The following is a 57,671-nucleotide window of genomic DNA, read 5'->3' as shown; positions in this document are numbered from 1 at the left end:
CGGCGACCGTCGGCACCGGGCTCGCCGCCAGCGGGCGCAGCATCGAGTGGAAGTGTCGGCGCGAGGAGTGCACGTAGGCGTAGCGGTCCTCGGCGCCGGCGAAGGCACGCACGTCACCCCCGGTGCAGAAGTTCTCGCCGTCGCCGTGCACCAGGACCGCACCGGTCTCGGCCGGGTCGAGCGCCAGCAGCGCCTCGGCGACCTCGGCCACCGCGGGGCCGTCGAGGGTGCCGTGGCGGCCGGTGGAGATGCGGCAGCGCAGCACGCGCCCCTCGCGGGTCAGCGCCGGTGCGCTCTCGTCGCGGCGCTCACGTGAGCGCCCGCAGCTTCGGTGCCACGTCGGTCGTGAACTGTTCCAGGAACCGGCGCTGGTCGTGCCCGGGGCCGTGGACGACGAGGTGGTTCAGGCCCGCGTCGAGGTAGGGCTTGATCTGCGCGACGGCCTCGTCCGGGTCGGAGGCGACGATCCAGCGCTTCACGACCTGCTCGATCGGCAGCTCGTCGGCGAGCCGCTCCATCTCCCGGGAGGAGTCGACGGAGTTCTTCTGCTCCGGGGTGAGCGACAGCGGCGCCCAGAACCGGTGTTCTCCCGGGCGGCGTCGGGGGTCGCGGTCGTAGCTGATCTTGATCTCGATCATGCGGTCGATGCCCGAGGCGTCCCGGTCGGCCTTCTCCGCGCCCTCCTCGACGGCCGGGATCAGCTTGTCGGTGTAGAGCTCCATGCCCTTGCCCGAGGTGCAGATGAACCCGTCGCCGAAGCGGCCGGCGAAACCGCGCCACCATCGGACCGCCCGCGGCGACGTAGATCGGCACCGGCTGCTCGGGCCGGTCGTAGATCATCGCGTCGACGAAGGTGTAGTACTCGCCCTCGGTGCTGACCGACTCCTCGGTCCACAGCGCGCGCATCATCTTCACGGCCTCGCGCAGCCGGGCGAAGCGCTCCTTGAACTCCGGCCACTCCCGCCCGGAGACGGCGATCTCGTTGAGCGCCTCACCGGTGCCGACGCCGAGCGCGACCCGGTTGCCGGTGAGCAGCGCCATCGTCGCGAACTCCTGGGCGAGCACCGCGGGGTTGTAGCGGAACGTGGGGGTCAGCACCGAGGTGCCGATCTGCACCCGCTTCGTGCGCTCCCCACCGCCGCCATCCAGGGCAGCGCGGCCGGGGCGTGGCCGCCCTCGTGCCGCCAGGGCAGGAAGTGGTCCGACGCCCAGACGCTGTCGAGCCCCAGCTCCTCGGCGAGCACCGCGTACTCGACGAGGTCGCGGGGGCCGAACTGCTCGGCCGACGCCTTGTACCCGATCTTCAGATCCACGGGTCCGTCCTTCTCACGTGATCGCCCGGCGTCCGTGTCTGCGGGGCGCCGTTGGTCCTGCAGGTCTTGCTACACCCCGGGAGCGCCCGGCGCAGCACCGCGGCGCCCACGACACACGGGCGGTGACCGGGACCACGCGTCGGACGCGGTGCCCGGTGCCGCGACGTGAGTGCCGGGCGGGGCGCGGCGGGCGGGGCTCGTACGATCGACGACGTGTTCGACGCCTCCGCCCCGGACGAGATCCCGCTCCCGCCCGAGCCCGAGGAGGACTACGGGTACGAGCCCCCACCGGAGGACGCCTGGGCCGCCGCACCCGCACCGGCCCGTGAGCTGCCCGTCCCCGAGCGGGTGCACAGCAGCGACCCGCACGAGATCCTGCGCCGGGTCTTCGGCTACGACGCGTTCCGCGGCGAGCAGCAGGCGATCGTGGAGCAGGTCGTCGGCGGCGGCGACGCGCTGGTGCTCATGCCGACCGGTGGCGGCAAGTCGCTGTGCTACCAGGTCCCGGCGCTGGCCCGGCCCGGGACCGGTGTGGTCGTCTCCCCCCCATCGCGCTGATGCAGGACCAGGTCGACGCGCTGCGCGCGCTGGGGGTGCGGGCCGGGTTCCTGAACTCCACCCAGGACGCCGACGAGCGCCGCCTCACCGAGCAGGAGTTCCTCGCCGGGGAGCTGGACCTGCTCTACCTCGCCCCCGAGCGGCTGCGGGTCGAGTCCACCGTCCGGCTGCTGGAGCGCGGCCGCATCGCGCTGTTCGCGATCGACGAGGCACACTGCGTCGCGCAGTGGGGGCACGACTTCCGGCCGGACTACCTGCTGCTCTCCGAGCTGCCGAAGCGCTGGCCGGACGTGCCACGGATCGCGCTGACCGCGACCGCGACCGACGCGACCCGCACCGAGATCGCCCAGCGCCTGGAGCTGACCGATGCGCGCCACTTCGTGGCGAGCTTCGACCGGCCCAACATCCAGTACCGGATCGTCGCGAAGAACGAGCCGCGTCGCCAGCTGCTGGAGCTGCTGCGCGCCGAGCACGCCGGGGACGCGGGCATCGTCTACTGCCTCTCGCGGCGCAAGGTCGAGGAGACCGCGGAGTTCCTCACCGCGCAGGGCATCCGGGCGCTGCCCTACCACGCGGGGCTCGACGCGTCGGTGCGCCGGGAGAACCAGTCCCGGTTCCTGCGCGAGGACGGCCTGGTCATGTGCGCGACGATCGCGTTCGGGATGGGCATCGACAAGCCCGACGTGCGGTTCGTCGCGCACCTGGACCTGCCCAAGTCCGTGGAGGGCTACTACCAGGAGACCGGCCGCGCCGGGCGCGACGGCGAGCCGTCCACGGCGTGGCTGGCCTACGGGCTCGCCGACGTCGTCCAGCAGCGGAAGATGATCGACGACGGCGAGGGCGACGCCGCGCACAAGCGGCGCCTCGCCCAGCACCTCGACGCGATGCTCGCGCTGTGCGAGACCACCGAGTGCCGCCGGGCCCAGCTGCTGCGCTACTTCGGGCAGAAGCCGGAGTCGGAGCGGTGCGGGAACTGCGACACCTGCCTGACACCGGTGTCCTCGTGGGACGGCACGGTCGCGGCGCAGAAGGTGCTCTCGACGGTGTGGCGGCTGAAGAAGGAGCGCAACCAGGAGTTCGGTGCCGGGCAGGTCGTCGACATCCTGCTGGGCAAGCACACCCCGAAGGTCGACCAGCACCGCCACGACGAGCTGTCGGTGTTCGGGATCGGGACCGAGCTGAGCGACGTCGCCTGGCGCAACGTGCTGCGCCAGCTGGTCGCGCGGGGGCTGCTGACCGTCGGCGGGAACTACTCCACCCTGCGGTTCACCGACGAGTCCCCGGCCGCGATGCGCGGTGAGCAGAAGGTCATGCTGCGCACCGAGCCGGAGCGCACCGCGCGGCCGTCGCGGTCGCGGGGCGGCGGGTCGAAGCCGGCCGTGGAGATGCCGGCCGAGGTCGCGCCGGTGTTCGAGCGACTGCGGGCCTGGCGGGCGGCGACGGCGAAGGAGCAGGGCGTCCCCGCCTACGTGATCTTCCACGACGCGACGCTGCGCGAGATCGCGACACGGTCCCCCGCCGACCGGGCCTCGCTCGGCACGATCTCCGGGATCGGCGAGGGCAAGCTCGCCCGCTACGGCGACCAGGTGATCGACGTGCTGCACGGGGCCGGCTCGTGACGCGCCCGCTGATCGGCATCAGCTGCTACAGCGAGCGGGCCGACTACTGGATCATGCGGGACGACGACGTCGTGCTGGTCCCCCGCACCTACGTCGACATGGTGCTGGCCGCGGGCGGGGTCCCGGTGCTGCTCGCGCCGGTGAACGGCGCCGAGGAGGCCGTGGACGCCCTCGACGGGCTGCTCCTCACCGGCGGCCAGGACGTCGACCCGGCCCGCTACGGGCAGGTGGCCGGCGCGCACACCGACACGCCGCGCACCGGGCGCGACGCCGCCGACGTGGCGGCGCTGCACCGGGCGCTCGGCCGCGGGATCCCGGTGCTGGGGGTGTGCCGCGGGCTGCAGCTGCTCAACGTGGCGCTCGGCGGGACGCTGCACCAGCACCTGCCCGACGTGGTCGGTGCACAGGTCGCCGGGGCGCACTCGGCCGGTCCGGGGGTGTACGCGCCGGTGCCGGTGCTGACCGAACCGGGGACCCGGGCCGCGGAGATCCTGGGTCCGGGGCCGGTGACCGTGCGCTGTCACCACCACCAGGGGGTGGACCGGGTCGCCCTCGGGCTGCGGGTGTCCGCCCGCGCCGGGGACGTCGTCGAGGCGCTGGAGTGGAGCGACCCGGCCGGCCCCGGCGGCACGGACGCGCCCTGGGTGGTCGGTGTCCAGTCCCATCCCGAGCGCGACGCCGAGGACCTGCGTCTGGCCCGCGCCCTGGTCGCCGCCGCCACCCGGGCCCGCAGCCGCGCCTTCCGCCCGGTCCGCCTCGCCGGCTGAGCCGGATCCACACCCCCTGTCCGGTGTCCACACCCGCCACGACGGGTGTGCCTACCGGACAGGGGGTGTGGACGCGGGCAGCGGGTGTCCGCGATCGGGGCCAGGCTGTGGGGTCATGACGGAGATGGGGACGACGACGGGTGTCGACTGGAACTCCGAGCTGCTCGCTCAGCTGACGTTCCGCTGGGAGACCGCACTGCGCCCGCGGCTGGCCGGGCTCACCGACGACGAGTACCACTGGGAGCCGGTACCCGGCTGCTGGGGCGTGCGCCGCCGCGGGGAGTCGGTGACCCCGCCGGGGGCCGGACCGGGCGACTGGGTGATCGACTTCGCCTTCCCGGCGCCGGAGCCGCCCCCGGTCACGACGATCGCCTGGCGGATCGCGCACGTGGTCGTGGGGGTGTTCGCGTTGCGGTCGCACTCCCACTTCGGCGGCCCGGCGGTCGACTTCGACTCCTACGACTATCCCGGCACCGCGGCCGCGGCCCTGGACGCCCTGGACACCGAGTACGCCCGGTGGACCGCCGGGGTCGCCGCGCTCGGCTCCGACGGCCTGGCCCGGCCGTGCGGACCGGCCGAGGGGCCCTACGCCGACGCGCCGCTCGCGACGCTGGTGCTGCACATCCACCGCGAGGTCCTGCACCACGGGGCCGAGATCGCGCTGCTGCGGGACCTCTACCGCGCCCGCGCCTGAGCAGCCCGCCGAGCGGAGCGCCTACTCTGTTGCACAACGACATCCGGCGGTGCGACGGACGACGGGGGGCCCGCAGTGGGACAGGACACGGACACGGGGCGGACGACGGCAGGGCCGGCCACACGGTCGGGTCCTCGACGCGCGGGGGCAGTGCTGTTCGCCGTGCTGCTCGGCCTGCTGGCCGTCCTCGTGCTGGTCTGGACCGTCCTCGCCCAGGCGCTCGCGCTGGCCCCGGTCGGCTGGTGGGGGCCGCTGCTGCAGGACGTGACGTCGCAGGGGCTGGTGCTCGTGCTCGGGTCGCTGCGCGACGGCCTCGGCGTGTGGAACGTCGTCCTCGCCCTGGTCGGCGTGGCGGCCGCCGCCGGGGTGCGGGCGCTGTCGCGGCGTCGCCGGGCCGGCTCGGTGTTGATCGGCCTCTCCGTGGCCGCCACGCTGGTGGCCGCGGGCACCTACACGGCGCTCGTGGTGACCGTCGCCCGCGACGGCGGCGGGCTGCACCCGTTCCTGCCGGTCTCGCCCGTCCCGGTCGCCGCGCCCGGGCCGGACCGCACCGTCGAGTTCGGTGCTCCGGGCGGGACCCCGCTGCTCGCGGACCTCTACCTGCCCCGGCCGGGCGGCGGTCCCGCGCCGGTGCTGGTGCGGGTGCACGGCGGCGGCTTCGTGCAGGGTTCGCGCGGCCCGTCGCCGTACAACCGGTTCCTCGCCGACAACGGGTACGCCGTCGTCGACGTCGACTACCGGCTCGCGACCGAGCAGGTGCACAACTGGGACACCCAGGTCGGCGACGTCGGCTGCGCGCTCACCTGGGTCGGCACCGCCGGCCCGGCGCTCGGGCTGGACACCTCGCGGGTCGGGATCTTCGGCGAGTCGGCGGGCGGCAACCTCGCGGTCAACGCCGCCTACCTCGACCGCGCCGGGACCCTGGCCCCGACCTGCGGTGACCGCGCCACGCTGCCCCGGGTGCGGGCGGTGGCCGGGATGTACCCGGCGGTCGACCTGACCGCCACCGAGCCGTTCTCCGCGATCGGGCGCCAGGTCGGGGCGGCCTACATCGGCGGGTCGCCGGAGCAGTTCCCGCAGCGCTACGCGTTCACCGACTCGATCACCCATGCCCGGCCCGACTCGCCGCCGACGCTGGTCGTGCAGGGTTCGGCGGACCACCTCGTCCCGGCGGCTCCGGTGGCGCGCTTCACCGCCGCGATCGCCGATCTCGGCGTCCCGACCCGCTACCTGCAGCTGCCCGGCCTCGAGCACGGCGCCGGTGACGCGCTCGGCACCGTCACCCCGGGCACCGAGCTGCAGCGCGCGGCGCTGCTGTCCTGGTTCGACCGCTGGGTGCGCTAGGGCCGGCCGATCCGCTTGAGCACCGGCGGCAGCTCCCCGCTGTGCAGCACCCCGAGCCGCTGGGTGGCTCGGGTGATCGCGACGTAGAGGTCGTTGAGCCCGCGCGGGGACTCGTCGAGCATCTCCTGCGGCTCCACCACGACGACGGCGTCGAACTCCAGCCCCTTCGACGCCGCGACCGGGAGCACCACGACCGGCGCGTCCAGCTCGGACTCCCCCTCGGCGGGCTCGGGGGTGGTGAGCCCGGCGGCGTCGAGGACGGCGCGGACCCGGTCCAGGCGGCCCTGCGGCGTGAGAACGGCGATGCGCCCGTCCCCGACCGCGTCGCGCTCGGCGCGCACCCTCTCGACCAGGATCCGGTCCCCGTCGGCCCCGGCGGGCAGCGCCACCGCCCACGGCGGGACCCCGGTCGAGCGCACCGACGACGGCGGCTGCAGCGAGGCGTCGATCTCGGCGAGCACGTCGTCGGCGACGTCGGCGATCTCCGAGGGCGTCCGGTAGTTCACCGTCAGCTGCTCCAGCCGCCACCGCCGCGCCACGAACGGTGACAGCACCTCGTCCCAGGAGCCCGCACCGCCGCGGTCCCCGGCCTGGGCGATGTCCCCGACCAGGGTCATCGACCGGGCGGGGGCGCGGCGCATGACCATCCGCCAGGCCATCGCCGAGAGCTCCTGCGCCTCGTCGACGATGATGTGGCCGTAGGTCCACTCACGGTCCGCGGCAGCCCGCTCGGCGGTGGAGTCGTAGCGGGAGACCTGCATGCGCTCGGCGAGCCGGTCGGCGTCGATGATGTCGGTGGCGCGCAGCAGCTCGGGGTCGAGGTCCTCCTCCAGGTCGAGCACGTCGAGCACGCCCTGGGCGTACTCGACCTCCTCGCGCAGCGCGGCGGCCTCGGCCGCCGCCTGGGCGGCGCCGTCGACGCCGAGCAGCTCGGCCGCCTCGTCGAGCAGGGCGACGTCGGCCGGGGTCCAGCGCAGGTCCGGGGCACGTCGGGGCCGGGCGCAGGGCGCTCCAGCAGCGCCCGCTCGGGCGCCGGGATCCGGCGGGCCACCGAGTTGAGCCGGCGGCGGTCGGCGAACAGGTCGGTCAGCAGCTGCTCGGGCGACAGCGTCGGCCAGAGCTCCTCCAGCTGCGCCGCCACCTCGGCGGACTCGGCGAGCTCGTCGCGGATGTCGTCGACGTCGCGCCGGTCCAGCAGACCGGACTCGCCGCCGCCGACACGGCGGGCGACCTGCTGGGCGAGCAGCCGGAGCAGCTCCTTGCGGAAGATGCGGCGGGCCTCGTTGTGCGGCTTGCGGGAACGCCGGGCCCGGGTACGGGCCTGGGCGACGGTGTCGCGGTCGAACACCACCCGCTGCTGTTCCACGACGAGCTCGACCGGGCTGCGCGGCAGCTGCTGCCGGTCGCGCACGGCGGCGGCGATCACCGGTGCCATCTCGGCGCGGCCCTTCAGCTCCGCCGTCGCCGGGGACTCGGTGCGGCGCGCGTCCAGGCCGGGGAACAGCTGCGCGACGGTGCCGAGCACGACGCTGGTCTCCCCCAGCGAGGGCAGGACCTGCCCGATGTAGCGCAGGAACGTCGGGTTCGGCCCGACGACGAGCACGCCGCGCCGGGCGAGCCGGTCGCGGTGGGTGTAGAGCAGGTACGCCGCGCGGTGCAGCGCGACCGCCGTCTTGCCGGTGCCGGGCCCTCCCTGCACGACCAGCACGCCGGACGGCTTCGACCGGATGATCCGGTCCTGCTCGCCCTGGATGGTCGCGACGATGTCGCCCATCCGCCCGGTACGGGCCTGCGACACCGCGGCCAGCAGCGCGGCCTCGCTGGTGAGCCCCGACCCGGAGCGGGCCCGCTCCTCCTCGGACATCTCGGCCAGGTTGAGCGGCTCGTCGTCGATCGCCACGACCTGCCGGAGCCGGGTCCGCAGGTGCCTGCGCCGCCGCATCCCCTCGGGGTTCGCGGCGGTGGCGGTGTAGAACGGCCGGGCGGCGGGCGCCCGCCAGTCCATCAGCAGCGGCTCGTACTCGTTGTCCTCGTCGAGCAGGCCGATGCGGCCGACGTAGCGGATCTCGCCGTCGTCGGCGTCGAGCCGACCGAAGGCCAGCCCGTGCTCGGCGGCGCGCAGCCCGGCGAGCCGGTCGGTGAGCATCTCCGCGGCGGCGTCGCGCTGGGTGATGGCCTGCGGGGTGCCGACGGTCTCCTCGCGGAGCGTGTCGGCCAGCCGGCGCGCGGTGTCGCGGCGGCGGTCCTCGAGCTGCTCGTAGAGCATGGCCACGTAGGACTGTTCGTGTGCCAGCTCCGGGTCGACCGGCGCGGCGGGTCGGCCGCGGCAGCCGGGGAACCGGCAGCGGAAGTGGGTTCGGGCACGGCGCGGGGATCCTCCACCGGGGGGACGTACACGACACGTCCGCGCGGTGGCAGGGCGAGCCTGTCGCCGACGGAGCGACTGACCAGGCTACCAGCGGTGCACGACCGACCGGTACGTGACGGGCCGGGGTCGTCCGGCCACCGTCCGGCTGCCCCACCGTCCGGCGGAGCGGCCGGACGGCGGAGCGCCGGGCGCGGTCAGCCGCGGACCCGCGGGGCCCGCCCGTAGGGCTGCTCCACCGGCTCCACCCACTCCGGGGTGGGGGTCGGCGCGGTGGCCGGGGCCTCGCCGTCGAGCGCGCGATCGGGTCGCCGTGGTGGCGCAGCCGCATCGGGGCGCCGTCGGTGAGGCGGTACTCGGTCTCCTCGGGGGTGATCGAGACCCGGATCCGGCGCCCCTGCCACTTCAGGCCGAACGAGATCCGCGACAGCGACGTCGGGAGCACCGGCGCGAACGACAGCCCGTCGGCCTCGCAGCGCATCCCGCCGAAGCCCAGCACGACCGCGGTCCAGGTCCCGGCCATCGACGCGATGTGCATGCCGTGGTCGGTGTTGCCCGCGAGGTCCTGCAGATCGACCAGCGCGGCCTCGGCGAGGTACTGGTGGGCCAGCTCCAGGTGCCCGGTGCGGGCGGCCATCACCGACTGGGTGCACGCCGACAGCGACGAGTCCCGCACCGTGATCGCCTCGTAGTAGGCGAAGTTGCGGCGCTTCTGCTCCTCGGTGAACGCCTCCGGGAAGATCTGCATCGCCAGCACGAGGTCGGCCTGCTTGATGACCTGCTTGCGGTAGAGGTCGAAGTAGGGGTAGTTCAGCAGCAGCGGGTACCGGTCGGCCGGGGTCTCCTCGAAGTTCCACCGCTGGTGGTCGGTGAAGCCCTCGGACTGCGGGTGCACGCCGAGCCGGGAGTCGAACGGGATGAACATGGCGCTCGCGGCGTCGCGCCAGGACGCGATCTCCTCCGAGTCCACCCCGAGCCGCGACGCCGACCGCGGGTGCTTCGCGGCGACCTCCGCGGCGTAGCGCAGGTTCTGCTGGGCCATCAGGTTGGTGTAGACGTTGTTGTCCGCGATCGAGGAGTACTCGTCGGGGCCGGTGACACCGTCGATGCGGAAGTTGCCCGCCGAGTCGTGGCTGCCCAGCGAGCGCCACAGCCGCGCCGTCGCGACCAACAGCTCCAGCCCGACCTCCAGCTCGAACGCGGTGTCGCCGGTGGCGTGCACGTGCCGCTTGACCGCGTCGGCGATGTCGGCGTTGATGTGGAACGCCGCGGTGCCCGCGGGCCAGTAGCCGGAGCACTCGTGGCCGCGGATGGTGCGCCACGGGAACGCCGCGCCCTTGAGGCCGAGGGTCTCGGCGCGCTCGAAGGCCAGCGGCAGGATCGACTTGCGCCAGCGCAGCGCGTCCGCCGCCGCCTCCGGGGCGACGAAGGACAGCACCTGCAGGCAGAACGTCTCGGTGTCCCAGAAGGTGTGGCCGTCGTAGCCGTCGGCGGTCAGCCCCTTGGCCGGGATGCAGCGGCGCTCGGCGCGGGCGCCCGCCTGCAGGATGTGGAAGGTCGCGAGCCGCACGGCCTGCTGCAGTTCGGCGTCGCCGTCGATCTCGACGTCGGCGGTGGCCCAGAAGTCGTCGAGGTAGTCGCGCTGCTCGGCGACCAGGCCGTCCCAGCCGGTGTAGCGGGCGGCGGCGATGGCGGCGCGCACCTGGTCGTAGACCGCCGGCAGGCTGCGCCGCGAGGACCAGCCGTAGGCGAGGTACTTGACCACGCGCAGCGACTGGCCGGGCTGCACCCTGGCGATGACGGTGGTGCGGGCGAGGTCCTCGTTGGCGTCGGTGGACACCTGGATCCCGTCCGGGCCGAAGACCTCGTGCTCCATCGCCGCGCCGCAGCGCAGCCCCGACTTGCGGGTGCGGTGCACCAGGGTGGCCCCGGCGTCGCCGGCGCGGGACTGCTCGGGCTCCAGCACGTTGTCCAGCGCGGTGTCCAGGCGCGGGTCGTCGGCGTCGCGGCCGGGCAGCTGCTCGTTCGCGACGAGCTCGGACTGCAGCACCAGCAGCGCCGCGTCACCGGCGGCGCCGCTGCCTCGTTGCCGTTGCTCACCAGCTCGACCTCGTAGGAGATCGCGGCGACCGCACGCTGGGTCAGCGACACCATGCGGGTGGAGCGGACCCGGACCCGGCGCCCGGCCGGGGACTCCCACTCGACCTCGCGGTTCAGCGTCCCGGCCTGCATGTCCAGCACCCGCTCGTGCCGGTGCAGGGTGCCGTAGCGCAGGTCGAACGGCTCGTCGTCGACCAGCAGCCGGATCAGCTTGCCGTTGGTCGTGTTGATGATCGTCTGCCCGGACTCGGGGTAGCCGTAGCCACCCTCGGCGTACGGCAGCGGGCGCACCTCGTAGAAGGAGTTCAGGTAGGTGCCGGGCAGGACGTGCGGCTCACCCTCGTCGAGGTTGCCGCGCAGCCCGATGTGGCCGTTGGACAGTGCGAAGACCGACTCGGTCTGGCCCATCGCGTCCAGGTCGAGGCGCGGTTCGCGGACCACCCACGGCTCGACGGTGAAGGTGGGCAGGTGGTCGGGCTTCACGAACGCTCCAGCAGGTCGGCGAGATCGGTGACGACGACGTCCGCGCCGTGCTCACGCAGCGCGGCCGCCTGGTCGAGACGGTCGACGCCGACGACGGCGCCGAAGTCCCCCGCGCGGCCGGCCTGCACGCCGGCCAGCGCGTCCTCGAACACGACCGCGGCGGACCGGTCGACCCCGAGGTCGGCCGCGGCGGCGAGGAAGGTGTCGGGGGCGGGCTTGCCGGGCAGGCCGCGCTCGCGGGCGGTGACCCCGTCGACGCGGTGGTCGATGAAGGTCTCCAGCCCGGTGACCCGCAGGATCTGCTCGGCGTTGGCACTGGAGGACACCACCGCGGTGGTGAGGCGGCGTCCTTCACCGCCTCCAGGTAGCGACGCGACCCCGGGTAGACGTCGACGCCGTCGGTGCGGATGCGCTCCTGCACGAGGTCGTTCTTGCGGGTCGACAGGCCCCACAGGGTCTCGGCGTCCGGGGGGTCGTCCGGCGTCCCCTCGGGCAGCTCGATCCCGCGCGAGGCGAGGAAGCTGCGGGTCCCCTCGAGACGGGGCTTCCCGTCCACGTACGGACCGTAGTCGGTGGTGACGTCGAACGGGGTGTACCCGTCACCGTCACGGGCACGGAGGTACTCGTCGAACATCTGTTTCCACGCCGCAGCGTGGACGCTCGCGGTGTCGGTGAGTACGCCGTCCAGGTCGAACAGGCACGCGCGTGTGCCCTCGGGCAGCCCCAGCATGGCGCGCACGCTATCCGGATCGATGAAGCTCCGTCGCCCCGGGCGGTGCACGCCACTCCCCCGCCGACGGGTGTCACACCACGGGCACGCCCAGCGGCAGGACCAACAGGACCGAACGGGGCGCCGGCGGAGGTGTCCGTCGGAGCCGCCGGATGGACCTCCACCCGGGCCGTCGGAGGCGTCCGGGTCCAGCCGCACGTGGACCGCGCCGCCCGCGCTGTGCGGCTCGATCTCCTCCTGCACCCCGCGGCGGACCGCGGCGAGCAGCGACAGCGGCGGCACCGCGGACGACGGGTCGACCCCGGCCCCGGACGGGTCGTCGAGCTCGGTGGTCAGGCGTGCCCCGAACCGGGTCCGTTCGATCTGCAGGTAGGCCCGGACGGCGGCGAGCTCCTCGTCGAGCCGGATCGACGCCTCCCCGGCCCGGTCCGCGGCCCGTGACAGGTCGGCGAAGCCGAGCAGCAGCTCCCGGGCCCGCGGCGGGTCGGTGCGCACCAGCGACGCGATGGTGTTGAGGGTGTTGTAGACGAAGTGCTGCTCCAGCCGGCGCGACAGTGGCCGTGCCAGGGGCCGTCCGGGGCTGCGGTCGGGACGGCCGTCGGCGCCGCCGGGGCCCCGGGCAGCGGGCGGGACCCGCGTCGCGCACCCGGATGCGGACGGTCTCGTCGGGGCCGGGGCGCGGTGGGCGCCCGGCCGCGGCGGACGGGCCTCGTCGGGGGGCGCGTCGCGGGCGGCCGGCTCGGCTGCCGGCGCGGCGGCGGAATCCCGGGTGGTCCGCGCGGCCGGGTCGTGGTCCGGCCCGGCTCGGCCGGGGGCCGGGCCCGGGGTGCGGGTGGCGGGGCGCGCGTCGTCGTCGGCGGCCGCGGGCCGGGTGCCCGCGCCGGCGGCCCGTGGCAGCACCACCGTCTCCGGACCCGGGCCGGTCCCGGCCGGGGACGCCCCCGGCCGGCGCAGCGCGACGGTCGGCCGGGACGCCGACGCCGCCCGGCGGGCCGCCTCGATGGCGGCGCCCAGGTCGTCGTCGTGCTCGGCGGGCGGCACCAGCCCGCGCCAGGACGGCAGGGCGAGCCGCCCGGCGGCCGTCCGGCCCCGGTGCTCGACCGCCGCGACCAGGCCGGGGGCCAGCCAGCGGGCGTCGCCGATGCCCTCGGGCACCCCGAGCGGCGGGGTCCCGGTGGCGGGGACGCCCACGACGGTCCGGGCGTCGACGTCGGCGGCGCCGATCCCGACGCGGCCCACGTAGCGGAGCCCGTCGGGTTCGGGCAGCGCCAGCAGCACCGCGCCGATCCGCTCCCGGCCCCCGCCGGGGCCCCCGGCCGGCACCCAGCCGGCGACGAGCACCTGCCGGTGCCGGCGCAGCGGCACCCGCAGCCAGTTCCGGGTGCGCCGCCCGGGCTGGTAGGGCAGGTCGAGCCGCTTGAGGTGCAGTCCGTCGAGGCCGTAGCGCTCCGCGGTCCGCACCACCAGGTCGGCCTCGTCGAGCCCGAACGAGGGCGGGACCAGGATCTTCGGCCCGGCCAGGCCGAGTGCCTCCAGCTCCGCGCGGCGCCGCCGGTAGGGCAGCTCCAGGGTGCGGCGGCCGTCGCAGAACAGCAGGTCGGTGACGACGTAGCCGATGGGCACCTCGGTCCGCAGGGCCGTGTCCGGGGACACCGTCGCGGTGCGGCGCAGCAGCGGCCCGCGCGACGGACGGCCCGCCTCGTCGAGGGCGACGACGGTGCCGTCGAGCACGAGGCCCCCTGGCGGTGCCTGGTCGCCGAGCACGGCCAGCTCGGGGAAGGACCCGGTCACGCTGCGCGCGGTGGACGACAGCAGCCGGACGCGGCCGGGCCGGGCGTAGGCCACGCAGCGGTGGCCCTCCCAGGCGAACTCGACCGCCCAGCGGTCCGGGTCGACCGCGTCGGTCAGCTCCCCGGGCGGCGGCAGCATCGGCGGGACGAGGTCGGGCATGGGCGCGCCAGGTCCCGCGCCGGCGCCCGACTGCCCGGCGCCGCGCGTCGCACCGCCCCCCACCACGGCATCCACGCTATCCCCCGCACGGGCGAGTGCGGGCGCCACCTCGGCGCTGCGGCGCCCGGTGTCGGGGGTGTCTGCGACGATCGGTCCCATCATGACGCTCACCGACCGGCTGCCGCGCTCCTCCGACCCCGCGAACCCCCCGGACCCCGCCGCGCTGGTGGACACCTTCGCCGAGTGGGCGTTCGACGAGCGCGGCCTGTCGCTGTACCCGGCGCAGGAGGAGGCGCTGCTGGAGCTGGTCACCGGCGCCAACGTGATCCTCTCGACGCCGACGGGCTCGGGGAAGTCGCTGGTCGCGATCGGAGCGCACGCCGCCGCGCTGGCCCGCGGGGAGCGCAGCTTCTACACCGCACCGATCAAGGCGCTGGTCAGCGAGAAGTTCTTCGCGCTGTGCGAGGTCTTCGGCGCGGACAAGGTCGGCATGCTCACCGGCGACGCCGCGGTGAACGAGAAGGCGCCGATCATCTGCTGCACCGCGGAGATCCTGGCCAACCTCGCGCTCCGCGAGGGCCCCGGGACCAACGTCGGCACGGTGATCATGGACGAGTTCCACTTCTACGCCGACCCGTCACGCGGCTGGGCCTGGCAGGTGCCGATCGTCGAGCTGCCGCAGGCGCAGTTCCTGCTGATGAGCGCCACGCTGGGCGAGACGTCGTTCTTCGCCGAGGACCTGACCCGGCGCACCGGCCGGGAGACCGCCGAGATCACCTCGGTGGAGCGGCCGGTGCCGCTGCACTTCCGCTACGTCGTCGAGCCGCTGCACGAGACGATCACCGAGCTGCTCTCGACCCGTGAGGCCCCGGTCTACGTCGTGCACTTCACCCACCAGGCCGCCGTCGAGCGGGCCCAGGCCCTGATGAGCGTGAACGTCACCTCCAAGGAGGACAAGGCCGCGATCGCCGAGACGATCGGGGCGTTCCGGTTCACCTCCGGCTTCGGCCGCACCCTGTCCCGGCTGGTGCGCCACGGGATCGGCGTGCACCACGCCGGGATGCTCCCCCGCTACCGGCGACTGGTGGAGACCCTGGCCCAGGCCGGGCTGCTCAAGGTCATCTGCGGCACCGACACCCTCGGCGTCGGCATCAACGTGCCCATCCGCACGGTGCTGTTCACCGCGCTGTCCAAGTACGACGGGCGCCGGGTGCGCCCGCTCAAGGCCCGCGAGTTCCACCAGATCGCCGGCCGGGCAGGGCGCGCCGGGTACGACACCGTCGGCACCGTCGTCGCACAGGCCCCCGAGCACGACATCGAGAACGCCAAGGCACTGGCCAAGGCGGGCGACGACCCGAAGAAGCGCCGCAAAGTTCAGCGCAAGCAGCAGCCCCCCGAGGGGTTCGTGGGCTGGTCGCAGACCTCGTTCGAGAAGCTGCAGCAGGCCCGCCCCGAGCCGCTGACCAGCCACTTCGAGGTCACCCACGCGATGCTGCTCAACGTCGTCTCGCGCGGCGGGGACACCTACGCGGCGATGGAGCACCTGCTCACCGACAACCACGAGCCCCGCAAGCGGCAGCTCAAGCACATGCTGCGGGCCATCGCGATCTACCGGGCGCTGCGCACCTCCGGCGTCGTCGAGCAGTACACCGTGGAGGGCGCGGCCCGGCCGCGCGCCCGGGTGGTCGACGAGCTGCAGCTGGACTTCGCGCTCAACCAGCCGCTGTCGCCGTTCGCGCTGGCGGTGTTCGAGCTGCTCGACCGGGAGTCGCCGACCTACGCCCTCGACGTGCTCTCGGTGATCGAGTCGACCCTCGACGACCCCCGCCAGATCCTCGCCGCCCAGCAGAACAAGGCCCGCGGCGAGGCGATCGCGGCGATGAAGGCCGACGGCATCGAGTACGAGGAGCGGATGGCCCGGCTGGAGGAGGTGACCCACCCCAAGCCGCTGGAGGAGATGCTGCACGCCGCGCTGGAGACCTACCGCCGCGGCGCGCCGTGGGTCGCCGACGCCGTCCTGTCGCCGAAGTCGGTGGTCCGGGACATGAGCGAGCGGGCGATGACGTTCACCGAGTACGTCTCGCACTACCAGCTCGCCCGTTCCGAGGGCCTGGTGCTGCGCTACCTGGCCGACGCCTACCGGGCGCTGCGCCAGACCGTGCCCGAGCACGCCCGCACCGAGGAGCTCACCGACCTCGTGGAGTGGCTGGGCGAGCTGGTCCGCCAGACCGACTCCTCGCTGCTCGACGAGTGGGAGAAGCTCGCCGCCGGTGCGGGGGCCGACGGGGAGGTGCTGCCGCCGGGGGCCGAGGTCGCCGTCGCCACACCGACCGGGGTCACCGGCAACACCCGCGCGTTCCGGGTCATGGTGCGCAACGCGCTGTTCCGCCGGGTGGAGCTCGCGGCGATGGGCCGTTACGCCGAGCTGGGCGACCTCGACGCCGACGCCGGCTGGACCGCCGACCGCTGGCGGGACGCGCTGGCCCCCTACTTCGCGATCCACGACCGGATCGGCTTCGGGCCCGACGCACGCGGGCCCGAACTGTTCGACCTCACCGAGGAGGCCGACCGCTGGCTGGTGCGCCAGGTGCTCGACGACCCGGCCGGCGACCGGGACTGGGCGATCGTCGCCGAGGTGGACCTCGCCGCCTCCGACGAGGCTGGCGAGGCGGTCGTGTGGGTGACGGACGTGACCGACGGGTCCTCGGTCTGACCCGACCGGCCGGTTGTCCGGCACCGACGTAACCCGGTCGGCCCCACCGGGCGGGTCGGATCGGTTACGGTGTTCACCGATCATCCCGATCATGAGGGAAGTCCCTCCCACCGGAGCGAACGGGGGCGGTGGATGCAGCAGGCCGACGTCGCCGCTGCACGCGCCGACCACGGACGGGCGCTCGTCCGCGCAGCCCTCCCCGACCCCGCCGACCTCGCCGCCCCGTGGACCGAGGAGCTGGCCCGCCGCTCGGTGCTGCCGGTCACCGAGCTGCGCCCGGTCGTCGACCGGGTGACCGGGCAGCTGCGGGCCGCCGCACTGGCCGAGCGCTACGACCCGGACCTCCCGGCCACCGCCGGCGGGGACCTGGTGCGGGCCCGGATCCACCAGCCGGGCTGCCTGGAGGTCGGGATGGAGCTGCTCGGGGCACACCTCGAACCCGCCGCCGACACCGCCGCCCGGGTCCGCCGGATCGCGGCGGTGCTCGCGTCGTTCGCCCGCGGGTTCACCGAGGCCACCCGCCGCCTGGTCCTCGCCGAGCACGAGCAGGTCACCCGCGCCGCGCTGGAGGCCCGCCGCGTCGCCGAGGAGGCCCGCCGCCGCTCGGACCTGCGGCTGCGGACCGTCGTCGACTCCGCGGCCGTCGGGATCGTGATCTTCGACCCGGGCGGCAGGCTCGTCGAGGTCAACGAGACCGCCGCGGTCATGCTCGGCTACACCCCCGCACAGCTGCTGACGATGCGGGTCACCGACTTCGTGCCCCCGGAGTCCGCGCCGGAGGTGTGGGCGGAGCGGACGCGGCTGCTCGACGGCTCGCTGGACCGGCTCCGGGTGGTCCGCTCGGTCCGGCGGGCCGACGACAGCGACGTGTGGATCGACGCCGTCGTCACCCTGCTCGGACCGGTCGGCGGTGACGAGCGGCTGTTCGTCGCGGTGGTGACCGACGTGACCGACCAGCTCCGGATGCGGGAGAGCCTGGCCCACCAGGCGTCGCACGACCCGCTGACCGGGCTGCCGAACCGGTCGCTGTTCTTCGAGCGGCTGCGCGCCGCGATCGACGCGGGCTCCTCCGGCGCCCGCCCCGGGGTCTGCTACCTGGACCTCGACGGGTTCAAGGTCGTCAACGACACCCTGGGCCACCAGGCCGGGGACCGGCTGCTGCAGGTGCTGGCCGACCGGCTGCGGGACACGCTGGAGCCCGCGGGTCACCTCGTCGCGCGGATGGGCGGGGACGAGTTCGTCGTGCTGGTGCCGTGCACCGCCGACCGGGCCGAGCTGGAGGAGGTCGCGACCCGCGCTCTGGGGACCGTGCGCAGGCCGGTCCGCGTCGACGGCCGCGACATCGTGATCTCGGCGAGCGTCGGGGTGGTGCGCCACGACGGCGAGCTGGACGCCGACGAGCTGATCGCCGCCGCCGACACCACCCTGTACTCGGCCAAGCGCGCCGGCCGCGGGCGCTACGTGCTCTACGACCGCGACCGGCACCGCGACGACGTCGCCCGCCTCGAGCTGTCCTCGCAGATGCCCGAGGCACTGCGCCGCGACGACTTCGTGGTCGTCTACCAGCCGCTGGTCCGCCTCGCCGACGAGCAGACGATCGGGGTGGAGGCGCTGGTGCGCTGGCAGCGGCCCGACGGACAGCTGCTGGGCCCGGACCGGTTCATCCCGCTCGCCGAGGAGACCGGGCTGGTCGTGCCGCTGGGCCGTCGTGTCCTCGACGAGGCCTGCCGGCAGGGCCGGATCTGGTCCGACGCGTACCCGGGCAGGCCGCTGACCATCAGCGTGAACGTCGCCGCCCGGCAGGTGACCGAGTCCGACCTGGTCGCCGACGTCGCGGCAACCCTGGAGCGCCACGACTGGCCACCCGAGCTGCTGCAGGTCGAGCAGACCGAGTCCGATCTGATGGGGTCGCCCGGCCGGCCGCTCGCGACGCTGCGCGAGCTCGACCGGCTCGGGGTGAAGATCGCCATCGACGACTTCGGGACCGGCTACTCGAACCTCGCCTACCTGCGGCACCTGCCGGTGCACCGGCTCAAGCTGGCCGGGCACTTCCTCGCCGGGACCGCCGAGCGCGACGACGTCATCCTGCGCACGCTGATCTCGCTGGCCTCGGCGCTGGACCTTGAGGTCACCGCCGAGGCGGTGGAGACCCGGGAGCAGGCGGCGCGGCTGCGCGAGTACGGCTGCGCCAACGCCCAGGGCTGGTACTACGCACCGGCGGTCGCCGCCGAACGGGTCCCGGACCTGATCCGGGACCCGTTCCTGCGCGAGCTCTGAACAGCCCGTCAGGCGGCGTTGCGCTCGTCGCGCCAGGCGATCCAGTCCTTCAGCCGGGCCAGGTCGTAGCCGCCCTGGCCGTCCTCGCCGACGGTGAACAGCCGCGCGCCGGCGTCGTACAGGGCGGCTGCGGAGTCCTCCGGGGAGCCCTCGACGCCCACCGAGCGCTCGATCTCGGCCGGGTCGCGGCCGATGTCGCGGCAGTGTCCGTCGAGCACGGCGGACTTGCGGACGAGGGTGTCGACGTCGCCGAAGCCGTGCCAGATGCCGGCGTGCTCGGCGGTGTAGCGCAGTGTCTTCTTCTCGCCGCCGCCTCCGATGAGGATCGGGATGTCGCGGGTGGGGGCCGGGTTGAGCTTCGACCACCGGTCGCGGATCCGGGGCAGGGCGGCGGCCAGGTCGTTCAGCCGGCCGCCCGCCGTGCCGAACTCGTAGCCGTACTCGTCGTAGTCGCGCTGGAACCAGCCGGACCCGATGCCCAGGATGAGCCGGCCGCCGGAGATGTGGTCGACGGTGCGGGCCATGTCGGCGAGCAGCTCGGGGTTGCGGTAGCTGTTGCAGGTCACCAGGGCGCCGATCTCCACCCGGGAGGTCGCCTCGGCCCAGGCGCCGAGCATGGTCCAGCACTCGAAGTGCTTGCCGTCGGGTTCGCCGTAGAGCGGGAAGAAGTGGTCCCAGTTGAAGACGATGTCGACGCCGGCCTCCTCCGCGGCGGCGACGGTGCGGCGGATGTCGGCGTAGTCGGCGTGCTGGGGCTGCAGCTGCAGCCCGATGCGGACGGGACGCGGATCGGTCATGTCCCCATCCTGGCCCCGGCGGGCGGTCCTCGCAGGGCGCCCGCGGGCCGGGGGCAGCGCTGTCGTGCCCGTGGGGGCCTACAGCCTGCGCAGCCCCGCCAGGACCCGGTCCATCAGCGCGACGCTCGGCCCGTCCTCCGCCGAGGACACGCCGTGCACCACCAGTCGCCCCTCGGAGGCGAGGTCGTCGAGGAGCACGCGGGCGACACCCAGTGGCACCGCGGCCAGCGCCGCGACCTCCGACACCGACCGGGGCCGGGCGCAGAGCCGCAGCACCGTGGCGCGCTCGACCGACTCGGCCCGCGGGGCGGGGCCGGGGGCGGGCCGCACCGAGACCAGCGTCTCCAGCCGCAGCTCGGCGCGGACCCGGGTACGGCCACCGGTCATGACGTAGGGCCGGACCGGGGCGAACGCCGGGACCTGCGGCGACGCGCCGGCCGCACCGCCGGCCGCGCCGCTGTCCGAGCCGCCGTCCGTGCCGGCGGCAGCACCCGACGGGTGGCCCGGACCCGCGGTGGCGGGGCCGTCCGGCCGGCCCGCGACCATCGGCAGCGGGGCGGTGTCGGCGAGGCCGGCACCGTCGGGGATCTCCGCGGCGGTACCGCCGGGTGCGCCGGCCGCGGCGCCGTCCCGGGCGCCGCGTGCTCCGTCAGCGGGTGTCGCCGTCGCACCGACGTCGGCCCCGGCCCGGGCAGCGGCCCGCCGGGCCGCGCGTTCGCGGCGGCTCAGCCGGGTCCGCTTCGCCGAGTGCCCGCCGAACCGGGCCCCGGTCACCCCGACCAGGCTCTCCGGCTCGGGCTCCTCCCCGACGACGGTCGGCGCCGAATCCGACCCCGAATCCGACCCCGAATCCGGCTCCGGTGTCGACTCGGGTGTCGGCTCGGGTGGTCTGCCGTGCGGGTACTCCGGGTCGGGGGCGTGCCGGGACGGGGGCGTCCCGAACCGGGCCCCGGTGCGTCCGATCTCCGACCGTGCCATCCACCCTCCGCGCGTCGCGACCCCGACGGCCCGGGGGCGCCGCGGTCGTCCGTTTCGCCCCACGCTGCGCTCGTCGTCACGATGCGCGACCGGGAGCCACAGGGTGGCGCGGGACGGCTACCGCACCGTATCGCCCATGTCACGTCCGTGTGACGCGACCCCGTCCGTGCAGGTCACGCGTGCGGCAGTTCACCCGATCCGGTGAGCGGCGCGGACGCGTGCCGACCACCGCCGGCACGCCTGCCCGGTGTACCCGACATCCCCCGAGGGGTGCGCAGGCAGCATTGTTCTAGTACATTGCGAACAAGTTCAGTTCGTTCGAGGACGGAGGACGTCATGACCACATCCACCACACCCGCCGGCCGTACGAGCCGGCGCCGGCTGCTGGCCGCCGCCCCCGCGGTGGCACTGCCCCTGGCCGGGCTCGCCGCCCTGGTGGCGACCCGGCCGGACGGCCGGTTCGCCGTCCCGGTGGTCGTCATCGGGCTGCTCGCGCTCGGGCTGCCGCTGCTGCGGCTGCGTTCCGGGCGGCCCGATGTCGAGCGCCGCGCCGTCGGCACGTCCTGGGCGTTCGCCGTCATCGTGTGGTGGGTGCCGGCCTCCCGGCTGGCCCCGCAGGTCCCCGGTTGGGCCTGGACCGTCGCCGTGCTCGCCGGGGCCGTGGTCGCCTACGGACTGGGGCACGTGCTCGCCGGTCCGGACGCCCCGCACCCGTCGGCGACCGGGGGCGCCCCGGCCGGCGCGGTGCGCACCCCGCTCGCGCCCGGTGAGCGCTACCTGTGGGCGCGCTCCGTGCTCTCCCGTCCGACCCTGGTCCTCGCGGGCGTGCCGTTCCTGGCCGGGGTGGCGCTGCTGCTCGCGGGCGGGGCCGCCCCGCTCGTCGTCGTGCTGATCGCCGCGGCCGTCGTCACGACCGCACTGACCGCCGTCGCCCGGGTCCGGGTCGACGACGGCGGGGTGCACGTCCGCCAGGCCCTGCTCGGCCGCCCGCTGGCCGAGGCACCGCTGGCCGAGGTCCGCGGCGCGCGGTCGGAGCAGCTCGACCCGGAGCACTTCCGCTGGAACGAGTACGGCGTCCTGCGCCGGACGCCGTCGGTGCTCGGCTACCGCGCCCGACGGGCCGGGGAGGCGCTGGTGCTCGACCTCACCGACGACCGCAGGTTCGTCGTCACCGTGCCCGACGCCGCCACCGCGGCCGGGCTGGTCAACGCCGAGCTGGACCGGCGCGCCGGGCAGGGCGCGGCCGGCGCCGCACCGTCGTGCTGATCCGGGTCGACCCGTCGTCGCCGGTGCCGCTCGGGGACCAGGTCGCGGCCTCGGTCCGCCGGGCGGTCGCCGACGGGCGGGCCGCCGCCGGGGACCGGCTGCCACCCGCCCGTGAGGTCGCGGGCGCGCTCGGGATCAACCTGCACACCGTGCTGCGCGGCTACCAGCAGCTGCGCGACGAGGGACTGGTCGACCTGCGCCGCGGCCGCGGGGCCGTGCTCACCGAGCGGGCCACCGGCGGGCGCGCCGAGCTGGAGCGCAAGGCCACCGAGCTCGCCGAGCTCGTCCGGCGCCTCGGGCTCGACGAGTCCGACGCCCTCGGCGCGGTGCGGGCCGCCTTCCGCTGACGCCCCCGGCGTCGCCGTCAGCCGAGCGGGCTGCGCGGGAGCAGCCGGTCGGAGATGATCTTGCGTTGGATCTCGCTCGTGCCCTCGAAGATCGTGGTCAGCCGGGCGTCACGCCAGTGCCGTTCCACCTGGTGCTCGGTGGTGTAGCCGTTGCCGCCGTGCAGCTGGACGCCGTCCGCGGTGACCTCGGCGGCCATCTCGGTGGCCAGCAACTTGACCATCGCCGCCTCCCGCTCGCAGGGCTCGCCGAGGTCGAGCCGGTGCGCCACGTTCTGATAGAAGGCGCGGGCCTGCTCGACCCGGGCGGCCATCGTGGCGAGGGTGAACCGGACGGCCTGGAAGTCGCCGATCGGGTGCTCGAACTGGTGGCGGCGCTGCAGGTAGCGCACGCAGTCCTCGACGGCGGCCCTGGCCAGCCCGACCGCGCGCGCCGCGGTGTGCACCCTGGCGATGTTGAGCCAGGCCTGGGCGTCGGCGAAGCCCTCGCCGCCGGCGCCGAGCTGGTTGCCGACCGGCACCCGCACACCGTCGAACTCCAGGTCCCAGGTGACGAAGCCGTGGTAGCCGATCTTGTCGATGGGCCGGCCGGTGATCCCGGCGGGGAAGGTGTCGCGCTCCTTCTCCACGACGACGGTCGCGAGGCCCGCGGAGCGCTTCTCCCCCGGCGCCGGGTCGTCGGTGCGCACCAGCACCTGGATGAAGTCGGCGGCCTTGGCGTTGCCGGTCCAGCGCTTGTGCCCGGTGATCACGAACTCGTCGCCGTCGCGGACCGCGCGGGTCTCCACCGCGGCCAGGTCGGACCCGGCGTCGGGCTCGGACAGCGCGATCGCGCCGATCCACTGTCCGCGGGCCGACCGGCGCAGCAGCTCCGCGCGGCGCCGCGGGTCGGCGACGGCGGTCCCGGCGCCCTGCGCGCGGGCGATGATCGACCCGACGCTCATCCAGGCCCTGGCCAGCTCCTCGGCCACCATGCAGTACTCGAACGCACCGAGGCCGAGACCGCCGTGCTCGCGGTCGACGGTGATGCCGAAGTAGCCCAGCTCGCCCATCTCGTCGAGCAGGTCGCGGGGGATCTCGCCCTTGCGCGGGTCCAGCTCGTCGGCGACGGGCAGCACCCGGCTCGCGGCGAACTCGCGGGCCTGCTTCTGCAGCGCCTCGCGCTCGGGGGTGTGGTACGGCGCGGGGAGCACCGGGACCGGCGGCTCGAGAAGATCGTCAACGGCCATCCGCGCAGTATCACCCGCGCCGTCGCCCGGCGCCGGGCGGCGCTACCCCCTTCGGACCTGCACCCATCGTCAGGTGCGCACCCGGCCACGAGCTGGGAGGGTCGGGACCGGCGACGTGGCCGGCCCCGATGGGGCGCAGGGGATCCCTCGGTCCACGGAGCCACCGTGCGGTCGTGATCGCGGCCCGCACCCCCGCGCAACGAGGAGCACGTCATGCCCGACAACCGCGTCGTCGTGTACAAGGGGCCCGGCCAGGTCGCCGTCGAGTCGATCGACTACCCGAAGCTGGAGCTGCCGTCCGACGTCGTCGACGGCCTCGGCATCGCGCGCAAGGCCCCGCACGCGGCGATCCTGAAGATCGTCACCACCAACATCTGCGGCTCCGACCAGCACATGGTCCGCGGCCGCACGACCGCACCGGTCGGGCAGTCCCTCGGCCACGAGATCACCGGCGAGATCGTCGAGGTCGGCGACGACGTGCTGTTCGCGAAGGTCGGCGACATCTGTTCGGTGCCGTTCAACATCGCCTGCGGGCGGTGCCGGATGTGCAACGAGGGCAAGACCGGTGTCTGCCTGAACGTCAACCCGGCCCGTCCCGGCGCCGCCTACGGCTACGTCGACATGGGCGGCTGGATCGGCGGCCAGGCCGAGTACGTGATGGTGCCCTTCGCCGACTTCAACCTGCTGCGCTTCCCCGACCGCGACCAGGCGCTGGAGAAGATCCTGGACCTGACGATGCTCTCGGACATCTTCCCGACCGGCTACCACGGCGCGGTGACCGCGGGAGTGACCACCGGGTCGACGGTCTACGTGGCCGGCGCCGGGCCGGTCGGGCTGGCCGCGGCGCACGCCGCACAGCTGCTGGGGGCGGCCGCGGTCGTCGGCGGGGACATGATCCCCGAGCGGCTCGCCCAGGCCCGCAGCTTCGGCTGCGAGACCGTCGACCTGTCCGCCGACGGCACCCTGGCCGAGCAGCTCGAGCAGCTGCTCGGCGAGCCCGAGGTCGACGCCGTCGGCTTCGAGGCCCGCGGACACGGCCGCGACGCCGGGGAGGCGCCCGCGACCGTGCTGAACTCGGTGATGGAGGTGACCCGGGTCGGCGGCGCGCTCGGCATCCCGGGGCTCTACGTCACCGGCGACCCCGGTGCCGCCGACGACAAGGCCAAGGAGGGCACCCTGGGCGTGCGGATCGGGCTGGGCTGGGCGAAGTCGCACAGCCTCACCACCGGTCAGTGCCCGGTGAAGAAGTACAACCGGCAGCTGATGCAGGCGATCCTGTCCGACCGGGCGCAGATCGCGAAGGCGGTCAACGCGACCACGATCTCGCTGGACGACGCCCCGCGCGGCTACCAGGAGTTCGACGGCGGCGTGGCTCGCAAGTTCGTGATCGACCCGCACGGCAGCGTCGCGGCGTGAGATCGGCCGGGTCCGGTGCCGCCGAGGCGGTGCCGGGCCCGGCTCAGCCGTCCTGCCCGGCCCCGGCCGCGCGCCGGTAGAGCTCCGCGGCGGCGCGGGAGAAGCCGTCGGGCAGCCCGACGGCGGCGAACGCGTCGGCCGCCTCGTCCATCTCCCCCGCCCAGCGCCACGCCCTGCCCGCCATGCGCTCGCGGGCGTGGGCCAGCGCGGCGGCGTGGTCGACCCCGGCCCGGTCCAGCTCGGCGTGCAGGGCGTGGGTGACGCCGAACGCCGCCGCGGCCTCCTCCAGCGCCACCCACAGCATCGGTGCGGCCTTGCTCTGCAGCGCGAAGCAGGCCTTGAGCCCGCTCGCGGTGCCCAGGTCGGTCCCGGCGGTCCCGAGCACCCGGGCGTCGAACGGGCCGGGCTCGAACAGGGTGGCGGCGGCGTCGGCCCCCGGCCCGGACAGCCACAGCGTCGTGGTGCCCGCCGTCCACGCCGGCGGTCCGATGACGGCGCCGTCGCAGACGGTCGCCCGGTCGCCCAGGAGCGTCGCGACACCACGGACGGTGTCCGGGGACACGGCGTTGGCCTCGACGTAGAGCGGCCGGTCGGTGCGCCCGGTCAGCCCGGCGCCCACCAGGCCCGCCACCTCGCGTGCGGCGTGCGGCGGGCAGATCGCCACGATCACGTCGGCCCGGGCGGCGAGGTCGGCGACCGTCGGCACCGCCTGCAGGTCGGCCAGCTCGGCGCGCTTGGCGGTGGCGTGCGAGCGGCCGGCGTCGGCCCAGATCACCGCGCCGGACCGGGCCTTGAGGGCCGACCCGAGTGCGGCGCCCATCGCGCCGGGGTGCAGGACCCCGACCACCGGCCGGGCGGGCAGGGACACCGGCTGCGCGGACGGCGACGACATGGGGTGATGATCGCACCCCGCCGGCGGCGGCCGGCCGGGCTCACCCCGTCCCAAGTGCGGCGGCCAGGTCGTCGAGCACCACGCGCGCGGCCTGCGGGCCCGCGTTGAGGAACCAGGTGTCGTCGTCGACGGCGGTGGTGTGCCGGTCCCGCACGGCACCGAGCGAGGCCCCGATCCCCTCGGTCAGCAGGGCAGGCGGCGGGGCGTCCGGTGCGGCGCCCTGGACGCCGTAGAAGATCCATCCGGCGTCGGCGCGGCCGAGTTCCTCGGCGGACAGGTCCTCCGAGGTCGCGGGGAAGCGCTGGCTCGGCGGCCGGGTGATCCCGGCGTCGGCGAGCAGCGAGCCGGGGAACGAACCGATGCCGAAGACCCGGACCCGGGTGGGCTGGATGCGCAGCAGGGACACCTCGACCGGCCCGGCCTGCTCGCCGACGGCGCGGGCCCGCCCGGCGAGGTCGTCGACGAGTGCCTGCGCGGCGCCGGCCCGGCCCAGCGCGTGCCCGATCAGCAGCAGGTCGGTCTTCCAGTTCACGCCGTTGCCCCGGGTCATCACGGTCGGCGCGATCGCGGACAGCCGGGAGGCGACCTCCTGCGCCCCGGCCACGTTGGCCAGGATCAGGTCCGGGCGCGCCGCGGCGACCGCCTCGATCGCCGGGTCGGTGCGCAGGCCCAGGTCGGCCATCGCCGCCAGCGCGGCCCGGTGCCGCGGGAACGCCGTGGTGAGGTACTCCGGGACCATCGTGGCCGCCTCGGCCCGGGTGGACCCGACGGGCACGACGCCGAGGGACAGCAGCCCGTCGAGCTGCCCGGTGGAGATGACCACGACCCGCCGGGGCTCGGCCGGGATCGTCGTGGTGCCCGTCTCGTGGGTGACGGTGCGCGGGAAGACGCCGTCGGGCTCGGGCGAGCCCTGCCCGGCGGGCAGCGCGGTGGGGGCCGCACCGTCCGTGCCCGCCGGCGCGGGTGTCCGGGTCGCCCCGGCGCCGCAGCCGGCGAGCAGGAACAGGCACACCGCGGCGGCCACCGCACGGGGCAGGACGGGGCGCCCGGCACGGCGCACGGCTCGGCGCACGGCTCGGCCGGGGAAGGTGAGGCTCACCTGACCATCCCAGCCGACGGGGGCCCGGCGCACAACGAGACGACGATCTCGACTGGCGCGTCGGACGGGTCGGGCGGCACGGTCGTCGCATGACGACTGATCCCCTGTTCACCGACGACGCGGTCGGTGGCTGGCTGCAGCTGCCCTCCCCCGCCGTCGCCGAGATCGCCGGCTCCGTCGGGTTCGACCTGGTCTGCGTCGACACCCAGCACGGCCTGATCGGCGACGACACCGTCCTCGGCATGCTGCAGGCCCTCTCCGCGACCGGGACGCCGGCGCTGGTGCGGGTCCCCGGTCACGGCGCGGAGGGCATCGGGCGGGCCCTGGACCGGGGCGCCGACGGCGTGATCGTCCCGCTCGTCGACACCGGCGAGCAGGCCGCGGCGGCGGTCGCGGCGTGCCGCTACCCGCCGGACGGGGTGCGTAGCTTCGGCCCGGTCCGCCCGTCGTGGCAGGGCCGCGACGTGTTCGCCCCGCCCCGCACGGTGGTGATGGTGGAGACGGTCGCGGCGGTGGCGAACCTGGCCGACATCGTGGCCGTCGACGGGGTGGCGGCGGTGTTCGTCGGGCCGTCGGACCTGGCGCTGGCGCACGGGCTCCCGGTCGCCGCCCAGGACGACGGCGGCCCGGGGTCCGACCGCCACGCCGAGCTGGTCTCCGGGATCACCGCGGTGTGTGCGCGGGCCGGGGTGCCGGTGGGCATCTACTGCGACTCCCCCGCGCACGTGCGGCGCTTCCGGGCGCTGGGGTGCACGTTCACGATGCTCGCCGCGGAGCAGGCGATCCTGCGGGCGGCGCTGGCGGAGAAGCTGGCCGACGCCCGGTCCTGAGCGGTCAGCCCGCAGACCCGTCCCGCACCACGCGACGGTCGTCCGGGGTGGTGCGGGCGGGCTCCCTGGCGTCGATCATCGCGAGCCCGGTGAGGCGTCCGGCCACCCCGCGGTGGCCGGTGCTGCGCCAGAGCCCGACCAGGCCGACGAGCCCCCACACCAGCCCGAGGAGGCCGAGCCCCCCGGACGGACCCGACAGCAGCAGGAACCCGCCGGTGCCGAGCAGTGCCCGGGCAAGGCGGAGTCCGCGGCCGGGGACCCTGCCGTCGGGCAGCGCCGGGCGCAGCCGCACCGCACGCTGGCCGACCGTCCCGCCCCGGCCGAACAGCGGCACGACCAGGAACGCCAGCAACGGCACCCAGAAGCCGACGACGGCGTTGGCGGTGTCGTACCAGTCCGGGAACGGCGCCCGCAGCCCGGCGACGACGGTGACCCCACCGAGCAGCAACGCCCCGAACAGCGCCCCGGTCGCCCACACCGCCATCAGGTCGCACACGGCGCCGAGCAGGCGGCGCCCGCCGGTGACCGGCGCCGGGAGGTCCGGGTCGCCCGTCTCGTCCCACGAGCGGGGCCGCAGCAGCATCGCGGCGAGCCCGCCGAGCAGGGCGCCCGCGGTGTTGGCGATGAGGTCGTCGACGTCGGCGAGCCGGTAGGCGCACGGGAACAGGAACCAGTTGCCGGTGTACTGGGTGGCCTCGACGAGCAGCGAGACCGCGAACCCGGCGGCGACGGTGACCGGCAGCGAGCGGCGGAACACCCCGCGCAGCAGCCAGCCCAGCGGCGCGAACAGCACCACGTTGAGCACGACCTGCTGGACGGCGGCGTTCGCGAGCCAGGCCCGCGCGCCGGTCGCGTCCTGGCGGGTGGCGATCCGGGCGATGTCGCCGACGAAGGCGAACGGCCGGGTCTGCAGCGAGTCCGCCGCGGTGCGCCCGGCGCAGAACGCCGCATCGACCTGGGGCAGCGGGAGCAGGGTGTAGCCGAGGATCGCCAGGCCGTACACCGGGACGGCGACGAGCACGGCCAGCTCCCCGGGCCCGAACCGGCCGCGGCGACGGTAGGTCACCGCGACGACGGGGACGAGCACGGCCAGCACCAGCGCCGACCCGAGCCCGATCGCCAGCATCCCGGGGATGATCCGCTCGTTCACGGTCGCCGACGCTAGTGACCCGCCCCGGTGCGGGCAGGGACCGAAACGGGTGGTTCAGCCCAGGACGTCGAGGATCTGCTGGGCGGCGAGGGTGGGGGTGAGCCCGCCCTCGCGGACCTCGGCGGTGAGCTTCGGGAGCCGCTCGGCCGTCGCCGGGTCGTGCAGCACCCGGTCCATCAGCCGGTCGCGCACCATCTGCCACATCCACTCGACCTGCTGGTCGGCGCGCCGGGTCGCGAGCTCACCGGCGGACTCGAGGGCCTCGCGGTGCGCGGTGACCTTCTCCCACACCGCGTCCAGACCCTTGCCGGTCTGCGCCGAGCAGGACAGCACCGGGGTGCGCCAGTGCGCCGAGGTGGGGGTCATCATGTGCAGCGCGCCGGCGAGCTCACGGGCCGCGGCGCGGGCGTCGCGCTCGTGCGGGCCGTCGGCCTTGTTCACCGCGACGACGTCGGCGAGCTCCAGGATGCCCTTCTTGATCCCCTGCAGCGCGTCGCCGGTGCGGGCGATGGTGAGGAACAGGAAGGTGTCGACCATCCCGGCGACGGCGGTCTCGGACTGGCCGACCCCGACGGTCTCGACGAGCACGACGTCGAACCCGGCGGCCTCCATGACCACCATCGTCTCCCGGGTGCGGCGGGCGACCCCGCCGAGCGTGCCGGCCGAGGGCGAGGGCCGCACGAACGCGTCCGGGTCGACGGCCAGGCGCGGCATCCGGGTCTTGTCCCCCAGGATGGAGCCGCGGGTCCGGGTGGACGACGGGTCGACGGCGAGCACCGCCACCCGGTGGCCCTGCGCGGTGAGCTTGGACCCCATCGCCTCGATGAACGTCGACTTCCCGACACCGGGCACCCCGGAGATGCCGACCCGCACCGCGTGCCCGGCCTTCGGGGTGAGCTCCAGGAGCAGTTCCTGGGCGGCCCGCTGGTGGTCGGGCCTGCTGGACTCGACCAGGGTGATCGCCCGGGCGAGCAGGGTGCGGGCGCCGGCCAGGACCCCGCGGGCGAGCTCCGCGGGGTCGGGGACGCGAGGGGCCATCGGCGGGACTCTCCTTGCGGGTCGGCACCGCGCCCGGTGCGCGGGTGGGCACACCGGGCGCGAGGACGGCGGCACGGTGACAGCGGCACGGTGACAGCGGCACGGTGACAGCGGCACGGTGACAGCGGCACGGTGACAGCGGCACGAGCCCGGGGACACCGTGACGGCGGCACCGTGCCGGCGGGCTCAGTCGGCGTAGACGCTGCCGGCCGGTGCGGACGTGTCCGGGTCGTCGTGACCGAGCGCGGCGGACAGCTTGCCGAGCAGGTCGACGGCGGCCTCGGCGATGACCGTGCCGGGCGGGAACACCGCGGCGGCTCCCATGTCGAGCAGCTCCGGTACGTCCGCGGGCGGGATGACCCCGCCGACGACGACCATGATGTCGTCGCGCCCCAGCTCGGCGAGCTCACGGCGCAGCTCCGGGACCAGCGTGAGGTGTCCTGCGGCCAGCGAGCTGGCGCCGATCACGTGCACGTCGGACTCGGCGGCCTGCTTCGCGACCTCGGCCGGGGTCTGGAACAGCGGCCCGACGTCGACGTCGAAGCCGATGTCGGCGAACGCGGTGGAGATGACCTTCTGGCCGCGGTCGTGGCCGTCCTGGCCCATCTTCGCGACCAGGATGCGGGGCTGGCGGCCCTCGTGGCGGGCGAACTCGGAGACGAGCTCGCGGGCGCGGTCGATCGCCGGGTTCTGCCCGGCCTCGGCGGAGTACACACCGGAGATGATGCGGATCTGACCGGCGTGACGCCCGAAGACCTTCTCGAGTGCGTCGGAGATCTCCCCGACCGTGGCCTGGTCGCGGGCCGCGTTCACGGCCAGCTGGAGCAGGTTCTCGTCGTCGGAGCGCGACGAGCCCTCGGCGATCTTCTCCGCGGCGCCGGTCAGCGCCCGCAGCGCCTCGTCGACGGCGCGGTCGTCGCGCTCGGCGCGCAGCCGCTGCAGCTTCTCGAGCTGCTCGCGTCGCACGTTCTTGTTGTCGACCTTGAGCACGTCGATCTGCTCGTCGGCCTCGACGACGTACTTGTTGACGCCGATCACCGGCTGGCGGCCGGAGTCGATGCGGGCCTGGGTGCGGGCCGCGGCCTCCTCGACACGCATCTTCGGGATGCCGGCGTCGATGGCCTGGGCCATGCCGCCGGCCTTCTCGACCTCGTCGATGTGCGCCCACGCCCGCTTGGCGAGGTCGTAGGTGAGCTTCTCGACGTAGTACGAGCCGCCCCACGGGTCGACGACGTTCGTGGTACCCGACTCCTGCTGCAGCAGCAGCTGGGTGTTGCGGGCGATCCGCGCAGAGAAGTCCGTCGGCAGCGCGAGGGCCTCGTCGAGGGCGTTGGTGTGCAGCGACTGGGTGTGGCCCTGGGTCGCGGCCATCGCCTCGACGCAGGTGCGGACGACGTTGTTGTAGACGTCCTGCGCGGTCAGCGACCAGCCGGAGGTCTGGGAGTGCGTCCGCAGCGACAGCGACTTGGCGTTCTGCGGCTCGAACCGGTTCACGAGCTTCGACCAGAGCAGGCGCGCGGCCCGCATCTTGGCGACCTCCATGAAGAAGTTCATGCCGATCGCCCAGAAGAAGCTCAGCCGCGGGGCGAACTTGTCGATGTCCAGCCCGGCGTCGACACCGGCCCGCAGGTACTCCACGCCGTCGGCCAGGGTGTAGGCGAGCTCCAGGTCGTTGGTCGCACCCGCCTCCTGGATGTGGTACCGGAGATGGAGATCGAGTTGAACTTCGGCATCTTCCGGCTGGTGAAACCGAAGATGTCGGAGATGATCTGCATCGACGGCTGCGGCGGGTAGATGTAGGTGTTGCGGACCATGAACTCTTTCAGAATGTCGTTCTGAATGGTTCCGGTCAGCTTCTCCGGGCTCACGCCCTGTTCCTCGGCGGCGACGATGTAGAGCGCCAGCACCGGGAGGACGGCGCCGTTCATCGTCATCGACACCGACATCTTGTCCAGCGGGATGCCGTCGAAGAGCTGGCGCATGTCGAGGATCGAGTCGATCGCGACACCGGCCATGCCGACGTCGCCCGCGACGCGGGGGTGGTCGGAGTCGTAGCCGCGGTGGGTGGCGAGGTCGAACGCGATCGACAGGCCCTTCTGCCCGGCGGCGAGGTTGCGCCGGTAGAACGCGTTGGACTCCGCGGCGGTGGAGAACCCGGCGTACTGGCGCACCGTCCACGGCTGGTTGGTGTACATCGTCGGGTACGGCCCGCGCAGGTACGGGTGATGCCCGGGTAGGTGTGCAGGAAGTCGACGCCGGCGAGGTCGTCGGCGGTGTAGAGCGGCTTGACGCCGATCCCCTCCGGGGCCTCCCAGACCTCGGCGGAGCCGTTCCAGGTGGTCGCGGCGGCGGTGTCGCCCGTGTGGCCCGTGTCGCCGCCCAGGAGCGGCACGGTGGTGAAGTCGGGAATGCTCACTTCGAGCCCTCCAGGTGGGTGTACACGTCGTCCAGGACGGCGAGGGCGTCGCAGCCGGCGAACAGGTGGCCGTCGACGCCGGGCACCGGCTCCCTCGGCTTCCCCGCGAGCAGGATGTGGGTGGCCCCGGCCTCGCGCAGCGCGGCGGCGGTCTCGGCGGCCCGCTCGTCGTAGAGCGTGTCCGAGGAGCAGAGCACCGCGACCGGCGAGCCGCTCTTCCCGAACGCCTCGACGACGTCGGCGGCGGTCTCGGTCGGGCCGGCGTCGACGGTGTCGACACCGCCCGCGGCCAGCAGGTTGCGGGTGAACCCGGCACGGGCGGTGTAGACCGCCAGCGGGCCGAGGGTCGCGAGGAAGGCGGTGGGACGCGAGCCCGTCTCGGCCAGCAGCGCGTCGGAGCGGTCCCGGTGGGCCTCGTAGGCCTCGGCGGGGCGGTAGAGCGGCAGCCCCCCGCGCTCGACGGCCGGCGGCAGCGGGGTGCGTCGTACCGGCTTCTCGTTCAGGTCGGGGAACTCCGAGACGCCGGTGAGCGGGGCCTTCCGCTTCGCGACGTCGGCCTCGCGGCGGGCGCGGACCTCGCCCACCTTCTCCGCGACCAGGCCGGAGTCGAGCGCGGCGACCGCGCCACCCGCGGCCTCGATCTCGACGAAGAACTCCCAGGCCACCCGCGCGAGGTCCTCGGTGAGGTGCTCGACGTACCAGGACCCGCCCGCCGGGTCGATGACCCGCGCCAGGTGCGACTCCTCGACCAGCAGGTTCTGGGTGTTGCGGGCGATGCGGCGGGAGAACGGCTCGGCGACGCCGAGGCGGCGTCGAACGGCGGCACGGTGACCGCCTCGGCCCCGCCGACGCCCGCGGCGAACCGGCGACGGTGCCGCGCAGCATGTTCACCCACGGGTCGCGCCGGGTGAACAGCGCGTCGGGGACGGTGGCGTGCTGGGTCTGCGGCACGTCGGTGACGCCGGAGGCCTCCAGCACCCGGGCCCACAGCCGCCGGCCCGCCCGCAGGGTCGCGATCGTCGGGAACTGCTCGGGAGTGGCGGCGTAGCGGAACTCGATCAGCCGGGCCGCGTCGGCCACCCCGATCCCCGCGGCGTCCAGGGCGCGCAGGTAGGCGACCCCCGCGGCCAGGGACCACCCCAGCTCCTGGGCGTCGGAGCCGCCGGCCTCGCGGACCACCGTCGCGTCGACGGTGATCGCGGTGACCTTGTCGAAGGTGCCGTGCACGCGACGGGCGACCTCGACGACGGACTCGACGTCCGGACCGGAGCCAGCGCGGGCGCGCAGCCCGATCGGGTCGACGCCCAGCGAGCCGAGCAGCTCGGCGTCCTCGACGCCGTTGCGGGCGGCCAGGTCCAGGTAGGCGTGCGCGGCGGCGACCTGCTCGGTCCCGGCGTCGAGGGCGACCCCGGCCAGGTCCAGGTGCACGCCGTCGAGGGCGCGCGCCAGGTCGGCGACGGCGACGCCGCCCTCGCCCACCCGCAGCCACACCGAGGTGACGCCGCACTCCAGGTCGGCCAGCACGGCCTCCCGGACGGCGGCCGGGTCGGTGCCCGCGTGGCGCTGGCGGATGTCCCAGCCGTCGGGGACGTGGCCGTCGGTGCGGGCGCCGCGGGTGAACGGCCACGACCCCGGCACGCCGGTGGGCGGCAGGTCGGTGGTGTCCTCCTCGGCGTAGAGCGGCGCGACCCGGATCCCGTCGGGTGAGGTGCGGGTCAGGGTCTCGACCCCGGCCCCGAGCTCGGCGTCCTCGCCGATCCGGCCCGACTTGCGCACCACCGCGTCCACGGCGGCGAGCCACTGGTCGCGGGTGACCGGGTCGAAGGCGCCCGCGAGGACCAGCTCCTCCGGCTCCACCGGAGCATCCACGGAAGAGCCCTCCGGACCGGCTGCGCGGCCGACCGCGCTGCGGTCACTGTCCGTCATCCGCTCTGTTCTCCTCACCGGCCCGCGGGGCGGCCTCGTTGCCCGCCGGATGGCGCCGTCGTCGACACCACCGAAGTGCAGCGGAGTCTAGTGAGCCGGTGGCGCCAGGGGCATGCGCTGTGGCGAGGCGCGCACGGCCTGTGATGCACCCGACTGGCGCAACGGGGCCGTCCGGGGGCGTCGCGGCGTACACCCGGCCGTTCCCCGCCGGTAGTCCCCACCGGTAGCCCCTGGCGGCCGGGTGCCGGTGTGACGGGCCGGGGCGGGAACAACCGGGGGCAGGGGTGCATTGTGGTCGGCATGCCCCGCGTGACCCGAGGATTCGTCGGGCGCAGACCGCGTGACCGACGGCTGCCGCCCGGCCAGTACGACGCCGGCGACCAGTGGCCGGTGCTGACCGCCGAACGCGCCCCCGTGCTGGACACCGCCCGCTGGACCTTCCGCATCGACGGTCTCGTGCAGCGCCCGGTCGAGTGGACCTGGGACGAGATCCGCGCCCTGCCCCGCGAGCGGTGGGACGGCGACATCCACTGCGTCACGACCTGGTCGAAGTTCGGGATGCACTGGAGCGGGGTCGCGGTCGACACGCTGCTGGAGGCGGCGGGACCGCTGCCGGAGGCGCGGTTCGCCGTCGCGCACTCGCACTCGGGCTACACCACGAACATGCCGCTGTCGGACCTGACCGGCGGCCGGGCGTGGCTGGCGTTCGAGGCGCAGGGCGCGCCGCTGACCCGCGAGCACGGCGGCCCGGCGCGGCTGCTGGTGCCGCACCTCTACTTCTGGAAGAGCGCGAAGTGGGTCGCCGGGCTGCGCCTGCTCGCCGAGGACGAGCCGGGCTTCTGGGAGCGCAACGGCTACCACGACCGCGGCGACCCGTGGTCCGAGCAGCGGTTCCAGGGGGACTGACGGTGGACACGACCCCACGCCGCACCCTGCGCTGGCAGGCCGCGACCGTGCTGTCGGTGCACGACGAGGCCCCGGGGGTGAAGACCTTCCGGCTCGGGCTGGAGGAACCGGCCACCCACCTGCCCGGCCAGTACTACGTGCTGCGCCTGACCGCCGAGGACGGCTACACCGCGCAGCGCTCGTACTCGGTCGCCTCCGCGCCCGACGGGCGGCCGGAGATCGCCCTGACCGTCGAACGTCTCGACGACGGCGAGGTGTCGGGGTTCCTGCACGACGTCGCCGTCGTCGGGGACGTGTTGGAGGTCCGCGGCCCGGTCGGGGGCTGGTTCGCCTGGGACGGCGTCTCCCCCGCGCTGCTGGTCGGCGGCGGGTCCGGGCAGGTCCCGCTGGCCGCGATGCTGCGCCACGCCCGCGCCGTCGGCCGTCCCGACCTGGTGCGGATGCTGGTCTCGGTCCGCACCCCCGACGATCTGTTCTACGGCGAGGAGCTCACCGGTCCGCCGGTCACCGCGGTGTTCACCCGGACCGCCCCTCCCGGCGCGACCCGCCCGGCGGGCCGGCTCACCCTCGCCGACCTCGCCCCGCTGGTCCGCGGCGGGGAGACCGCGTTCGTGTGCGGCTCGCCGGCCTTCTCCGCCGCCGCGGCCGACCTGCTCGCCGCCGCCGGCGTCCCCGACCACGCGATCCGGATCGAGCAGTTCGGCCCGACCGGGGCCTGACCGAGCGGCCGGGCACCGGGGTGCGGCACGATGACCCGGCCCCGAGACTCCGCGTGCTGCCGCGAGCGGCCCGGACCGACTCGATCCGCCCGTGCACCGCAGGAGCCGACGATGACCGTCACCCCCGCCGAGACGTCGTTCCCGAGCGGCGGGCTGCGCTGCGCGGCCTGGCTCCTCACGGCGTCCGGCGACGCGCTCACGAACGACCGCGGCCGGCCCTGCGTCGTCATGGCGCACGGGTTCGGTGCCACCCGCGACTCCGGGCTGCTGCCCTTCGCGCAGCGTTTCGCCGCCGCGGGCTGCGCGGTGCTGGTGTTCGACTACCGCGGGTTCGGCGCCTCCGACGGCACCGGCGACCCGCAGCTCGACCAGGACGTCCACCACGGCCGCCACCGCGCCGACTACCACGCCGCGATCGCGTACGCCCGCACGCTGCCCGGCGTCGACCCGGAGCGGATCGTGCTGTGGGGCAGCTCGTACTCCGGCGGGCACGTGGTCCCGGTCGCCGCCCGCGACGGCCAGGTCGCCGCGGTGATCTCCCAGGGCGCCGCGATGGACGGGGCCGCCGCGCTGCTGGAGATCCTGCGCTACGCCGGGCCCGGGCAGCTGGCCCGCCTCACCGGGCACGGCCTGCGCGACGCCGCCGCCGGGCTGCTCGGGCGCTCGCCGCACCGGATCGCGGTGTTCGGGCCGCCCGGGTCGACCGCGGCGATCACCTCGCACGACGCCGAGAGCGGCTACTCCTCGATCGCCGGACCCGGGTTCCGCAACACCATGCGGGCCCGGGGCGCGCTGCGGATCCCGCTCAACCGCCCGGTGACGGCGGCGCGGCGGCTGCGGGCGCCGATCCTCGTCGTCGTCGCGGCGCGGGACTCGATCGCGCCGCCGGCGTCGGTGCGTGCGGTCGCCGCGCGGGCCGGGGCGGGCTCGGAGGTGCTGGAGCTGCCGTGCGGGCACTTCGACATCTACCTCGGCGAGATGTTCGAACGGTCGGTGGCCGCACAGGTGGACTTCCTGCGGCGCACGCTCGCCGTCGCCTGACCGGGCCGGACGGAGCCCCTCGGACCTGGGGGGCGAGCGCACCCGCGGCGGCCCGCGTGTCCAGCGCCACCGGGCCCGGATCCCCACTGATCTTCTACTTCCGGTAGAACTACTACTGGACGTAGAACTTCGCTCGGGAGGTCCCGATGGACGCGCTCGACCTGGCTCGCTGGCAGTTCGGGATCACCACGATCTACCACTTCCTGTTCGTGCCGCTGACCATCGGGCTGTCGGTGATCGTCGCGTCGCTGCAGACCGCCTGGTTCCGCACGGGCCGGGAGGAGTACCTGCGGGCGACGAAGTTCTTCGGGAAGCTGTTCCTGATCAACTTCGCGATGGGCGTGGTCACCGGGATCGTGCAGGAGTTCCAGTTCGGGATGAACTGGAGCGCCTACTCCACCTTCGTCGGCGACGTGTTCGGCGCGCCGCTGGCGATGGAGGCGCTCATCGCCTTCTTCCTCGAGTCCACCTTCATCGGGCTGTGGATCTTCGGGTGGGACCGGCTGCGCCGGGGCGTGCACCTGGCCTGCATCTGGGCCGCCGCGATCGGATCGAACCTCTCGGCGTACTTCATCCTCGCGGCGAACGCCTGGATGCGGAACCCGGTCGGCTACGAGGTCGACCGCGCCACCGGCCGGGCCCGGCTCACCGACATCGGCGCCGTGCTGACCAACCCGCAGGCCTGGTCGACCTACGCCCACGTCGTCGCCGCGGCGTTCCTGATCGCGGGCCTGTTCGTCGCCGCGGTCAGCGCCTGGAAGCTGATGCGCGAGCGCTGGCGCCGTCCCGGTGACGCGACGCCGCACCCGAGCGAGCACACGCTGTTCCGCAAGACCCTGCGCACCGGGTTCCTCGTCACCCTCGTCGCCGGGGTGCTGGTCATCGCCTCCGGTGACCACCAGGCCAAGCTGGCCGCCACCTACGAGCCGATGAAGCTCGCCTCGGCCGAGGCGCTGTGGCAGACCGAGGAGTCGGCCGGGTTCTCGCTGTTCGCCGTCGGCGACGTCCAGGGCAGCCGCAACCACATCAACGTGCAGATCCCCGGCGTCCTGAGCTTCCTGGCCACCGGGAGCCCGTGGGGCCCGGTGCAGGGCATCGAGAACGTGCAGGCACAGTACGAGGCGCTCTACGGCCCCGGGGACTACCGGCCCAACATCGCCGTCCTCTACTGGGCGTTCCGACTGATGATGGGCCTCGGCCTGGCCGGGGTCGCGGTCGCGACGGCCGGGCTCTGGCTCACCCGCGGCGGACGGCTGCCCGGCTTTACCCGCGACGGGGCACCGGCTCCGGCCGGCGGCTCCGGCGGTGGGCCTACCGGGGCGTGATCGCCGCCCTGCCCGCGGCGCTGGCCGGGAACATCGCCGGCTGGGTGCTGACCGAGATGGGCCGCCAGCCCTGGACGGTGCACGGCGAGCTGCTCACCGCCCAGAGCGTCTCCCCCGGGGTGAGCCTGGGCCAGGTCGCGTTCTCCCTGGCCACGTTCACCGCGCTCTACGGGGTGCTCGCCGTCGTCGAGGTGCGGCTGCTGTTCCGCTACGTGCAGGCCGGTCCCGGCGCCGCACTCCCCTACACCGACGATCCCGACGGCCCCGACGGCCGTCCCGACGACGGCGCCGCCGTCGGCACCGACGACGAGCGCCGCCCCGCGGCGTTCAGCTACTGACCTGCGGAGGGACGACGATGGACCTGCCCACGATCTGGTTCCTGGCCGTGGCCGTGCTGTGGACCGGCTACCTGGTGCTCGAGGGGTTCGACTTCGGCGTCGGGATGCTGGTCCGCGTCCTGGGCCGCGACGAGGAGGCCGACCGCGAGGCGGCGCTCGGCGCGATCGGCCCGGTGTGGGACGGCAACGAGGTGTGGCTGATCGCCGCCGTCGGCGCGATGTTCGCCGCCTTCCCCGCCTGGTACGCCGCGACGCTGTCGGGCCTCTACCTGCCGGTGCTGCTCGTCCTGTTGGGCCTGATCGTGCGCGGGGTCGGGCTGGAGTACCGGCACAAGCGCTCCGACGCGTCCTGGAAGGCCCGCTGGGACCTCATGATCGGTCTCGGGTCGCTGGTCCCGGCCTTCGTGTGGGGCGTGGTGCTCGCCAACCTGGTCCGCGGCCTGCCGACCGTGCTGAGTGCCCCGGGCAGTGGGCAGAACACCGTGGTCACGGCCTCGCTCGCGGACCTGCTGAACGGCTACGCCCTGCTCGGCGGCGTCGTCACCACTGCGCTGTTCCTCCTGCACGGCGCGGTGTTCCTGGCGCTCAAGACCGACGGGCCGGTGCGGTACCGGGCACGCCGGTTCGCCCTGCGGGCGGTGGTCCCGGTCCTGCTGGTCACCGTCGCCTTCCTGGCCGCGACGCTCGCGCTGCGTGAGCCGTCCTGGACCGGCACGGTCGCCTGGGTCAGCGGGCTGGCCCTCGCCGCGGCCGGGGTGGCGCTGCTGCTCGGCCGCGAGGGATGGGCGTTCACCGCCACCGCGCTGTCGATCGGCGGGCTGTCGGTCGTGCTGTTCGGGCAGCTGTACCCGTCGCTGCTGCCCTCGACCACCGACCCCGCCCACACCCTGACCGTCGCGAACGCCGCGTCCGCGCCCTACACGCTCACGGTCATGAGCTGGGTCGCGGCCGTGTTCCTGCCGCTGGTCCTCGCCTACCAGTCCTGGAGCTACTGGGTGTTCCGCAAGCGCCTCGGCGGGGCGCGGGTCGCACCGGAGGGGCCCTCCGGCCCTCGTGGCACCGCGGTACCGGCGCCACGATGACGACCGTGTCGCGCCCGTCCACCCCGTCGGCTCCGCCGGTCCCGTCGGGCACCGCCGGGGCGCCGCCCGCGGGCGGCCCGCCCGTCGACCCGCGGCTGCTGCGCACCGCGAGCGCGGTCCGGGTGCACCTGGCCGTCGCCGCGGGCTGCGGGGTCGCCGCGACCGGGCTGATCCTGGCCCAGGCCTGGCTCGTGTCGCGGGTGGTGGCCGGGGCGACGCCGTCGTTCGCCACCGACGGCACGCCCACCGGTCCGGGCGCCGGGCTCGACACCCTGGCCTGGCTGGTCGGGGGCGTCGCCGTCGTCGCGGTGGCGCGGGCGCTGCTGTCCTACGGCGCGGAGTCCGCGGCACTGCGCAGCGCCGCCCGCGCCAAGTCCCAGCTGCGGATGCAGCTCGTGCGCCGGCTCGCGCTCGCCGCGCCGGACCCGCGGCGGTCCTCCGGCGAGGTCGTCACCCTCGCCACCCGCGGGCTCGACGCCCTCGACGACTACTTCGCCCGCTACCTGCCCCAGCTGGTGCTCGCCGTCCTGGTCCCGGTCGCGGTGCTGATCGTCGTCGCGGACGCCGACTGGATCTCCGCGGTCGTCATCGGGGTGACGCTGCCGCTGATCCCGCTGTTCATGGTCCTGGTCGGGATGCACACCCGGGCCAGGACCGACCGCCAGTGGCGGCTGCTGTCGCGCCTCGGCGGGCACTTCCTCGACGTCGTGCAGGGGCTGCCGACCCTCGCGCTGTTCCGCCGTGCGCAGGTCGTCGCGGGAAAGGTCCGGGAGACCACCGACGCCCACCGGCACGCCATGACCGGCACCCTGCGGGTCGCGTTCCTGTCCGCGTTCGTGCTGGAGGTCCTCGCGACGCTCGCCGTCGCCCTGGTCGCCGTCGAGGTCGGACTGCGGCTGCTCTACGGGAACCTCGACTACGCCACCGCGCTGTTCGTGCTGGTCCTGGCCCCGGAGGCGTACCTGCCGCTGCGCGAGGTCGGTGCCCGGTTCCACGCCAGCATGGAGGGGGTCGCCGCCGCCCGGCAGGTGTTCGCCGAGCTCGACCGCCCCGTCGGCGGCGCCACCGGCGGGACCGCTCCGGTGCCGCCCGCCGACCCGGCCGGGCGCGGCCTGACCGTCGACGGGCTGCGGGTGCGCTACCCCGGCGCGGACACCGACGCCGTCGCCGGGCTGTCGCTGACCCTCGCCCCCGGTGAGACGGTGCTGCTGCGCGGCCCGTCCGGGGCCGGGAAGTCCACCCTGCTCGGCGTGCTGCTCGGCACCGTCGTCCCGACCGGCGGCACCGTGATCGTGCACGGCCGGGACGGAACCGGCGCCGAGCTCGCGGAGGTGGACCTCGACGCCTGGCGGCGCGGGGTGGCCTGGGTCCCGCAGCAGCCGCACCTGTTCGCCGACACCGTCGCCGCCAACGTCCGGCTCGTCGCCGGACGGGACCACGTCACCGACGACGCCGTCCGCGCGGCCGCACGCCGGGCCGGGCTCGACACCGTCGTCGCCCGGCTGCCCCGGGGCTGGGACACCGTGCTCGGTGAGGGCGGCACGCAGCTGTCCTCCGGAGAGCGCCAGCGGGTCGCGCTGACCAGGGCGTTCCTGCGCGACGCGCCGCTGGTCCTGCTCGACGAGCCGACCGCGCACCTCGACCCCGACTCCGCCGCCGCGGTCCGCACCGCGGCCACCGAGCTGCTGCGCGGGCGCACCGCGGTCGTCGTCGCCCACGACGCGGGCTGGGCCGAGCACACCGACCGCACGGTCACGATCACCCCCGCCACGATCACCCCCGCCACGATCACCCCGGCCGGGGGTCCCCGATGAGCCCCTGGTCGCTGGCCCGCAGCGTGCTGGCGCCCCGGCTGCGCGGCGTCGTCGGCGGCGCGCTGCTCGGCGCGCTCGCCACCGCCTGCGGTGCCGGGCTGCTGTCGCTGGCCGCCTGGCTGCTCGCCACCGCCGCCCAGCACCCGTCGGTGACGGCGCTGTCGGTCGCCGTCGTGCTCACCCGTGCCCTCGGCGTCGGACGCGGGGTGGCCCGCTACGCCGAGCGGCTGGTCGGGCACGACGCCGCCCTGCGCGCGCTGTCGGACATGCGCGGCCGCGTCTACGCCCGGCTCGCCGCCACCGAGCCGGTCCACCGGTTCCGGTCCGGCGAGCTCGTCGCCCGGCTGGTCGGCGACACCGACTCCGTGCAGGACCTGGTCGTGCGCGGGATGCTGCCGGTCGTCGCGGCCGCGGTCGCCGGGTCCGGTGCGGTGCTGCTCGCCACCGCGCTCCACCTCCCCGGCGGCGCGCTGCTCGCGGGCGGGCTGCTGCTCGCCGGGGTCGCGGTGCCCGCCCTCGCCGCGGCGCTGTCGCGGCGGCCCGCCGAGCGCGCGGGCGTCGCGCGGGACCGGCTGGCGACCGCCCTGGTCGACCTGCTCGACGGCGGCCCCGAGCTGCTGGCCCACGGCGCGACCGGCCACGCCGTCGACGCGGTCGCCCGGGCCGATGCCGAGCTGACCCGCACCGCCCGCCGGGACGCCGCGCTGCTCGGCCTCGGCGCGGGCTCCGGTGCCCTGGTCGCCGGGCTCACCCTGGCCGGGACGCTGCTGCTGGGTGTCGCCGCCGTCGACGCCGGTGCCCTCGGCGCGGTCCCGCTGGCCGTGCTGGTGCTGACGGCGCTGGCCGCGTTCGAGATCGTCGCGCCGCTGCCCGCCGCCGCGGCCCGGCTCGCCGCGGTCCGCGCCGGGCTGGCCCGGCTGGTGCCGGTGCTCGACGCCGCCCCCGCCGTCGCGCACCGCGAACCGGGCTCCCCACCGCTGCCCCGTCGCGGCGACCTGGCGATCCGCGGTCTCACCGCGGCCTGGCCGGGACCGGGACCGGACGGTCGCGGCCGCACCGTCCTGCAGGGGGTGGACCTCGATGTCGGGCGCGGGGAGGTCGTGGCGCTGGTCGGCCCGAGCGGGTCGGGCAAGTCGACGCTGGCCGCGGTGCTGTTCCGGTTCCTCGACCCGCGCGCGGGCACCGTCCGGCTCGACGGGCACGACCTGGCGGTGCGGGCACCCGAGGAGGTCCGCGCGGTGGTCTCCGGGGTGCCGGCCGACCCGCACGTGTTCGACTCGACGGTCCGGGAGAACCTGCGCCTGGCCGCCCCCGACGCCGACGACGCCGTCCTGCACGACGTCCTGCGCCGGGTCGGTCTCACCGGGCTGGCGCTCGACGACGAGGTCGGCGCACACGGCGCCCGGCTGTCCGGTGGGATGCGCCGGCGGCTCGCGCTGGCCCGCGCGCTGCTCGTCGACCCGGCGGTGCTGGTGCTCGACGAGCCCACCGCCCACCTCGACCCGGACACCCGCGACGCCGTCCTCGACGACCTGCTCGCCGCCGCGGCGGGGCGCGCGGTGCTGCTCATCACCCACGACCCGGCGGTACTGCCGCGGGCCGACCGCGTGTACACGCTGCGCGACAAGAAGGTCCACCTGCGTGACGGGGCTGCGTGCAGCCCTCGCGAACCGCGGCCCTACCCTGCTCCGAACGTCCGATAGCGGGCTCGCGCCGGCTCCGGGCGCGCCCGGGGTTCTCTCAGAGCGTGTTTGGAAATTCTAGTGGGTTGAGGGTGTCGTGTGTTTCTGCTGGCGGGTGGCGGGGTATCCACGGGCGATGCGGCGGGTGATGGTGTTGATCGCGGCCCAGCGGATCATGGCTTCGGATGTGGTGGGGTGGCGTTCGTAGTCTCGGGCCAGGCGTCGGTGTGCGGTGAGCCAGGCCAGGGTCCGTTCGACCACCCACCTTCGTGGGAGGACGGTGAATCCGCGCTGCTCGGGTGGCTTGCGGATGATCTCGATCGTTGTCTGCAGGATCGTGGCGGCCCAGTCGAGCAGTCGCCCGGCGAAGCCGGCGTCGGCGTAGACGAACCGCACCCTGGTGCGCAGGTAGAGGTTGAGCAGGATCGGCTTGGCGCCGTCGCGGTCCTGTACCGAGGCCGAGCACACCATCGTGGTCAGCAGCAGACCGAGGGTGTCGGTCACGATGAACCGTTTCCGTCCGCCTGTCTTCTTCCCGGCGTCGTAGCCGCGGGAGTCCTGGCCGACGGTGTCGGCGCCCTTGACCGACTGGGAATCGATGATCCCCGCACTCGGCTCCGGATCACGGCCCTCGGCGATACGTAACTGCCCCCGCACGACCGGGAGGATCTTCTCGGTGACCTTCTGCTGTTCCCACTGGTTGAAGTACCAGTAGACGGTCTGCCAGGGCGGGAAGTCCACCGGCAACGCCCGCCAGGCACACCCGGTCCGCACGACCGCCAAGGTCGACCTGCTCGACGGCGGCCCCGAGCTGCGGCCCACGGCGCGACCGGCCACGCCGTCGACGCGGTCGCCCGGGCCGATGCCGAGCTGACCGCAGCCGCGCCGGGACGCGCGCTGCTCGGCCTCGGCGCGGGCTCCGGTGCCCTGGTCGCCGGGCTCACCCTGGCCGGGACGCTGCTGCTGGGTGTCGCCGCCGTCGACGCCGGTGCCCTCGGCGCGGTCCCGCTGGCCGTGCTGGTGCTGACGGCGCTGCCGCGTTCGAGATCGTCGCGCCGCTGCCCGCCGCCGCCGCGGCCCGGCTCGCCGCGGTCCGCGCCGGGCTGGCCCGGCTGGTGCCGGTGCTCGACGCCGCCCCCGCCGTCGCGCACCGCGAACCGGGCTCCCCACCGCTGCCCCGTCGCGGCGACCTGGCGATCCGCGGTCTCACCGCGGCCTGGCCGGGACCGGGACCGGACGGTCGCGGCCGCACCGTCCTGCAGGGGGTGGACCTCGATGTCGGCGCGCGGGGAGGTCGTGGCGCTGGTCGGCCCGAGGGGTCGGGCAAGTCGACGCTGGGCCGCGGTGCTGTTCCGGTTCCTCGACCCGCGCGCGGGCACCGTCCGGCTCGACGGGCACGACCTGGCGGTGCGGGCACCCGAGGAGGTCCGCGCGGTGGTCTCCGGGTGCCGGCCGACCCGCACGTGTTCGACTCGACGGTCCGGGAGAACCTGCGCCTGGCCGCCCCCGACGCCGACGACGCCGTCCTGCACGACGTCCTGCGCCGGGTCGGTCTCACGGGCTGGCGCTCGACGACGAGGTCGGCGCACACGGCGCCCGGCTGTCCGGTGGGATGCGCCGGCGGCTCGCGCTGGCCCGCGCGCTGCTCGTCGACCGGCGGTGCTGGTGCTCGACGAGCCCACCGCCCACCTCGACCCGGACACCCGCGACGCCGTCCTCGACGACCTGCTCGCCGCCGCGGCGGGGCGCGCGGTGCTGCTCATCACCCACGACCCGGCGGTACTGCCGCGGGCCGACCGCGTGTACACGCTGCGCGACAAGAAGGTCCACCTGCGTGACGGGGCTGCGTGCAGCCCTCGCGAACCGCGGCCCTACCCTGCTCCGAACGTCCGATAGCGGGCTCGCGCCGGCTCCGGGCGCGCCCGGGGTTCTCTCAGAGCGTGTTTGGAAATTCTAGTGGGTTGAGGGTGTCGTGTGTTTCTGCTGGCGGGTGGCGGGGTATCCACGGGCGATGCGGCGGGTGATGGTGTTGATCGCGGCCCAGCGGATCATGGCTTCGGATGTGGTGGGGTGGCGTTCGTAGTCTCGGGCCAGGCGTCGGTGTGCGGTGAGCCAGGCCAGGGTCCGTTCGACCACCCACCTTCGTGGGAGGACGGTGAATCCGCGCTGCTCGGGTGGCTTGCGGATGATCTCGATCGTTGTCTGCAGGATCGTGGCGGCCCAGTCGAGCAGTCGCCCGGCGAAGCCGGCGTCGGCGTAGACGAACCGCACCCTGGTGCGCAGGTAGAGGTTGAGCAGGATCGGCTTGGCGCCGTCGCGGTCCTGTACCGAGGCCGAGCACACCATCGTGGTCAGCAGCAGACCGAGGGTGTCGGTCACGATGAACCGTTTCCGTCCGCCTGTCTTCTTCCCGGCGTCGTAGCCGCGGGAGTCCTGGCCGACGGTGTCGGCGCCCTTGACCGACTGGGAATCGATGATCCCCGCACTCGGCTCCGGATCACGGCCCTCGGCGATACGTAACTGCCCCCGCACGACCGGGAGGATCTTCTCGGTGACCTTCTGCTGTTCCCACTGGTTGAAGTACCAGTAGACGGTCTGCCAGGGCGGGAAGTCCACCGGCAACGCCCGCCAGGCACACCCGGTCCGCACGACATACAAGATCGCGTCCAGCACGTCCCGACGAGCATGAGCAACAGGCCGCCCCGCCGCGCGAGCGGCGGTAACAACGGCTCGATCACCACCCACTGGGCATCACTGGTGTCCGAGGGGTACCGGCGCGGTCGTTCCTGCATGCCGACCACGATGGAGCACCCCAGCCGTGTCGACCATCCCGACACACCCACCATTTCCAAACACGCTCTCAGTCAGGTCACAGGAGGCCCCTGACACGCTGGGAGCACCTCGCCGGGACACCGTCCCGCGCAGGAGTGCAGGAGTCAGTACGAGCCCGCGCGCGCCACGGCATCCGCCCGGCGCCGCGTCCGGTCAGAACGTGAGGTCACCACCCCGTGCGAGCGTCACGCCGTCCCTCCCCGACGACGTCAGGACCGAGGTCCGCGTCGCGGACCCCCCGGTTCCGGTCCGGCCTGCGCCGGGCCCCGGCCCTGGCCCTGGTGCTCTCGGGGGTCCTGGCCCTCGCCGCCTGCACCTCGGGGGTCGGCGGTGACGACACCGCCGGCGGCACCGCGCCGTCGTCGGCCCTGGAGGCCTCCGCGAAGGCCGTCGACCTGGGCAGCTGGCGGTGGGACAAGCAGCCGGGACCGATGGAGATCGGGGTGACCCACACCCAGGACAGCCTCGACGACACCGAGCCCGCACAGGCCCGCCAGCGCGGGGTCGACATCCTGTCGAGCCTCGGCCAGGAGTACCAGAACCACCACATCATGGGCTTCGGCACGCTCAACCCCGAGCCGCGGCCCGGTGAGTTCGACTGGGGCTCGCTGGACCGCCGGATGCAGCTCACCGAGGAGACCGGCGGCAAGGCGATGCTGACGCTGTGCTGCTCCCCGGACTGGATGAAGGGCGCACCGCGCGACAGCGGCGACACCCGCTGGGACCGGCTCGAGAAGGCCCCGCTGCCCGAGCACTTCGCCGACTTCGCCAACCTCGCCCGCGAGGCCGTGCAGCGGTACCCGCAGGTCGACCGCGTCCTGGTGTGGAACGAGCTGAAGGGCTTCTACAACCAGGCCGAGAACCGCTGGGACTACGAGGGCTACACGAACTTCTACAACCAGGTCTACCAGGCCGTGAAGTCCGTCCGGCCCGACGTGCAGGTCGGCGGCCCCTACGTCGTCATGAGCAGCGTCCCGGTCGACTCGCACGACGCCTCGAACATCCGCGGCCCCTGGGGGGCGCTCGACCAGCGCCCGCTCGACGTCCTGGACTACTGGCTGAAGAACAACGTCGGTGCGGACTTCATCGTCGTCGACGGCTCGACCACCAACCGCGGACAGCAGGACGCGATCTCCCCGGTCGACGTCGGCGCGGAGAAGTTCTCGGTGATCGACCGCTGGATCCAGGAGCGGACGCAGCTGCCCATCTGGTGGGCCGAGTTCTACGCGAACGTCCCCGCCGACGCCCAGGCCGGCTTCGACTCCCCCGCCAGCGCGGTCTCGACGATCGCCGCACTGCAGGCGATGGCCCGCTCCGGCACCCAGGGCGCGCTGCTGTGGGGTCCCGAGGGCAGCAGCTCGCTCGAGTACTCCTCGCTGTGGACCCCGGCCACCGAGGAGAACGGCGGCCAGGCGACCCCGCTGACCGAGGCGTGGCGCTGGCTGGTGCCCCGGCTCCGGGAGGGCACCGTCGAGCTGGGCCGGGCCACCGACGGCTCCTCGCTGGGCGGTTTCCGCGCGGCCGACGGCTCGATGCTGCTGGTCAACTTCTCCGCCGACGCGGTGCCGGTGTCCGGCCAGGAGGACATCCCCGGCTGGGCGATCGTGCCGATGACCACCAGGTCCTGACACCCGCGACGGCAGAACGGGCCGGCACCGCAGCTGCGGTGCCGGCCCGTTCTGCCGTCGTGGGGCGGGTCAGGCCTTCGGGCCGGCCACGTAGATGACCTGGCCGCTCACGAACGACGAGCGCTCGTCGACGAAGAACGACACGGTCTGGGCGATGTCCTCGGCGCGCCGGGGCGCTGCACCGGGATCTCCTTGGCCCGGGCGGCCTTGAAGTCCTCCCAGTCCACGCCGATCCGCTCGGCGGTCGCCTTGGTCATCTCCGAGGCGATGAAGCCGGGGGCGATGCAGTTCGCGGTGACGCCGAACTTGCCGAGCTCGATCGCCAGGGTCTTGGTGAAGCCCTGCATGCCGGCCTTCGCCGCGGAGTAGTTCGCCTGGCCGCGGTTGCCCAGCGCGGAGGTCGAGGACAGGTTCACGACCCGGCCCCAGGCGGCGTCGACCATGTGCTTCTGCACCGCGCGGGTCATCAGGAAGGCCCCGCGCAGGTGCACACCCATGACCGCGTCCCAGTCGTCGACGGTCATCTTGAACAGCAGGTTGTCCTTGGTGATGCCGGCGTTGTTGATCAGCACGGTGGGTGCGCCGAGGCGCTCGGTGACCGCGTCGACGGCGGCGGCGACGGCCTGCTCGTCGGCGACGTTCGCACCGAACGCGGCCGCGGTCCCGCCCGCGGACTCGATGGCCTCGACGGTCGCCTTCGCGGCCGACTCCTCCAGGTCCAGCACCGCGACCTTGTGTCCGTCGGCGGCGAGCCGGATCGCGGTGGCGGCCCCGATGCCGCGCGCCCACCGGTGACGATCGCGGTCCTCTGCTGCTGGGTCATGTCTCTCCTCGCTGATCGACGGTGATCTCCGGGTGTCTCCCGCTGCCGATCGTGTCACCCCCTACCGCCGCGTCACATCGCGGTCCGTGCGACGTCGCTCACCCCCGATCGGATGCCTCGGGTGCACTAGCGTCGAGGTGTCCGTTCCCGACCAGGAAGGATTTTCATGGCCGTCGAGCGTTCCGAACCGTCCTACCGGCTTGCTCTGCCGGAGCCCACGACCTCGTTCGAGCAGGACGCGGAGTACTGCGTCATCGACCTCGGACACGGGTGGACCGAGTACCGCTTCCACGACTACGACGAGCTGTTCAAGATCCCCGGCCTCTACGAGAAGCTGTTCTACGACATCCTGCAGTGCCAGTCCCCGGCCGTGGTCGCGGGCGCCCTGGCCGAGCAGCTCGACGCCGTGGGTGTCGACCCGTCCGGGCTGCGCGTGCTCGACGTCGGCGCCGGCAACGGCATCGTCGCCGAGGAGCTGCGCGCCCGCGGAGTCGGGAAGGTGGTGGGGATCGACATCCTCCCCGAGGCCCGCGACGCCGCCGAACGCGACCGCCCCGGGGTCTACGACGACTACCACGTCGTCGACCTCACCGCCCTCGACGACGAGACCGTCGAGAACATCTCCTCGGGCGGCTTCGACGCCCTGACCTGCGTCGCCGCGCTCGGCTTCGGTGACATCCCACCCGCTGCGTTCCGCACCGCGTTCGACATGGTCGCCGACGACGGCTTCGTCGCGATCACCCTGCGGGACGACTTCCTGACCGACGGCGACACCTCCGGGTTCGCCGGCCTCATCTCGTCGCTGCTGGCCTCCGGCGAGCTCGAGGAGCTCGGCGCGACCGTCTACCGGCACCGGCTCGCGACCAGCCGTGACCCGTTGCTGTACCGGGCCGTCGTGGCCCGCAAGCGCCGCCCGCGCGACTGACCCGGCGCGTTCGCACCGGTCCGCGCCGCGTCGACCGGTGCGAACGCGCGGCCGCGAGACCTTCCGGACATTCCGGGTTAGGTAAGCCTCGGCTATTGTCCCGGCGTGCTCCGACGACTGATCATCCTGCTGGCCCTCGCGGGCCTGCTCACCGCCTGCGCCTCCGATCCGGGCCCGGCCGCCGCGCCGTCCGGCTCCGACGGCGCGTTCCCCGTCCGCATCGACAACGCCTTCGGCACCGCGGAGATCCCCGCCCGCCCGCAGCGCGTGGTGGCCCTCGGCGTCACCGACGCCGACCCCGTCCTCGCCCTCGGCGTCACCCCGGTCGCGCTGGCCGGCTACGCCTTCTACGAGGAGACCGGAGGGCTCGGGCCGTGGGCTCGCGGCCTGGTGCGGGGTGAGGCACCGCAGCTCCTCACCGAGACCGAGCCGAACCTGGAGCGCATCGCCGCGCTGCGCCCGGACGTCATCATCGCGCTGTCCTCGAGCATCGACCAGGCCGCCTACGACCAGCTGACCGCGATCGCGCCGGTCGTCGCGCGGCCCGCCGGCACGATCGCGTTCGGGGTGAGCCGCACCGACCAGATGCGCGCCGTCGCCACCGCGCTGGGTGAGACCGCGCGCGGCGAGGAGCTGATCCGCACCGCCGACGCCGCGTTCTCCGACGCCGTCGCTGCGCACCCGGAGTTCCGCGGCAAGGTCGGCGCCACGGTGCTGCCCTTCGACGGCAAGTACGGCGCCTTCACCGCCGCCGACGCACGCGGGCAGTTCATGACCGGCCTCGGCTTCGCGCAGCCGCCGGCGATCGCCGAGCGCGACGACCGGAAGAGCTTCTACGTCGAGGTCTCCTCCGAGCAGGCCGGCCTGCTCGACGGCGACGTGCTGGTGATGCTGGCCGACGAGGGCGCCACGAAGCAGCAGGTCGACTCCGACCCGGTCCTGCGGCAGGTCCCGGTCGTCGCCCGTGGCGACATGGTCGTGCCCGACGCCGACACCCGGGGCGCGATGACCTACAACAGCGTGCTCTCGGCCCCGTTCGCCCTGGAGCGGCTCGTCCCCCAGCTCGCCGAGAGGCTCCGCGACTGATCCGGGTTAGGGTCCCTGCGTGACTGTGATGGAGCGGTTCCGACTGGACGGCCGGGTCGCCGTCGTCACCGGTGCGTCGTCCGGCCTCGGTGTGGCCTTCGCGAAGGGCCTCGCCGAGGCCGGCGCGGACCTCGTGCTGGGCGCGCGACGGGTCGACAAGCTGGCCGACACGGTGGCACTGGTCGAGGCGACGGGTAGGCGCGCGGTCGCCGTCGCCACCGACGTGGCGAAGCCCGAGGACTGCCGGGCGCTGGCGCAGGCCGCCGTCGACGAGTTCGGTCGGCTCGACGTGCTGGTGAACAACGCCGGGATCGGCACCGCCGTCCCGGCCCTGAAGGAGACCCCCGACCAGTTCACCTCGGTCATCGACGTCAACCTCAACGGCTCCTACTGGATGGCGCAGGCCTGCGCGGCGCACATGGCGCCGGGGTCGAGCATCGTCAACATCTCCTCGATCCTGGGCCTGACCACGGCGTCGCTGCCGCAGGCGGCCTACTCCGCGTCCAAGGCGGCGATCGTCGGCCTGACCCGCGACCTGGCCCAGCAGTGGACCGGGCGGCGCGGGATCCGGGTCAACGCGGTCGCCCCCGGCTTCTTCGCCTCGGAGATGACCGAGCAGTACCCGGACGGCTACCTGGAGCGGATGACCGAGCGGATCCCGGTGGGCCGCAAGGGCGACCCGGAGGAGCTGACGGCGGCCGTGCTGTTCCTCGCCTCGGCGGCCGGTGGCTACGTCACTGGTCAGACCTGGGCCGTCGACGGCGGCATGACGATCACCTGACCCGACCGGCCCGGATCGGATCGGAGGTCCCGGGGGCGCCGCGCGGCACCCCCGGGACCTGCGCACTCAGCTGCGGGGCACGTCGTCGGACGCCGGGGTCAGGCCGGAGGCGGGCACCAGGTTCCAGCGCTCCAGCGCCGCCCGCACCTGCTCGGCGGCGTCGACGTTGAGCGGACCCGAGGTCCACAGGGCGTAGGGCAGGTTCAGGAAGCGGTTCTCCCGGACCGCGGGCAGGTCGCGGGTGTCGGGGCGGCTCTTGAGCACCGCGACCTTCTCGGCGAAGGTCTGCGGCGGATAGTCGACGAACAGGAACGCGGCGGGCTGCGCCGTCGCGACCCGCTCCCACGAGACCTGGGTCCAGGTGTCGTCGACGTCGGACAGCGCGTTGCGCGCCCCGGCCGCTTCCATGATCGCCTGCGGGGCGCCGAAGCGGCCGCTGGAGTACGGCGACTCGGTGCCGCTGTCGAACAGGAACACCGTCGGCGGGGTCGCGGCCTTCGGTGCCCTCCCCAGCGCGGCGAGCCGGTCGTCGAGGTCGGCGACGACGCGGTCGGCGTCGGCGGTGTGCCCGGTGATCGTGCCGAGGTTGTGCAGGTCCTCGCGCAGCGCCGTCCAGGGGTCGACGATGCCGCGGGCGCGCTGCCCGTCGGCCTGACGGCAGGACTCGGTCAGCACGTACGGGGCGATGCCCTGCTCGCGCAGCCGGGCCGGGGTGAGGTTCTTCTCCTCGCTGTAGCCGTAGTTCCAGCCGGCGACCATCACGTCGGGGTCGCGGGCCAGGACCGTCTCCAGGGTCGGGTACTGCGGCGCCGCCTGGGCCAGGCCGTCGACGGCGGCGCCGTAGTGGCGGCGCAGCGTCTCGGCGTCGCGCTGCATGCTCGACACCGCGGCGACCCGGTCCTGGGCGCCGAGCGCCAGGACCATCGAGATCATGTTGCCGTCGTTGACGAACATGCGCTGCGCCGGGGACGGGAACGACGCCGGGGTCCCGCAGTTCGTCACGGTGACCGTGCCGGCCGGGGCATCGGCGGCGGGCGGTGCCGGGGCCGGGGCCGAGCAGGCTGCGAGGGCGACCGCCGCCGCGGCGAGGACGGCGGACAGCCGCAGTGGACGGGTGGGCACGAGCGTCACGGAGTCTCCCCGGGTAGGTCGAGCAGGAGGCGGGACCGCCCGGTCACCGGGTGCGTGACGCGGGCGGCGGCGACCCCGAAGACCCGTGAGACGGTGTCGGGGTCGAGGTCGGGCACGGCCGGGAGGGCCCGGCCGTCGTGCAGCACGACGAGGCGGTCGCCACCAGCGGTCCGCGAGGTCGAGGTCGTGCAGGCTCACCACGACGGTCCGGCCAATGTGAGCGCACCAGCTCCAGCAGGCCCAGCGCGTGCCGGACGTCGAGGTGGTTGGTGGGCTCGTCGAGCAGCAGGACCCCGGCGTCCTGGGCGAGCCCGCGGGCGAGCAGCACCCGGCGCCGTTCCCCGCCGGAGAGCCGGTCGACCGGCCGGTCGGCCAGGCCGTCGAGCTGGACCGCGGCCAGCGCCGCGGTGACCGCTGCCCGCTCGGCCGCGTCGCCACCCGACCACGGCGGCCGGTGCGGGACCAGGCCGAGCGCGACGACCTCCCCGACGCACAGGTCCGCGGGGAGGTCCTCCTCCTGGCCGACGAAGGCGATCCGCCGAGCCCGCTGCCGGGCCCGCATTGCGGTCAGCGGGGTGCCGTCGAGCAGCACGCGGCCCGCGGCGGGTCGGCGGATCCCGGCGAGGGCGCGCAGCAGGGTGGACTTGCCGCTGCCGTTGGGCCCGACGACGCCGAGCACCTCGCCGGGCTCGACCGCGAGGTCGACCCCGGCCAGCACGGTGCGCCCGCCGAGCACGCAGGACAGGGTCTCGGCACGCAGGCTCATGCCGTGCTCCCGGCGGTCCGGTAGCGGCGACGCCCCATCAGGACCAGGAACACCGGGGCGCCGATCAGCCCGGTGACCACGCTCAGCGGCATCTCGGTGGGCCGCACCGCGATCCGGGCGGCGACGTCGACGACGACCAGGAACAGCGCCCCGGCCAGCGCGGACACCGGGACCAGCACCCGGTGCCGGGAGCCGACGAGCAGCCGGGCCAGGTGCGGCACGACCAGCCCGACGAAGCCCACCGCGCCCGAGACCGCGACCAGCACCCCGACCGCGGTCGCGCAGACCGCGAACAGCGCCGCCCGAGCGGCGGTGACCGGCACGCCGAGCGCCGCCGCGGTGTCGGGTCCGGCGTTCAGTGCGTCGAGCCAGCCGCTGGAGGCCAGGAACAGGACGAGCACCAGCCCGACGGTCACCGCGGGCACCGCGACCCGGTCCCACTGCGCCCCGGACAGGCTCCCCAGCAGCCAGAACAGCACGGACTGGGCGGCCGCCGGGTCGCCGGCGCGGAACACGAGGAAGCTCGCCGTCGCCGAGAACGCCGAGCCGAGCACGGTGCCGGTGAGGATCAGCCGGATCGGGGTGATCCCGCCCTGCGCGACGGCGATCGCCCCGACCAGAGCCCCGGCCACGAGGGCTCCGAGCAGCGCCCCGGTGAACAGCGCCCAGGTGCCGAGCGCACCCAGCACCCCGGTGGTGATGACGGCCGTGGCGCCGACGCTCGCGCCGGAGGACACCCCGAGCAGGTAGGGGTCGGCGAGCGGGTTGCGCACCAGGGTCTGCACCCCGGTGCCGGCGAGCGCGAGGCCCGCACCGACGATCGCGGCGAGCAGCGAGCGCGGCATCCGCAGGTCCCACACGATCGTCGAGACCGGGCCGGGACGGTCCTGCAGCACCGCGTCGACGACCCTCGCGACGGGGAGGACCTCGGCGCCGAAGGCGAGCGAGCCCAGGAGCGCGACCGCCAGCAGCGCGGCCAGGGCCACCGTCACCGTCGCGGAGCGCACCGACCGTCGTTCCCACACCTGCACAGTTCATCATGTGGCGGCAGCTCGGTGGCTGCGGGGAAGATCACCGAGCGGGACGCAGGTGCACCCGTAGCCCGGCGAGCCGCGGTCCGCCGGACCCGCCGGGGTGCACCTCGACGAGGCCGGTGGCCGGAACGGTGGGCCGGGCGTCGGGGAAGTCGTCGCGCAGCACCTCCAGCATCGTGCGCAGCTCCAGCCGGGCCAGGTGCGCACCGGCGCAGAAGTGCGGGCCGTGCCCGAACGTCAGCGGATGTCCCTGGGTCGGGCGGGCGTCGATCCCCCGGATGTCGACGAGCACCGGAGCCCCGGCGGGCAGCGCCCGTCCGGCGAGGTCGAGAGCGGTGCGGGCGAAGCGCCACAGCGAGTAGGGGGCGGGCGGGTGGACCCGCAGCACCTCGGTGACCAGCGCGTCGAGCTCGTCGGCGGTGCGGCCGGCGAGCCCGGAGTCCAAGGCGTGGGCGACGACGTAGCCGAGCGCGGCGTCGGTGGTGAGCTGACCGCCGAACACCAGGCCGAACACGAGGTAGCCGACCTGGGCGTCGTCGAGGTCGGGCAGGGCCGCACGCAGGCCGGCCGCGACGCCGTCGCCGGTCCCGTCGGTGACCGCGGCCGTGCCGATGGCCTGCAGCCGTCCGAAGGCGGCGCCGGCCACGGCCGGGTCGGGGCTCCACATCGCGCGACAGGCGTCGACGGCGTCGTCGAGGAGCCCCGGCGGGGCACCGACGACCTCGAGCACGACGGCCAGCGGGTACCGGATGGTGACGTCCTCGGTGAGGTCGACCTCGCCGGGGCCGAGGCCGTCGAGCAGGCCGGCGGCGAGGGACCGGATCCGTCCGGCGTACGGAGCGAGCGCGCGGGCCGACAGCAGCGGGCGTGCGCGCGGCGCAGCCGGGCGTGCCCGGCGCCGTCGGCGGTGGTGAGCGACAGCCGCTCGGCGGCCGGGGGTTCGAGGTCGGTGACGCCGGGCGGGGCGAGCGCGGGGTCCTTGGCGAACCGCGGGTCGGTGAGCACCCGGCGGGCGAGCGCCTCCTCGGTGACCACCCACACGGTGGGCCCGTCGGGGAGCGTCGTGCGCACGACCGGACCTGCGGTCGGCGCGGGGTCCGGTTCGGACAGCGAGCGGGTACGGGCGGTGAACGGGCACGTCATGGCTCGATCGTGCCCGCGGACGCGGACACCTCCGGTCCTCAGTCGAGCAGCACCGTGCGCAGGTCGAGGCGGCGCAGCACCCAGTCGACGGCGTGCGGGTCGACACCGGGCTCGCGCCGCGCGGCCAGCACCTCGGTCCGGGCGGCCGCCAGCGCTGAGGCCTGCGCCTCGGCGAACGCCCGGCGGGCCTTCTTCACTGCCGCGATCCGGGACCGTTCCTCCTCCGACGGCGTCTGCCCCGACAGCACCCGCTCCAGCCGTTCGACGCGCTCCCGCATGGCGGTGCCGACCTCCTCGGGCAGGCCGCGGACCGTGCGTTCGAACTCCAGGGTGGCGACGGCGGCCCGGCGCGCCCGCAGCACGATCTCGCGTTCGGCCCGCTCCTCGGCGTCGGCCTCGTCGTCGATGTCGAGGGCGCGGACCAGCATGCCCAGGGTGAAGCCGGGCACGAGCAGCGTCACGAACAGCACCGACACCGCGATGAGGACGAGCTCGTCGCGGGCGGGGAACGGCGCCCCGGTCGCGGTCTGCAGCGGCAGCGACAGCGCGAGGGCGAGCGTCGCGAGGCCCCGCATGCCGCACCAGGACAGGAGCACGGCCTCGCGTCCGGTGAGCGGGGCGGCGCCGGCCGCGGCGGCCCCGTCGGCGTCGCGGGCCAGCACCCGCCAGGCGACGACCATCCAGAGCACCCGCACCGCGACGACGACCACGCACACGACCGCCGCGTGCGCGAGCATCGTCGGCAGCTCGTCGCCCGCGGCGAGCACGACCTGGCGCAGGTCGAGCCCGATCAGGCCGAACGCGAGCCCGGTCACCAGCAGCTCGACGACGTTCCACAGCGAGGACTGGGTGAGCCGCTCGGCCGCCTCGTCGGCGTCCGCCCCGGCCCGCAGCTGCAATGCCAGCACGACGACCGCGATGACCCCGGACGCGCCGAGCTCCTCGGCCGCCAGGTAGGTGGCGAAGGGCAGGACCAGGGTGAGCGCGCTGCGTCCGGTGGCGTCGGTGACCCGGCCGAGCACCCGTCGGGCCAGCCAGGCGACCCCGAGACCGATGAGCACCGCCCCGGCCGCGCCGAGGACGAACCGCAGCCCCAGCCCCAGCGGGCTCAGCTCGCCGCCGGAGACGGTGGCGAGCACCGCGGCCTGGAACACGACCAGGGCTGTCGCGTCGTTGAACAGCCCCTCGCTCTGCAGCACGGCCACCACCCGGCGCGGGATCGGGACCTGCCCGGCGACGGCCTCGACCGCCACCGGGTCCGGCGGGGCCACCATCGCGCCCAGCGCGATCGCCGCGGTCACCGCGATCCCCGGGACCAGCAGCCACACCGTGCCCGCCACGACCGTCGCGGTGACCAGCACCAGCGCGACGGCGAGCAGCGCGATGGACCGCCACCGGGCCCGGAACACCGCCCACGACGTGCGCTGCGCGGTGGCGAACAGCAGCGGCGGCAGGAACAGCGGCAGGATCAGCTCGGGGTCGATGACGAACGCGTCGGGCAGGCCGGGCAGCAGCGCGACGACCACGCCGAGCACCACCATCAGCGCGGGCCAGGGCAGCCGCAGCCGGTCCCCCCACCCGACCAGGACGACCGCGGCCACCATCATCCCGACGAGCACGAGCAGCATCTCCACGGACCGACACCCTGCCCTCCTCGCCGCCGGACGGCAGCCGACGCGCCGTGCCAGGATCACGGCGAGACACCCGCCACCGACCCGAGGAGGTCCATCCCGTGCCCCGCAACCCCTACGACGAGCTGCCCCAGGTCCCGTCGTTCACCCTGACCAGCACCGACCTGGCCGACGGCACCGCGCTCGCCACCCCCCAGCTGTCCGGGATCTTCGGCGCGCGGCGGCGAGGACGTCTCGCCGCAGCTGTCCTGGTCCGGCGCGCCGGAGGGGACCCGGTCCTACGCCGTGACCTGCTACGACCCGGACGCCCCGACCGTCGCCGGGTTCTGGCACTGGGCGGTGTTCAACCTGCCGGCGTCGGTGACGTCGCTGCCGTCCGGCGCCGGTGACGACACCGGGTCCGGCCTCCCCGAGGGCGCGGTCCAGCTGCGCAACGACGCGAGCCTGGCCCGCTACCTGGGCGCGCCACCCCCGCCCGGGCACGGCCCGCACCGGTACTTCTTCGTGGTGCACGCCGTCGACGTGCCCACGCTGGACGTGCCCGCCACCGCGACGCCCACGTCCTCGCCTTCACCCTGTTCAGCCACACCGCGGCCGTGCCGTCCTGGTCGGGACGCACGCGAACCTGAGCTGAGGCCCGCCGGCGTGGACGCGGACGCGGAGCTGGACCTGCTCTACCGGGTCCCGCCG

At 74.7% G+C, this 57,671-nt stretch carries 39 protein-coding genes and 9 pseudogenes (1 of these 48 running past the window's edge); 24 read left to right on the top strand and 24 right to left on the bottom strand.

Annotated features, from left to right (window positions below):
• The coding region annotated (locus tag KPL57_RS18485) for an enoyl-CoA hydratase/isomerase family protein (RefSeq protein WP_226352544.1) crosses the window boundary (this coding region is incomplete at its 3' end): on the bottom strand, nucleotides 1-265 show 265 of its 1,064 nt. The annotated region extends 799 nt beyond the left edge of the window.
• A 43-nt stretch (nucleotides 266-308) separates the two neighbouring features.
• Nucleotides 309-1,313, bottom strand: a pseudogene (gene fgd / locus KPL57_RS18480) (glucose-6-phosphate dehydrogenase (coenzyme-F420)).
• Nucleotides 1,314-1,643: 330 nt separating this feature from the next.
• Between fgd and recQ the strand changes: the two are divergent.
• From recQ to KPL57_RS18460, 4 genes and pseudogenes are all read left to right on the top strand, one after another.
• Nucleotides 1,644-3,490 (top strand): annotated as a pseudogene (gene recQ / locus KPL57_RS18475) (DNA helicase RecQ).
• On the top strand, nucleotides 3,487-4,257 hold the full coding sequence (locus tag KPL57_RS18470) for a gamma-glutamyl-gamma-aminobutyrate hydrolase family protein (protein WP_226352543.1): 771 nt from the start codon (nucleotides 3,487-3,489) through the stop codon (nucleotides 4,255-4,257). Before recQ ends, KPL57_RS18470 begins: the two are co-directional and overlap by 4 nt.
• Nucleotides 4,258-4,372: 115 nt before the next feature.
• Nucleotides 4,373-4,951: a DinB family protein gene (locus tag KPL57_RS18465; RefSeq protein WP_226352542.1), complete on the top strand. Its 579-nt coding sequence runs from the start codon at nucleotides 4,373-4,375 to the stop codon at nucleotides 4,949-4,951.
• Between the two features lie 150 nt (nucleotides 4,952-5,101).
• Entirely contained in the window at nucleotides 5,102-6,295 is a 1,194-nt protein-coding gene (locus KPL57_RS18460) for an alpha/beta hydrolase (protein WP_226352541.1), read from the top strand.
• Here KPL57_RS18460 and KPL57_RS72310 read toward each other — a convergent pair.
• The 4 genes and pseudogenes from KPL57_RS72310 to KPL57_RS18440 all read right to left on the bottom strand — a co-directional run.
• Nucleotides 6,292-10,710 carry a glycosyl hydrolase family 65 protein gene (locus tag KPL57_RS72310; protein ID WP_374203748.1) on the bottom strand — a complete coding sequence of 1,473 codons (4,419 nt, stop codon included), beginning with the start codon at nucleotides 10,708-10,710 and terminating at the stop codon, nucleotides 6,292-6,294. The genes KPL57_RS18460 and KPL57_RS72310 overlap by 4 nt on opposite strands.
• A gap of 104 nt (nucleotides 10,711-10,814) precedes the next feature.
• Nucleotides 10,815-11,168: pseudogene (locus KPL57_RS72305) on the bottom strand (family 65 glycosyl hydrolase); the annotation flags it as partial.
• Nucleotides 11,169-11,239: 71 nt separating this feature from the next.
• Nucleotides 11,240-11,973, bottom strand: a pseudogene (locus tag KPL57_RS18445) (beta-phosphoglucomutase family hydrolase).
• 345 nt (nucleotides 11,974-12,318) lie between these two features.
• Nucleotides 12,319-13,902 (bottom strand): annotated as a pseudogene (locus KPL57_RS18440) (histidine kinase); the annotation flags it as partial.
• A gap of 181 nt (nucleotides 13,903-14,083) precedes the next feature.
• On the opposite strand from KPL57_RS18440, the gene KPL57_RS18435 reads away from it, so the two are divergent.
• Both KPL57_RS18435 and KPL57_RS18430 read left to right on the top strand, forming a co-directional pair.
• Nucleotides 14,084-16,636, top strand: a complete 2,553-nt coding sequence (locus KPL57_RS18435) for an RNA helicase (protein WP_226352540.1) — start codon at nucleotides 14,084-14,086, stop codon at nucleotides 16,634-16,636.
• Between the two features lie 132 nt (nucleotides 16,637-16,768).
• Nucleotides 16,769-18,913, top strand: coding sequence for a bifunctional diguanylate cyclase/phosphodiesterase (locus tag KPL57_RS18430; protein WP_226352539.1), 2,145 nt, complete (start codon nucleotides 16,769-16,771; stop codon nucleotides 18,911-18,913).
• A gap of 8 nt (nucleotides 18,914-18,921) precedes the next feature.
• On the opposite strand, the gene KPL57_RS18425 is transcribed toward KPL57_RS18430, so the two are convergent.
• Both KPL57_RS18425 and KPL57_RS18420 read right to left on the bottom strand, forming a co-directional pair.
• Nucleotides 18,922-19,710, bottom strand: a complete 789-nt coding sequence (locus KPL57_RS18425) for an LLM class F420-dependent oxidoreductase (protein WP_020622114.1) — start codon at nucleotides 19,708-19,710, stop codon at nucleotides 18,922-18,924.
• A gap of 78 nt (nucleotides 19,711-19,788) precedes the next feature.
• Nucleotides 19,789-20,688 carry a DUF742 domain-containing protein gene (locus KPL57_RS18420; RefSeq protein WP_226352538.1) on the bottom strand — a complete coding sequence of 300 codons (900 nt, stop codon included), beginning with the start codon at nucleotides 20,686-20,688 and terminating at the stop codon, nucleotides 19,789-19,791.
• A gap of 336 nt (nucleotides 20,689-21,024) precedes the next feature.
• On the opposite strand from KPL57_RS18420, the gene KPL57_RS18415 reads away from it, so the two are divergent.
• The gene (locus KPL57_RS18415) at nucleotides 21,025-21,954 is read left to right on the top strand and encodes a hypothetical protein (RefSeq protein ID WP_226352537.1); all 930 of its coding nucleotides are present in this window, start codon (nucleotides 21,025-21,027) and stop codon (nucleotides 21,952-21,954) included.
• Complete coding sequence (locus KPL57_RS18410; protein WP_226352536.1) at nucleotides 21,948-22,301, top strand: GntR family transcriptional regulator; 354 nt, start codon at nucleotides 21,948-21,950, stop codon at nucleotides 22,299-22,301. Before KPL57_RS18415 ends, KPL57_RS18410 begins: the two co-directional genes overlap by 7 nt.
• Nucleotides 22,302-22,318: 17 nt before the next feature.
• Here the strand turns inward: KPL57_RS18410 and KPL57_RS18405 are convergent, their stop codons facing one another.
• Nucleotides 22,319-23,527 carry an acyl-CoA dehydrogenase family protein gene (locus KPL57_RS18405; protein WP_075333413.1) on the bottom strand — a complete coding sequence of 403 codons (1,209 nt, stop codon included), beginning with the start codon at nucleotides 23,525-23,527 and terminating at the stop codon, nucleotides 22,319-22,321.
• 213 nt (nucleotides 23,528-23,740) lie between these two features.
• On the opposite strand from KPL57_RS18405, the gene fdhA reads away from it, so the two are divergent.
• Nucleotides 23,741-24,943, top strand: a complete 1,203-nt coding sequence (gene fdhA, locus KPL57_RS18400) for a formaldehyde dehydrogenase, glutathione-independent (RefSeq protein WP_226352535.1) — start codon at nucleotides 23,741-23,743, stop codon at nucleotides 24,941-24,943.
• A 43-nt stretch (nucleotides 24,944-24,986) separates the two neighbouring features.
• Here fdhA and KPL57_RS18395 read toward each other — a convergent pair whose 3' ends face one another.
• Together KPL57_RS18395 and KPL57_RS18390 are read right to left on the bottom strand one after the other, a co-directional pair.
• Entirely contained in the window at nucleotides 24,987-25,835 is an 849-nt protein-coding gene (locus KPL57_RS18395) for an NAD(P)-dependent oxidoreductase (RefSeq protein ID WP_226352534.1), read from the bottom strand.
• Nucleotides 25,836-25,875: 40 nt separating this feature from the next.
• Nucleotides 25,876-26,934 carry an iron-siderophore ABC transporter substrate-binding protein gene (locus KPL57_RS18390; protein WP_226352533.1) on the bottom strand — a complete coding sequence of 353 codons (1,059 nt, stop codon included), beginning with the start codon at nucleotides 26,932-26,934 and terminating at the stop codon, nucleotides 25,876-25,878.
• Between the two features lie 89 nt (nucleotides 26,935-27,023).
• Here KPL57_RS18390 and KPL57_RS18385 point away from each other — a divergent pair, with 89 nt between their 5' ends.
• Nucleotides 27,024-27,764 carry an HpcH/HpaI aldolase/citrate lyase family protein gene (locus tag KPL57_RS18385; protein WP_020623636.1) on the top strand — a complete coding sequence of 247 codons (741 nt, stop codon included), beginning with the start codon at nucleotides 27,024-27,026 and terminating at the stop codon, nucleotides 27,762-27,764.
• A 4-nt stretch (nucleotides 27,765-27,768) separates the two neighbouring features.
• Here KPL57_RS18385 and KPL57_RS18380 read toward each other — a convergent pair whose 3' ends face one another.
• The 5 genes and pseudogenes from KPL57_RS18380 to KPL57_RS69880 all read right to left on the bottom strand — a co-directional run.
• Nucleotides 27,769-28,914, bottom strand: a complete 1,146-nt coding sequence (locus KPL57_RS18380; RefSeq protein ID WP_226352532.1) for a VanZ family protein — start codon at nucleotides 28,912-28,914, stop codon at nucleotides 27,769-27,771.
• 54 nt (nucleotides 28,915-28,968) lie between these two features.
• Nucleotides 28,969-29,952 carry a methylmalonyl Co-A mutase-associated GTPase MeaB gene (gene meaB / locus KPL57_RS18375; RefSeq protein WP_226352531.1) on the bottom strand — a complete coding sequence of 328 codons (984 nt, stop codon included), beginning with the start codon at nucleotides 29,950-29,952 and terminating at the stop codon, nucleotides 28,969-28,971.
• Nucleotides 29,953-30,138: 186 nt separating this feature from the next.
• A pseudogene (gene scpA / locus KPL57_RS18370) lies at nucleotides 30,139-32,368 on the bottom strand (methylmalonyl-CoA mutase).
• On the bottom strand, nucleotides 32,365-33,120 hold the full coding sequence (locus KPL57_RS69885) for a methylmalonyl-CoA mutase family protein (protein ID WP_308252926.1): 756 nt from the start codon (nucleotides 33,118-33,120) through the stop codon (nucleotides 32,365-32,367). Before KPL57_RS69885 ends, scpA begins: the two are co-directional and overlap by 4 nt.
• A 172-nt stretch (nucleotides 33,121-33,292) precedes the next feature.
• Nucleotides 33,293-34,294 (bottom strand): annotated as a pseudogene (locus tag KPL57_RS69880) (methylmalonyl-CoA mutase family protein); the annotation flags it as partial.
• Nucleotides 34,295-34,594: 300 nt separating this feature from the next.
• Between KPL57_RS69880 and KPL57_RS18360 the strand changes: the two are divergent.
• The 8 genes from KPL57_RS18360 (at nucleotide 34,595) to cydC (ending at nucleotide 43,222) form a co-directional block, all read left to right on the top strand.
• Nucleotides 34,595-35,200: a sulfite oxidase-like oxidoreductase gene (locus tag KPL57_RS18360; protein ID WP_043278273.1), complete on the top strand. Its 606-nt coding sequence runs from the start codon at nucleotides 34,595-34,597 to the stop codon at nucleotides 35,198-35,200.
• Nucleotides 35,201-35,202: 2 nt separating this feature from the next.
• Complete coding sequence (locus tag KPL57_RS18355) at nucleotides 35,203-35,919, top strand: FAD-binding oxidoreductase (RefSeq protein ID WP_020623838.1); 717 nt, start codon at nucleotides 35,203-35,205, stop codon at nucleotides 35,917-35,919.
• 111 nt (nucleotides 35,920-36,030) lie between these two features.
• Nucleotides 36,031-36,960, top strand: a complete 930-nt coding sequence (locus KPL57_RS18350) for an alpha/beta hydrolase (RefSeq protein WP_226352530.1) — start codon at nucleotides 36,031-36,033, stop codon at nucleotides 36,958-36,960.
• A gap of 146 nt (nucleotides 36,961-37,106) precedes the next feature.
• Nucleotides 37,107-38,285, top strand: a complete 1,179-nt coding sequence (locus KPL57_RS18345; RefSeq protein ID WP_264198277.1) for a cytochrome ubiquinol oxidase subunit I — start codon at nucleotides 37,107-37,109, stop codon at nucleotides 38,283-38,285.
• On the top strand, nucleotides 38,282-38,623 hold the full coding sequence (locus KPL57_RS66795) for a cytochrome ubiquinol oxidase subunit I (protein ID WP_308252924.1): 342 nt from the start codon (nucleotides 38,282-38,284) through the stop codon (nucleotides 38,621-38,623). Before KPL57_RS18345 ends, KPL57_RS66795 begins: the two co-directional genes overlap by 4 nt.
• A 17-nt stretch (nucleotides 38,624-38,640) precedes the next feature.
• Entirely contained in the window at nucleotides 38,641-39,705 is a 1,065-nt protein-coding gene (gene cydB / locus KPL57_RS18340; RefSeq protein ID WP_226352529.1) for a cytochrome d ubiquinol oxidase subunit II, read from the top strand.
• Entirely contained in the window at nucleotides 39,702-41,519 is a 1,818-nt protein-coding gene (cydD, locus tag KPL57_RS18335; protein WP_226352528.1) for a thiol reductant ABC exporter subunit CydD, read from the top strand. The genes cydB and cydD overlap by 4 nt, the downstream gene beginning before the upstream one ends.
• The gene (gene cydC / locus KPL57_RS18330; protein WP_226352527.1) at nucleotides 41,516-43,222 is read left to right on the top strand and encodes a thiol reductant ABC exporter subunit CydC; all 1,707 of its coding nucleotides are present in this window, start codon (nucleotides 41,516-41,518) and stop codon (nucleotides 43,220-43,222) included. The genes cydD and cydC overlap by 4 nt, the downstream gene beginning before the upstream one ends.
• Nucleotides 43,223-43,279: 57 nt before the next feature.
• Here the strand turns inward: cydC and KPL57_RS69875 are convergent, their stop codons facing one another.
• Nucleotides 43,280-44,371, bottom strand: coding sequence for an IS5 family transposase (locus KPL57_RS69875; protein WP_226352526.1), 1,092 nt, complete (start codon nucleotides 44,369-44,371; stop codon nucleotides 43,280-43,282).
• Nucleotides 44,372-44,476: 105 nt separating this feature from the next.
• Here KPL57_RS69875 and KPL57_RS18320 point away from each other — a divergent pair, with 105 nt between their 5' ends.
• Complete coding sequence (locus KPL57_RS18320) at nucleotides 44,477-45,097, top strand: AAA family ATPase (RefSeq protein WP_226352525.1); 621 nt, start codon at nucleotides 44,477-44,479, stop codon at nucleotides 45,095-45,097.
• 57 nt (nucleotides 45,098-45,154) lie between these two features.
• Here the strand turns inward: KPL57_RS18320 and KPL57_RS18315 are convergent.
• A protein-coding gene (locus KPL57_RS18315; protein ID WP_226352546.1) for an IS5 family transposase occupies nucleotides 45,155-45,993 on the bottom strand; the annotation gives its coding sequence in 2 pieces (ribosomal slippage) (nucleotides 45,155-45,904 and nucleotides 45,907-45,993; 837 coding nt in all).
• Nucleotides 45,994-46,314: 321 nt separating this feature from the next.
• Here KPL57_RS18315 and KPL57_RS18310 point away from each other — a divergent pair.
• On the top strand, nucleotides 46,315-47,661 hold the full coding sequence (locus tag KPL57_RS18310) for a hypothetical protein (protein WP_020623148.1): 1,347 nt from the start codon (nucleotides 46,315-46,317) through the stop codon (nucleotides 47,659-47,661).
• Nucleotides 47,662-47,730: 69 nt separating this feature from the next.
• Here the strand turns inward: KPL57_RS18310 and fabG are convergent.
• A pseudogene (fabG, locus tag KPL57_RS18305) lies at nucleotides 47,731-48,484 on the bottom strand (3-oxoacyl-ACP reductase FabG).
• Nucleotides 48,485-48,650: 166 nt separating this feature from the next.
• On the opposite strand from fabG, the gene KPL57_RS18300 reads away from it, so the two are divergent.
• The 3 genes from KPL57_RS18300 (at nucleotide 48,651) to KPL57_RS18290 (ending at nucleotide 51,276) form a co-directional block, all read left to right on the top strand.
• On the top strand, nucleotides 48,651-49,409 hold the full coding sequence (locus tag KPL57_RS18300) for a class I SAM-dependent methyltransferase (protein WP_226352524.1): 759 nt from the start codon (nucleotides 48,651-48,653) through the stop codon (nucleotides 49,407-49,409).
• A gap of 267 nt (nucleotides 49,410-49,676) precedes the next feature.
• Entirely contained in the window at nucleotides 49,677-50,495 is an 819-nt protein-coding gene (locus KPL57_RS18295; protein WP_374111670.1) for an iron-siderophore ABC transporter substrate-binding protein, read from the top strand.
• Nucleotides 50,496-50,514: 19 nt separating this feature from the next.
• Complete coding sequence (locus KPL57_RS18290) at nucleotides 50,515-51,276, top strand: SDR family NAD(P)-dependent oxidoreductase (protein ID WP_226352522.1); 762 nt, start codon at nucleotides 50,515-50,517, stop codon at nucleotides 51,274-51,276.
• Nucleotides 51,277-51,342: 66 nt separating this feature from the next.
• Here KPL57_RS18290 and KPL57_RS18285 read toward each other — a convergent pair whose 3' ends face one another.
• The 5 genes from KPL57_RS18285 to KPL57_RS18265 all read right to left on the bottom strand — a co-directional run bounded on the left by KPL57_RS18285 (nucleotide 51,343) and on the right by KPL57_RS18265 (nucleotide 56,978).
• Complete coding sequence (locus KPL57_RS18285) at nucleotides 51,343-52,407, bottom strand: ABC transporter substrate-binding protein (protein ID WP_226352521.1); 1,065 nt, start codon at nucleotides 52,405-52,407, stop codon at nucleotides 51,343-51,345.
• A 43-nt stretch (nucleotides 52,408-52,450) separates the two neighbouring features.
• Complete coding sequence (locus KPL57_RS18280; protein ID WP_226352520.1) at nucleotides 52,451-53,173, bottom strand: ABC transporter ATP-binding protein; 723 nt, start codon at nucleotides 53,171-53,173, stop codon at nucleotides 52,451-52,453.
• Complete coding sequence (locus KPL57_RS18275; protein WP_226352519.1) at nucleotides 53,170-54,180, bottom strand: iron ABC transporter permease; 1,011 nt, start codon at nucleotides 54,178-54,180, stop codon at nucleotides 53,170-53,172. Before KPL57_RS18275 ends, KPL57_RS18280 begins: the two co-directional genes overlap by 4 nt.
• Nucleotides 54,181-54,244: 64 nt before the next feature.
• Nucleotides 54,245-54,937 (bottom strand): cytochrome P450, encoded by a 693-nt coding sequence (locus KPL57_RS18270; protein ID WP_226352518.1) that lies wholly within the window; start codon nucleotides 54,935-54,937, stop codon nucleotides 54,245-54,247.
• 451 nt (nucleotides 54,938-55,388) lie between these two features.
• Nucleotides 55,389-56,978, bottom strand: a complete 1,590-nt coding sequence (locus KPL57_RS18265) for a Na+/H+ antiporter (protein ID WP_226352545.1) — start codon at nucleotides 56,976-56,978, stop codon at nucleotides 55,389-55,391.
• Nucleotides 56,979-57,082: 104 nt separating this feature from the next.
• Between KPL57_RS18265 and KPL57_RS18260 the strand changes: the two are divergent.
• Nucleotides 57,083-57,610, top strand: a pseudogene (locus KPL57_RS18260) (YbhB/YbcL family Raf kinase inhibitor-like protein).
• The last annotated feature ends 61 nt before the right edge of the window (nucleotides 57,611-57,671 follow it).

Source organism: Pseudonocardia sp. ICBG601 (genome assembly GCF_020496245.1).
Note: the sequence above shows the minus strand (reverse complement) of the source record. Positions and strands in the feature narration are given on the sequence as shown.

What these genes read in the sequence shown, in the direction of transcription:
- KPL57_RS18405 (WP_075333413.1), bottom strand. Translation starts at nt 23,527, where the DNA reads ATGGCCGTTGACGATCTTCTCGAGCCGCCGGTCCCGGTGCTCCCCGCG.
- KPL57_RS18420 (WP_226352538.1), bottom strand. Translation starts at nt 20,688, where the DNA reads ATGGCACGGTCGGAGATCGGACGCACCGGGGCCCGGTTCGGGACGCCC.
- KPL57_RS18320 (WP_226352525.1), top strand. Translation starts at nt 44,477, where the DNA reads ATGTCGGCGCGCGGGGAGGTCGTGGCGCTGGTCGGCCCGAGGGGTCGG.
- KPL57_RS18435 (WP_226352540.1), top strand. Translation starts at nt 14,084, where the DNA reads ATGACGCTCACCGACCGGCTGCCGCGCTCCTCCGACCCCGCGAACCCC.
- KPL57_RS18350 (WP_226352530.1), top strand. Translation starts at nt 36,031, where the DNA reads ATGACCGTCACCCCCGCCGAGACGTCGTTCCCGAGCGGCGGGCTGCGC.
- KPL57_RS18360 (WP_043278273.1), top strand. Translation starts at nt 34,595, where the DNA reads ATGCCCCGCGTGACCCGAGGATTCGTCGGGCGCAGACCGCGTGACCGA.
- cydD (WP_226352528.1), top strand. Translation starts at nt 39,702, where the DNA reads ATGACGACCGTGTCGCGCCCGTCCACCCCGTCGGCTCCGCCGGTCCCG.
- fdhA (WP_226352535.1), top strand. Translation starts at nt 23,741, where the DNA reads ATGCCCGACAACCGCGTCGTCGTGTACAAGGGGCCCGGCCAGGTCGCC.
- KPL57_RS18345 (WP_264198277.1), top strand. Translation starts at nt 37,107, where the DNA reads ATGGACGCGCTCGACCTGGCTCGCTGGCAGTTCGGGATCACCACGATC.
- KPL57_RS18280 (WP_226352520.1), bottom strand. Translation starts at nt 53,173, where the DNA reads ATGAGCCTGCGTGCCGAGACCCTGTCCTGCGTGCTCGGCGGGCGCACC.
- cydC (WP_226352527.1), top strand. Translation starts at nt 41,516, where the DNA reads ATGAGCCCCTGGTCGCTGGCCCGCAGCGTGCTGGCGCCCCGGCTGCGC.
- KPL57_RS18395 (WP_226352534.1), bottom strand. Translation starts at nt 25,835, where the DNA reads ATGTCGTCGCCGTCCGCGCAGCCGGTGTCCCTGCCCGCCCGGCCGGTG.
- KPL57_RS18430 (WP_226352539.1), top strand. Translation starts at nt 16,769, where the DNA reads ATGCAGCAGGCCGACGTCGCCGCTGCACGCGCCGACCACGGACGGGCG.
- KPL57_RS18385 (WP_020623636.1), top strand. Translation starts at nt 27,024, where the DNA reads ATGACGACTGATCCCCTGTTCACCGACGACGCGGTCGGTGGCTGGCTG.
- KPL57_RS18300 (WP_226352524.1), top strand. Translation starts at nt 48,651, where the DNA reads ATGGCCGTCGAGCGTTCCGAACCGTCCTACCGGCTTGCTCTGCCGGAG.
- KPL57_RS18465 (WP_226352542.1), top strand. Translation starts at nt 4,373, where the DNA reads ATGACGGAGATGGGGACGACGACGGGTGTCGACTGGAACTCCGAGCTG.
- meaB (WP_226352531.1), bottom strand. Translation starts at nt 29,952, where the DNA reads ATGGCCCCTCGCGTCCCCGACCCCGCGGAGCTCGCCCGCGGGGTCCTG.
- KPL57_RS18415 (WP_226352537.1), top strand. Translation starts at nt 21,025, where the DNA reads ATGACCACATCCACCACACCCGCCGGCCGTACGAGCCGGCGCCGGCTG.
- KPL57_RS18425 (WP_020622114.1), bottom strand. Translation starts at nt 19,710, where the DNA reads ATGACCGATCCGCGTCCCGTCCGCATCGGGCTGCAGCTGCAGCCCCAG.
- KPL57_RS18265 (WP_226352545.1), bottom strand. Translation starts at nt 56,978, where the DNA reads ATGCTGCTCGTGCTCGTCGGGATGATGGTGGCCGCGGTCGTCCTGGTC.
- cydB (WP_226352529.1), top strand. Translation starts at nt 38,641, where the DNA reads ATGGACCTGCCCACGATCTGGTTCCTGGCCGTGGCCGTGCTGTGGACC.